This window comes from Vogesella indigofera, assembly GCF_003633895.1.
Lineage (GTDB): Bacteria > Pseudomonadota > Gammaproteobacteria > Burkholderiales > Chromobacteriaceae > Vogesella > Vogesella indigofera.
Genome location: NZ_RBID01000011.1, coordinates 558246 through 614187 on the forward strand (window position 1 = coordinate 558246; position 55942 = coordinate 614187).

Here is a 55942-nt window from a genome sequence, read left to right on the forward strand (position 1 = left end):
CCGGGTAGCGGTGGCGGTTACGCCGGTCGCAGCAGCAGCGGTCCACGCCGCAGCGGCAGTGGTGGCGGCAGCAGCTACAGCGGTAGCCGTGCCCCACGCGCTGAATAAGTCGACATGAAAAATCCCCGATGCCTGCATCGGGGATTTTTTCGTTTGCGGCCAACCTTGGTCGCCCTGGACTGACGGTGTCGTCTCAGTGGTGCGCAGTGTGCGACTTGTCGGAGTACATCTTGCGGTCGGCGGCGCGCAGCAGCAGTTCCGGCTCGTCGCCATCCTCCGGATACATTGCCACGCCGATGCTGGCGGAGACGCGATACAGCGCGCCCTCATCGCGCACCGGCCGGTCGATGGCCATCTCCACCTTGCGTGCCAGCGTCGCCAGGGTCAGCTCGTCGCTGACCTGCGGAATCAGCAGCACGAATTCGTCACCCCCGACCCGCGCCACGGTGTCGGAGCGGCGCAGCAGGGCCATCAGCCGGTCGGCCACGGTTTGCAACACCTTGTCGCCGGCGGCATGACCGTAGCGGTCATTGACCTGCTTGAAGCGATCCAGATCGACGAACATCACCGCAAACTGCTGGTGCAGACGTTCCGCGCGGCGGATCTCCTGCCCCAGCCGGTCGAACAGCAGGGTGCGGTTGATGCAGCCGGTCAGCGCATCGTGCGAGGCCTGATACTGGATCAGCTGTTGCGATTCCTTGGCGTCGGTGACATCCATCAGCACGCCAAACAGTAGCGGCTCGCCCTCGCGCTCCACCACTTGCGCGCGCAGCGCCAGCCAGCCGTAGCCGCTGTCGCCGTGGCGCAGGCGCACTTCTACGGCCAGTGGCGTGCGCTGTTGCAGGCTGTGCTGCAGCGCATCGCGCCAGCGCTGGCGATCCTGCACCAGCATCCGGCGCTCCACCTCCACCAGCGGCAACAGCGGGCGCGGCTCGACGGCCAGCAGGCGGCAGGCCTCTTGCGACAGCGACACCTGTCCGTCCTGCGGTGCATAACTCCAGTGCCCCAAACGGGCCACCTGCCCCGCCAGTCGCAGCCAGCCCAGCTGTTCCTCCATCGCCTGCTGGGTCTGCATCGCCTCGTCGGCGGCCAGCTTGCGCTCCACCACGACCGCCGTCCAGCGCGCCAGGTGCTGCACAAACTCGGTGTCGGCACTGGAAAACGGTGCGCGCGGTGCGCCGGCGCAGAACGCCAGCGTGCCAAAGATGCGGCCCTGCACCAGCAGCGGTATGCCGATGTAGGCGCGGAAGCGGAATTCGCGGTAACAGGCGCTGTCGGCCAGTGCTGTTTCCAGCACGTCGGGCAGGCATAGCAGCTGGCCGTTCTGCAACGTGCGTTCGCAATAGGTCAGGTCCAGCGGCAGGGACTTGCCGCGACTCAGATCATTGCCGGCGTGGCAGGCAATGATTTCCAGTTGCGTGGCCTTGCGCTGGGCGACAAAGGCGATTTCCATGCCCAGCGCCGCCGCGCCGGCGGCCAGTGCGCTGTCCAGCCGGTGCAGGCGGTCTTTCTCGCTGGAGGCAGCCAGATCGGAGAGAATTTGCAGATAGTGTTCGCGCTGACGGCGCTTCTGCTCCTGCTCGTGCCAGTCCTGCAGTGGCACCAGCCGGTAGGCGGTCAGCGTGTTTGCCTGCGGGCCGGGCAGCAGGCCGAACAGGCGCGAGTCCAACTGGCAGGGCAGCATGTCTGCCGGCAGTGGCGCGCCCTGCCACTCGCCGGCCCGGGCAAGCGGTAGCGCCATGCCGACGCTGGCCGCCTCGCCCAGCAATTGCCCGGCCGCGGAATTGCAGGCGCGTAGCCGCTGTTGCGCATCGAGTACCAGCCAGGGCGCGGCCGCAGTGTGCAGTAGCGTCAGCAGGCCATCATCAAGCACGTTCTGCATATCCGTAACCCGAGAAAAAGTTTTGGCATATTACGGATATGTCATAGTGATAACAAGATTTCTATAGCAGCGGCTGTATCAGTCGTAACAATAGTGTTGCAAACAGCGCGGCGACGGCGTCGTCCAGCATTACGCCGAAGCCGCCGTGCACGTGGCGGTCCAGCCATCGGATCGGCCACGGCTTGACGATGTCGAACAGACGGAAGGCGGCAAAAGCCAGCAGCCACCACAGTGGCGTGGCCGGCACCAGCGCCAGCACCAGCAGCATCGCCACGATCTCGTCCCACACGATATGACCGGAATCGGCGACACCCAGCGCGCGGCTGGTGACGTCGCACAACCAGATGCCGAGCAGGAACAGCGGCAGCGTCAGTAGTGCCAGCGCCCCGCCACTGACGCCCAGCCACAGCAATAGTGCGGCCAGCGGCAACGCCGCCAGTGTGCCCCAGGTGCCGGGCGCGGGTGTGATCAGGCCGCTGCCAAAGCCCAGTGCCAGGAAGTGCGCCGGGCGCGCCAGCAAAAAGGCGCGATCCGGTTTACGCGAAGTGGTCATAGCCCAGTCTTTCCAGTGTCACGGCGGTGCCGTGACCATCCAGTAGCCGCAAACCCGGCTCGGTCACGATGCGGCCAACCTTGGTCACCGTCACGCCGGCCTGGCGTGCCGCAGCCTCGACCTCGGCGGCCCGTGCCGGGCTGGCGGTGAAGCACAGCTCGTAGTCGTCACCACCGGCGGCAATGCAGGACAGCAGCTGTGCGCGGGCGCCGTGCAGGGCCGGATGGGTCGGCAAGGCGTCCAGCCAGACCTCGGCGCCGCAGGCGGAGCGATCGAGAATATGGTGCAGGTCGGCGGCAAAGCCGTCGGAAACATCCAGTGCCGCATGGGCGATGCCGAGCAAGGCCCGGCCCAGCGCCACCCGTGGCTGCGGCCATTCCAGCTGCCGGCGGCATTCGGGTGGCAGATCCAGGCTCAGGCGGCCGAGGCGCTGTTGCAGTGCGGCGGCCGCCAGTCCCAGTTCGCCGGACACCCAGATGTCGTCGCCAGCCTGTGCTGCATCGCGGCGCAGCGCCTGGCCTTGCGGCGTTTCGCCGAAGATGGTCACCGACAGCGTCAGCGGGCCGCGGGTGGTGTCGCCGCCGATGATACTGACGCCGTGCTCTGCGGCCAGCCCGAAAAAGCCGCGCGCGAAGGCTTCCACCCAGGCACCGTCCAGCTGCGGCAGTGCCAGCGCCAGCACCGCCCAGCGCGGCGTGGCGCCCATCGCCGCCATGTCGGACAGGTTGACCGCCAGCGTCTTGTGGCCCAGCGCCTCGGGATCGACATCGGGGAAGAAGTGACGCCCGGCCACCAACATGTCCACCGACACGTGCAGGTCGTGGCCGGGGCTGGGGCGCACGATGGCGGCATCGTCGCCGACGCCGAGCACGGCATCCGGCGCGGCCTGGGTGAAGTGACGGCGGATCAGTTCGAATTCATTCATGGCGTGACAAATAAAAACACCCGCCGTGGCGGGTGTGACATGGAAGCAAGCAGCGCTCAGGCACCCTGACGACGGCTGCGGATGGCCTGCACTTCATCGGCGCGCACGTCGGCGGCAAACTTGTCCAGCACGCCATTGACGAACTTGTGGCCGTCGGTGCCGCCGAAGGTCTTGGCGATCTCGATGGCTTCGTTGATGATCACCGGATACGGCGTTTGCGGGTGCGAGCACAGCTCGAAGGCGGCCATCAGCAGGATGGCGCGCTCGACCGGGCTGACTTCCTGTTCGTCGCGGTCGTAGTACGGCTGCAGGCGTTTGGACAGCTCGGTCACGTCGCGCAGTACGCCGAACAGGATTTCGCGGAACAGCGCTTCGTCGGCCTTGACGAAGTAATCATTCTCGCGCAGGTGTTTTTCGATCAGCGACGCGGGACGGTCAGCATTCAGCTGCCACTCGTAAATGCCCTGGACAGCGTATTCGCGGGCACGGCGGCGTGCGGTTTTCATGTACGGCTTCCTTTATTTAAAGAACAGGCGCGGCTCAGCCACGCAGGGTCTTGTGCAGATTGACCATTTCGACCGCCACCTGCGCGGCTTCACGCCCCTTCACCGACATGCGCACTTCGGCTTGCTCGTCGGTTTCGGTGGTCAGAATGGCATTGGCGATCGGGATGTCGAAATCGAGACCGACACGGGTGACGCCCGCGCCGGATTCGTTGGATACCAGCTCGAAGTGATAGGTCTCGCCGCGGATCACCGCGCCCAGTGCGATCAGCGCGTCAAAGCGGCCGGACTTGGCCATGGTTTGCAGCACCAGTGGTGCCTCCAGCGCCCCCGGCACCGTGGCCAGGGTGATGTCGGCGGGGTTCACGCCCAGTGCCACCAGCTCGGACAAGCACGCATCGCGCAGACCATGGCATACCACGTCGTTGAAACGGCCCATGACGACGCCGATTTTCAGGCCGTTGGCAGACAGGTCGGGGGCAATACGGTTTACTTGGTCCAGCATCCGGTTCTCCTTGCGGCGAAAGCCAATCACGAAAAGGGGCGTATTTTAATCCAAATCGACGTGCACGTGTTCAGGTTGGACAAAGCCGGTGACCTCCAGCCCGAAACCGGTCATCGACGGCAGGTTGATCGGCGAGGCCATCAGCTTCATCTTGCCCACGCCCAGCGCGCGCAGCATCTGCGCGCCGATACCGAAGGTCTTGCTGTCCCAGCGCTGGCGGACGGTGCTCTCCGCCTGTTCCGGCAGTGCGCGCGCCAGGATGTCGGCGCCGGATTCCGGACGGTGCAGCAGGATCACCACGCCGCAGCCCTTTTCCGCGATTTCTTCCAGCGCGTTGGGGATGGTCCAGCTGTGCTGGCCGCCCATCGGGTCGAGCAGGTCCATCACCGACAGCGGCTCGTGCACGCGCACCAGCGTTTCCCGGTCGGCGTGCGGTTGGCCGCAAACCAGCGCCAGGTGCGTTGCCTTGGTCAGCACGTCCTGGAACACGTGCAGCTGGAAGGCGCCGAACGGCGTTTCCGCCAGCCGCTGGCCGACTTCCTCGACAAAGCACTCGGTACGGCTGCGGTAGTGGATCAGGTCGGCGATGGTGCCGACCTTGAGGCCGTGTTCCTTGGCGAATTCGAGCAGTTCCGGCAGACGCGCCATGGTGCCGTCGTCGTTCATGATCTCGCAGATCACCGACGCCGGTTCCAGTCCGGCCAGTCGTGACAGGTCGCAGCCGGCTTCGGTATGGCCGGCGCGCACCAGCACGCCGCCCTTTTGTGCCTTCAGCGGGAATACGTGGCCGGGCTGCACGATGTCGGTCGGCCGCGCATCGCGCGCCACCGCTACCAGTGTGGTGTGGGCGCGGTCGGCGGCGGAAATGCCGGTGGTGACGCCCTCGGCGGCCTCAATCGACACGGTGAAATTGGTGCCGAAACTGGTGCCGTTGTTGGTCGCCATCATCGGCAGGTTCAGCTGCTTGCAGCGCTCTTCGGTCAGCGTCAGGCAGATCAGGCCACGGCCGAACTTGGCCATGAAGTTGATCGCCTCCGGCGTCACGTGCTCGGCGGCCATCACCAGGTCGCCTTCGTTCTCGCGGTCTTCGGCGTCCATCAGGACCACCATCTTGCCGGCCTTGATGTCGGCGATAATTTCTTGAACCGGGGAAATGCTCATGCTGTGTTCTCCCGCACGCCCTGCGTGCCAGACTTGCTGCGTAACTGCATTCATGCGCGGGCGGTGTGCGTCCGCGCGCCTGTAATCTGTTTATTGCGGCCAACGTTGGCCGCAGCGCGTCATGCCCGCGCCGCCAGCACCCGTTCCACGGTGTCGACGATGGCCTGTGTCTGCGGGTCGATCTCGATGTTGACGATGTCGCCGGCCTGGCGCACGCCCATCAGCGTGCGCTGCAGCGTTTCCGGGATCAGGTGCACGCAGAAGGTGTCACCCGACACGTCGCCGATGGTCAAGCTGCAGCCGTCAATACCGATATAGCCCTTTTTCAGTACGTATTTGGTCAGCGCAGCCGGCAGGCGGAACCAGACGGTGCGGTTGTCCGGGCTGCTGATCACCTCGGTGACGGTGGCGGTGGCCATGATGTGGCCGGACATCGCGTGGCCGCCGATGTCGTCGCCAAAGCGCGCGGCGCGCTCGACGTTGACCAGGTCGCCGACCTGCAGCGTGCCGAGGTTGGTCAGGCGCAGGGTCTCCGCCATCAGGTCGAAACTGACTTCCTCGCCGTCGATGCGGGTCACCGTCAGACAGCAGCCGTTGTGCGCAACTGAGGCTCCGATCTGCAGGCCGGGCAGCAGCGCGGCCGGCAGTGCCAGCCGATGGCTGCGGAATGCGGTTTTTTCTTCGATGGCGACGATGCGCGCCATGCCTTGCACAATGCCAGTGAACATGGTTTTGCCTTCATTTCAGGACAAACGATCATCGATTGTACCGCGTTGCAGCGCAAAATCCGACCTCGCTGCCAGCAAGGTTGGCCGCAGCGGCGTATGCCGGCGCGCAAAAGCCGGCCAAAATCCAGTACAATCGCCTGTTTTTTCGAATCTTTGCCCTACTGGAAGCCATGTCCGCCGAACTGATCCGCATTGCCGATGAAGTTGCCCGTCGCCGCACCTTCGCCATCATCTCCCACCCCGACGCCGGTAAAACCACGCTGACCGAAAAACTGCTGCTGTTCTCTGGCGCGATCCAGATGGCCGGTACGGTGAAGGGCAAGAAAGGCGGCAAGTTCGCCACCTCCGACTGGATGGAAATTGAGAAGCAGCGCGGCATCTCGGTGGCGTCGTCGGTGATGCAGTTCGACTATCGCGACCACACCGTCAACCTGCTGGACACCCCGGGTCACCAGGACTTCTCCGAAGACACCTACCGCGTGCTGACCGCTGTGGACAGCGCACTGATGGTGATCGACGCCGCCAAGGGCGTGGAAGAGCAGACTATCAAGCTGCTCAACGTCTGCCGCCTGCGCAACACCCCGATCGTCACCTTCATGAACAAGTACGACCGTGAAGTGCGCGATTCGCTGGAGCTGCTGGACGAAGTCGAGAGCGTGCTGAAGATCCGCTGCGCGCCGATCACCTGGCCGATCGGCATGGGCAAGGCTTTCCGCGGCGTGTACAGCCTGCTGTCCGACGAGGTGATCCTGTTCGAAGCCGGCAGCGAGAAGCTGATCAGCGACATCGAGATCATCAAGGGTATCGACAACCCGCGTCTGGACGAGCTGTTCCCGCTGGAAATGGAACAGCTGCGCATGGAGATCGAACTGGTCAAGGGCGCCTCCAACGAGTGGAATCTGGACGAATTCCTCGCCGGCGAACTGACCCCGGTGTTCTTCGGCTCGGCGATCAACAACTTCGGCGTGCGCGAGATTCTGGACGCGCTGATCAACTGGGCGCCGGCGCCGCAGCTGCGTGACGCCACCGTGCGCGACGTGGCGCCGACCGAAGGCAAGTTCTCCGGCTTCGTGTTCAAGATCCAGGCCAATATGGACCCGAAACACCGCGACCGCATCGCCTTCCTGCGCGTGTGCTCCGGCCGCTTCGAACGCGGCATGAAGATGAAGCACCTGCGCCTGAACCGTGACATTGCCGCCAGCTCGGTGGTGACCTTCATGTCGCACGACCGCGAGATCGTGGAAGAGGCATTTGCCGGCGATATCATAGGCATCCCCAACCACGGCAACATCCAGATTGGCGACAGCTTCTCCTCCGGCGAAGAACTTACCTTTACCGGCATCCCGTTCTTTGCCCCGGAAATGTTCCGCAGCGTGCGCATCAAGAACCCGTTGAAGCTGAAGCAGCTGCAAAAAGGCCTGCAACAGCTGGGCGAAGAAGGTGCGGTGCAGGTGTTCAAGCCGCACAGCGGTGGCGACCTGATCCTCGGCGCGGTCGGCGTGCTGCAGTTTGAAGTGGTGGCCTCCCGCCTGGCGGCAGAATACGGTGTCGATGCCGTGTTCGAGTCGTCCAATATCTGGTCGGCGCGCTGGTTCAGCTGCGACAACCGCAAGAAGCTGGATGAATTCAGCGACGCGCTGGTGATGAACATCGCCACCGACGCCGGCGGCAACCTCGCCTATCTGGCGCCCAACCGCGTCAACCTGGCGCTGACGCAGGAACGCTGGCCGGACATTGTGTTCCACGAAACGCGTGAACACGCGGTGAAACTGAACGATTGATGACGGGGGATGCACTGATGCCCGCCTGGCTCGTCTCGCTGTTCCACAGCTACGGTTCGGACTTCTTCCGCTCCGCGGTGCTGGTCGTGGTGCTGCTGCTGGTTTACGGCAGCATCGTACGCACCATTGCGGCCAACCCGCGTGTGCCGGTGGATACCCGCCGCCGCTGGATGATCAACATCCGCAACGCGCTGATCATCATCGGGCTGGCCGGCTTCGTCACCATCTGGGCACGCGAGCTGCAGACCATCGCGCTGTCGATGGTGGCGTTCACCGCGGCGCTGGTGGTGGCCACCAAGGAGCTGCTGATGTGCCTCGGCGGCGGGCTGGTGCGTTCGATGTCGGGCAGCTACGAGCTGGGCGACATCATCGAGATCGGCACCATCCGCGGCCGGGTGATGGACATCACGATGCTCAGCACCACCATCATCGAGATCGGCCCGCGCCATGATGCACACCAGGCCACTGGCCGCTCGCTGAACTTCCCCAACAGCCTGCTGCTGACGCAGGCGGTGGCGCGCGAGAACTTCACCGGCGACTACGTGATGCACATCATCACCATCCCGCTGCCGTACAGCGTGCGTCCGGCCAGGGCGGAACGCCTGTTGCAGGAGATCGCCAACGAGGCCTGCGCGCCGCATCTGGAAGGCGCCCGCCGCCATATGGCGATGCTGGAAAGCAAGCTGCTGATGGATACGCCGTCGGTGGAGCCGCGCATTTCGCTGCAGCCGGCCAGCGAGAAGGAATACCGCCTGATCGCCCGCATCGCGCTGCCGCCGCGTGAACGACAGCGCATCGAGCAGGCGATCCTGCACCGCTTCATGTTCGAGTGTTTCCCGGAAACAGAACCGCACCCGGCGGCGCCCGCCGCGGACTGACCATGCAAAAGACCCGCATCAAGACCTACGACCGCATCGTGCAGCAGAGCCTGACCCTGTTCAACGAGCACGGCGAGCGCAGCATCACCACCAACCACATCGCCGCCCATCTCGGCATCAGTCCCGGCAACCTGTACTACCACTTCCGCAACAAGGAAGAGATCGTCTACCAGATCTTCCTGCTCTATCGCGGTTTCATCACCGAGCGGCTGGCTGTGCCGCAGGACCGGGCGATGGACGTCACCGACCTGGTCAACTATCTGGATACCGCGTTCGAGGCGATGTGGCGCTTCCGCTTCATGTTCTACGATCTGCCGGGGCTGATGGCGCGCAACCCGCAGCTGCAGCGCGACTATCACCAGTTCGTCAACACCGAGCTGAAGGCGATTCTGGAGGGCCACTTCCGCGAGTTCATCCGCCTCGGCCTGCTGCAGATGGCGCTGGAAGACATCGAGGCGGTGTCGATCAATATCTGGCTGGTGGTGAAGTTCTGGTTTGCCTTCGAGCAGACCGCGCGCCCCAACGAGCCGATCAACGAGGCCTCCGGCCATCGCGGCGTGCGCCAGGTGCTGGCGCTGCTGAAGCCCTATGTCAGCCCGGAGTTCCTGCCCGCCTTCCAGCAACTGCTAGCACGCCACCTGCGCGACTGAACGGCAAGCCGGCTCCGGCAAAACAATGCGGCCAACCTTGTGCAAGGTTGGCCGCATTGTTTTTTGATGTGCCGAAGCGTGTTACTGCGTCAGGCTGCTGCCGCGCACCACCAGTTTGCCTTGCAGCACCACGATGCGCTGGCTGCGTTCCGGCTCGTCCAACCGCTCCAGCAGCATCGCCATCGCGGTGCGGCCGATTTCATTCACCGGCTGCTCCACCACGGTCAGGCCGTCGCCGAGCAGGTCGGTCCACACCTCGTTGTCGAAGCCGACCAGTGCCACGTCCTGCGGCCAGTGCAGGCCGGCGGACTTGATCGCGCGCACCGCGCCCAGTAGCAGCACGCCGTTGCTGACCAGTAGCGCCTGCGGTCGCGCCGGCTCGGCCAGCCACTGCAGCACCGCCTGCTCCGCCGCCTCCACGCTCGGCGCCACGAAACGCGCCGGCGCGGCCAAGCCGGCCTGCTGCAACGCCTCGCTGAATCCGGCGTGACGCTCCATGCCGGTGTTGCTGGTATTGCCGAACAGGCCGCCGATGTCGCGATAGCCCTGCTGCAGCAGGTGGCCGACCAGCTGTGCCGCGGCACGGCGGTTGTCCAGTACCACCGCATCGGTGGCGGCATCGGCGCTGACGCGGTCGATCATCACCACCGGGAAGCCGAGCGCCTGCGGATCGATGCTGGCCACCATCTGTCGCGTCGGCGCAAAGATCACGCCGGTGACGCGCTCTTCCTGCATCAGGCGCAGGTACATCGCTTCCTTGTCCGGATTTTCATCGGTGTTGCACAGGATCACGCGCATGCCGTTGCGGTAGGCCTCGTCCTCCACCGCGCGGCTGACCGCGGTAAAAAACGGGTTGCGGATATCCGACACGATCAATCCTATAGTGTCGGTGTGCTGGGAGCGCAGCCGCCGCGCCGCCAGATTGGGGCGGTAGTCCAGCCTGGCCATCGCCGCCTCGACACGCTTGCGCACCTTGTCGCTGACCGGGCCATTGCACAACACCCTGGAGACGGTTGACGGGGAAACACCCGCCGCTGCTGCCACATCCTTGATCTTTGCCACTCGCCTGCTCCGGAATCGATTTCATCAGACCGTGGTTGGCCTGCCTGACAATTTTGTCGAAATGTTAACACCAATCGTGCAACAAATATTGACACAAAAAGTGGTATCGATTTCAATTGTAGTCAGCGATACAGAAAAACACACCGGAGACAGGATGCCATGACCACCCAGATTATCCGCAACGAGCTGATCCAGCTTGGCGCCACCGTTAGCGAAAAAACCATTGCAATCAAGGCAGCAGGCGAATTGCTGGCCAAGGCCGGCCGTATCGCCCCCGCCTACATCGACAGCCTGCTGCGCCGCGAAACCGTTGCCAATACTTTTCTGGGTCATGGCGTCGCCATTCCTCACGGCATGATCGAAGACCGCCACCTGATCAACGAAACCGGCATCGCCATCCTGCAGGTGCCGGAGGGCGTGGAGTGGAATCCGGGCCAGCGCGTGCACCTGGTGATCGCCATCGCCGCGCAATCCGACGAGCACATCGCGCTGCTGCGCCGGCTGACCCGCCTGCTGCAGGACGAGGCGCGCCTTGCCGAGCTGTTCACCACCGCCGACCCGTACGCACTGATCAGCGCGCTGGACGACAGCGCGGTGGCACCGGCCGCGCCGCAAACCGCCGCCAGCGACCTGAGCCTGAGCCTCAGCTGGCAGATGAACTATCCCAACGGCCTGCACGCGCGGCCGGCGCGGCTGTGGACCGAACAGGCGCGCCGCTTTGCCGCCACGCTGCAGATCCGTAACGGCAACGAAGTGGCCGACGCCAAGAACCTGATCGGCCTGCTGCAGATCGGCGCCGAATTCGGCCACCAGCTGCATTTCTCCGCCGACGGCCCCGACGCCGCTGCGGCACTGGACGCGCTGCTGGCGGTCGCCAACCAGCTCACCGCGCAGGAAGTGGCCGACGCCGAAGCCGCGCGCAAGGCCGCCGCCAACGCCAAGCGCCAGCACTGGCAGGCGCCGGGCAAGATCCTGGCGCTGCGCGGCATCAGCGCCAGCCCAGGACTGGTGATCGGCCAGGCGCGGGTGATGAAGTCGCAGACGATCCAGGTGCCGGACATCCCGGCCACGCTGGGCTACGACGGCGACCTGTTGGAAAACGCGCTGCAGGCCACCCGCGAACAGCTGCAAACGTTGGCCGCGGATACCACCCGCCGCCTCGGCAAGACCGAGGGCAGCATTTTCCTGGCGCAGGCCGAACTGCTGTCCGACACCGACCTGATCACCCTCACCTGCCAGCTGATGGTGGAAGGCCACGGCGTGGCGTGGGCGTGGCACGAGGCGGTGCAACGCCTCGCCGACCGTCTGGCGGCGCTGGGCAACCCGCTACTGGCCGCCCGCGCCACCGATTTGCGTGACGTTGGCCGCCGCGTGCTGGCCCGGCTGGCACCGGACCTCCAGTTGCAGGATGGCGCCAAGACCCAGGGCCACAACGAAATCCTGATCGCCAACGATCTGGCCCCGTCCGACACCGCGACGCTGAATCCGCAGCAGACGCTGGCACTGGTCACCGCTCAGGGCGGCCCGACCTCGCACACCGCCATCCTGGCGCGCACGCTGGATCTGCCGGCGGTGGTCGCCGCCGGTGCCGCGGTGCTGGACATCCAGGACGGCGCCACGCTGATCGTCGATGGCGACAGCGGCACCATCTATCTCAACGCCAGCGACGAGGACCTCGCCAGCGCGCAGCAGTGGCAGCAGGCGCAGCGCGACAAGCAGCAGCAGGCCGCCAGCGCCGCGCAGCAGCCGGCCGTCACCGCCGACGGCGCGCGCCAGATCGAGGTCGCGGCCAACGTCAACCGTCCGGAGCAGGTTGCCGCCGCGCTGCAGGCCGGGGCCGAGGGCGTCGGCCTGATGCGTACCGAATTCCTGTTCCTGGAGCGCGACGACGCGCCGGACGAGGAAGAACAGTACCAGACCTATCGCGGCATGCTCACGGCACTGGACGGCAAGCCGCTGGTGATCCGCACGCTGGACATCGGTGGCGACAAGCAGGTGCCTTACCTCAATCTGCCGCACGAGGAAAACCCGTTCCTCGGCGTGCGCGGTGTGCGCCTGCTGTTGCGCCGTCCGGACCTGCTGCTGCCGCAACTGCGTGCGCTGTATCGCGCCGCCAGCCACGGCCCGCTGTCCATCATGTTCCCGATGGTCAGCACCCTGGCCGAGGTCAAGGCGCTGCGCGCGCAGTGCGAACAGGTGCGCGTGGCACTGAATGCGCCGGTGGTGCCGCTGGGCATCATGGTGGAAGTGCCGGCCGCCGCCACCATGGCCGACCGCCTCGCCGAGCATGTCGATTTCTTCTCGGTCGGCACCAACGACCTGACGCAGTACGTGCTGGCCATCGACCGCCAGCATCCGGAGCTGGCGGCGGAAGCCGACAGCCTGCACCCTGCGGTGTTGCGCCTGATCGCGCAGACCGTGGCCGGCGCCGATGCCCACGGCCGCTGGGTCGGCGTCTGCGGCGGCATGGCCGGCGATCCGTTGGGCGCGGCGATCCTCACCGGCCTCGGCGTGGCCGAGCTGTCGATGAGCCCGCGCGACATTCCCGGCGCCAAGGCCAGCATCCGTGCGGCCAACCTTGCCGAGCTGCAGCAGCTGGCGCAGCGTGCCCTCAATTGCGACAGCGCCGCCGAAGTGCGCGCGCTGACCGGAGCCACAGCATGAGCGCAACGGTCATCACCGTGACACTGAACCCGGCCATCGACCAGACCGTGACGCTGGACGCGCTGCATCCCGGCGCGGTCAATCTCGCCACCGCGGTGCACGTCAACGCCGGCGGCAAGGGCGTCAATGTCGCCAGCTGTCTCGCCGACTGGGGCGTGCCGGTGATCGCCAGCGGCCTGCTCGGCCGCGACAACGCCGCGCCGTTCGAGAACCTGTTTGCCGACAAGGGCATCCGCGACGCCTTCATCCGCGTCGCCGGCAGCACCCGCACCAATATCAAGCTGGTCGACCGCAGCACGCTGGACACCACCGACATCAACCTGCCGGGCATGAGCGCCAATGAGGAAGCGCTCGACCGCCTGCAGCTGTTGCTGGACGAGCAGGCCGACGCCGACCGTTACGTGGTGCTGGCCGGCAGCCTGCCCGCCGGCATCGGCGATGACAGCTGGGCGCAATTCTGCCGCCAGCTACGCAGCCTCGGCGCCCGCGTGCTGCTCGACAGCAGCGGCACCGCCTTGCAGCAGGCGCTGGCGCTGCCGGCCGCCGAGCTGCCGTGGCTGATCAAGCCCAATCAGCATGAACTGGAACAGTATCTTGGCCGCACGCTGGCCAGCCGCGACGAGCTGGTCGCCGCCGCCCGCGAGCTGCAACAGCGCGGCATCGCCGTGGTGGTGGTGTCGCTGGGCAGCGACGGCGCCCTGCTCTGCTGTAACGACGGCTGCTGGTTTGCCGAGCCGCTGACGCTCAGCGACATCCACAGCAGCGTTGGCGCCGGCGACGCGCTGGTCGCCGGGCTGGTGGCGGCGCTGAGCGCGCAGCTGGCGTGGCCAGAGGTGCTGCGCCTGGGCATGGCCTTTGCCGCCGCCAAGCTGGGGCAGTTCGGCCCCAACCTGCCGTCACGTCAGGCAGTCTGCCAGCTGGCGGAGCGTATCCAGATCGAGCGCATTACCGAGTAAGCACCGCGTACGACACATAAGCCGATCCGGCACACACAAAGAGGAGATTCACCATGTCCACCATTCTGGCCATTATCGCCTGCCCGCAGCGGGTAGCGCAGGGCCAACTCGCCGCCGAAGCGCTACGCAAGGTCGCCACCCAAATCGGCCACCAGATCAGCATCGAAATCCGCAATGCGCAAGGGGTGCAGGGTCTGCTGGACGCCGGCCGCATCGCCAGCGCCGACGCGGTGGTCGTGATCGCCGAAGGCGACGCCGACCTGGCCCGCCTGGGCGGCAAGCCGGCCCATCACGCCACGCTGGAGGCGGTGCTGGCCGACGCCGGCGCGGTGATAGGCAAAGCGCTGGGCGCGCACGAGCCGGTCACCACACTGCGCATCGTCGCCATCACCTCGTGCCCGACCGGTATCGCGCACACCTTCATGGCCGCCGAAGGCCTGACCCAGGGCGCGCAACAACTCGGCCACCAGATCAAGGTCGAGACCCAGGGCTCGGTCGGCTCGCAGAACGCGCTCACCGCCAGCGACATCGCCGATGCCGACCTGGTGATCATCGCCGCCGACACCCAGGTCGACCTGTTGCGTTTCGACGGCAAGCGCGTGTTCAGCAGCGGCACCAAGGCCGCCATCAATGACGGCCAGGCGCTGATCAAGCGCGCCCAGGTCGAGGCCCGCGCGCATGCCGCCAACGGCAAGGCTGCCGCCAGCGCTGCGGCCAACGTTGCTACCACTTCGGAACGCAGCAGCGCCTACAAGCACCTGATGACCGGCGTGTCGTTCATGCTGCCCTTCGTGGTGACCGGCGGCCTGCTGATCGCGCTCGGCTTCGCGCTGGGCGGCATCTACGTCTACGAAGACGCGTTCAAGGGCACCCTCGGCTGGACGCTGTTCACCATCGGCGCCAAGGCCTCCTTCGCGCTGATGGTGCCGATCCTGGCCGGCTACATCGCCTACTCCATCGCCGACCGTCCCGGCATCGCACCGGGCATGGCCGGCGGCATGATCGCCAGCTCGATCGGCTCCGGCTTCCTCGGCGGCATCGTCGCCGGCTTCATCGCCGGTTACGCGGTGAAATACCTGAACGAGAAGATCCAGCTCGGCCGCAACTTCGACGGTCTGAAGCCGGTGCTGATCCTGCCGCTGCTGGGCACCACCATCGTCGGCCTGCTGATGTACTACGTGCTGGGCCAGCCGGTAGCGGTGGCGCTCAATATCGTTACCGAATGGCTGAAGGGCTTGCAGGGTTCCAGCGCGCTGGCGCTGGGCATGATCCTCGGCGGCATGATGGCGTTCGACATGGGCGGCCCGATCAACAAGGCGGCCTACACCTTCTCCACCGGCCTGCTCGCCAGCCAGGTGTACGCACCGATGGCGGCGGTGATGGCCGCCGGCATGACGCCGCCACTGGGCATTGCGCTGGCCGCACTGCTGTTCAAGAACCGTTTCTCCGCCGACGAGCGTGAAGGCGCCAAGGCGGCCGGCGTGCTGGGCATCTCCTTCATCACCGAAGGCGCGATCCCGTTTGCCGCCAAGGACCCGTTGCGCGTGATCCCGGCGCTGGTGGCCGGTTCGGCACTGGCCGGCGCCATCTCGATGGCTGCCGGTTGCGAATTGCGCGTGCCGCACGGCGGCGTGTTCGTGCTGCCGATCCCCAATGCGGTGACCAACCTCGGCATGTATCTGGTGGCACTGGCGGCCGGTACCGCGCTGACCGCCGTGCTGCTGGGCGTACTGAAGAAGGCGCGCGCCGATTGAGCACCTAGCTAACGATTACTCTCCCTTGCTTGCGTTTTGCAGCCGGGCTGACCGCCAAACGCGGTCAGCCCGTTATTTTATTGGCTATGCTCCAGACAGAGACGACGGCAACGGCACGGCCGATGCGACAGAAAACTATGACCCGCCTGTTTAAGAACGCATAATTGGCACCATATGGCATGGATTACCATCCCAGATCCGGCTGCAGGCCGCCATGTCCCCGCCTGCAGCGGCCACCCACCACTGGTGCGCACTATCCCGCGTGCCGCAGCCACGCCACAGGAGATCCTGCGTGAGTAACGACAGCCAAAAAAATGATGCCGTAACCCAGTACAAAGCGCCGGCATCGACCCGCATCCGCGAACGCATCCGCCAGTCGCGGCAGCGTTTTCACGCCAATGACAATATCGCCGCCTTCATCGAACCGGGCGAGATGGAAGAACTGCTGGACGAAGTGCAGGAAAAGATGAAAGCGGTGCTGGAAAGCCTGGTCATCGACACCGACAGCGATCACAACACCCAGGACACCGCGCGCCGCGTCGCCAAGATGTACCTCAACGAAGTGTTCAAGGGCCGCTACATCACCGAACCGCCGGTCACCGAGTTTCCCAATGCCGAGCACCTCAACGAGCTGATGATCGTCGGCCCGATCACCGTGCGCAGCGCCTGCTCGCACCACTTCTGCCCGATTCTCGGCAAGCTGTGGATCGGCGTGATGCCGAACGAACACTCCAACCTGATCGGCCTGTCCAAGTATGCGCGGCTGGCGGAATGGATCATGAGCCGCCCGCAGATCCAGGAGGAAGCCGTTATCCAGCTGGCCGATCTGCTACAAAACAAAATGAATCCGGATGGTCTCGCCATCGTGATGGAAGCCGACCACTTCTGCATGAACTGGCGCGGCGTGAAGGACATGGAATCGAAGATGATCAACAGCGTGATGCGCGGCTCGTTCCTGAAGAACCCGGACCTGCGCCGCGAATTCCTGGCGCTGCTGCCCAACAAGAAAGCCTGAGGAAACTGTCATGCTCGTTCGTCTGCTCTACGCCAGCCGCGCCGCCCAGCCCTACAGCGCGGAAGTGCTCGACAACATCCTGGCCCAGTCCCACAAGCACAATCCGGAGCGCGGCCTGACCGGCATCCTGTGCTACAGCGGCGACATCTTCATCCAGGTGCTGGAAGGCGGCCGCGCCGAGGTGTCCTCGCTGTACAACAGCATCGTGCGCGATCCGCGCCATCAGAATGTCGAGCTGCTGCACTTCGAGGAAATCCGCGAGCGCCGCTTCGCCAACTGGACCATGGGCCAGGTCAATCTGGCCAAGGTCAACCCGTCGCTGCTGCTGCGCTTTTCCGAGAAGCCGCTGCTGGATCCGTTCAGTGTGCGCGGCTCGGCGTCGATGGCGCTGCTGGAGGAGCTGATTGCCACCGCCGCCATTGTCGGACGCTGCCACTGAGCGAACAGGCCTGCCCATAGCGGCAGGCCTTTTTTATGCGCACTGGCAACAGTGCAGTGCAGCACCAATTGCCAAAATTCTGTCAAACGTGTAATACAGTAGCAATGTGCAGCCGTTTTAATCGGTGGCACCGTCCAGTAGACAATTCGGAGAAATGCCATGGCACGCTTTCATCCCAGATCCGATTTCGTACAGGTCCGCGCCGAAATGCGCAGCAATGAACTGACTGGCAAGCCGATGCCGCGCACCAGCCCCAGCGACATCCGCAATGCCAACGCCCGGCGCGAGATCGAACGCCGCCGCCTGGAGCGCGAGTCGCGCGAACAATAGCCGGCAAAAAGGCGCCTGAATTGATCAGGCGCCTTGTTTTTTTTGGATGTCGCCGAGGCGAAGCCGATCGTGAGCGGTTCTTAGCGGGTCTGGCGCCAGCCGTTGTACAGCGCCAGCAGCAAGGTCAGCAGCAGGAAGGCGCCGACCCAGAACGGCATCGACTGGCCGAGGAAAGTCCAGTCGATCTGCGCGCACTCGCCGCTACCCTTGAACACCTTTTCCAGCACCTGGGTCATCGGCAGCGTTTCCAGCATGAAATCCAGCCCCGGCCCGCACGCCGGCACCTGCTCCGGCGGCAGGTGCTGCAGGTATACCTGCCACGCCGACACGCTGCCCCCCGCCACCGCCGCCACGGCGATCAGCAGCGAGCACAGCTTTGCGGCCAACCTTTGCGGATTGAAGATGGCGGCCAGTAGCGCCAGGCTGCCGACGGCTATCACGCCGATGCGCTGAAAAATGCACAGCGGGCAAGGCTCCAGCTCCAGCACATACTGCGCGTACAGGGCATAGCCCATCGCGGCGGCACACATGACCGCAATCACGCCATACAGCTGGCGTCGCGTCAGAAAACTCATTGATGACCCCTTGGTAGTAACCATGCCGCCACGGCGGCGGCACGGGAGTGAATCGGACTAGCGTCCGGACAAAAAATTCATGATCTCGTTTTTTTTGGCAAACGCATCCTTGTAGCCCAGCTCGACCAGCTCCTTGCCGTACGCCGGGTGGAACAGCAAATAGCTGGCCAGAGCCGAGCCGCGCTGGCGCATGGCGCCGGCACCGCGCAACAGGAAGCGCATCGTCGCCGGGAAACCGTCGAAATGGCGGTGGGCAATGCTGTCCAGCGACACGCTCGGCGAAATATTGAACACCTCGACCCGTTTCAGCGCGGTGTTGTGGTTGCGGGTGTATTCGTCCAGCAGCGACACGGTGTGGTTGACGCGCGCCAGCCGTTCCATGTCCGCCGAGAGGCTGTCCATGAAGATGCTATCCAGCAGATGGCCGAAGATCTGCGCAAGGCTGGGCGCGGCCGCTTGCTGCGCATGCCGCCGTTCGGCGTGCCGCTCCTGGTGATTGACCAGATTGATCACGAACAGCCGTTCCGCACCGAGGTGCAGCGCCGGCGACAGCGGCGCCATCTGACGGATGGCGCCATCGCAATAGTGGCGGCCGTCCACGCGCGCGGAAGGGAAAATCAGCGGAATCGCCGAGGTCGCCATCAGGTGCTCGATGCTGAGGCGCTCACGTTGGCCGCAACGCTGGTGGCGATGCCACGGCTCGAACTGCTCGCTGCCCTCGAAAAAGCTTACCGACTGGCCGGTGGTGTAGCAGGACGCGGTCAGCGCCAGTGCGCGCAGCGCGCCGCTCTGAATGGCGGTCTCGACGCCTTCCAGTTGCACCGTGCGCGTCAGGTAGTGGTATAGCGGACGGTTGTCGAGAAAGCTCGGCGGCGTGTGCACCAGCTTGCCGCCGGTCAGCAGCGAGCCGCCCCACTGCAGAAAGGCCTTGATGAAGTATGGCGCATCAACGCGATAGACATCCTCCACCCGCACCGATTGCCACATTTTTACCAGATGCGCGGTGGTGCGACGGAAATGCTGTGCGCCGGCGGCAAGGCCGACGGCATTGATGGCACCGGCAGAGGTGCCGCTGATCACCTGGAACGGGCTGGCCGCATGGCGCGGCAGCATGCGTGCCACCGCCATCAGCACCCCGACCTGATAGGCTGCCCGCGCGCCACCGCCGGCCAGCACCAGACCCACGACAGGTTTTGTCATGTCCTGCCCCCTTGTCGAAACACGCCCGCTTGCGGGCGCCGGAACGGGTGCCGCGCCGGGCGTGGCACCATTGGATTGCGCTTGTTAGCTCGCGCTTAGGCCTCGCCGGCCACCATCATCGAAGACAGCAACACCGAACCCATATGACGGCTGCCGCGGCGGTCAATGTCGTCACCGATGGCGTCGATCTGCTTCAGCATGTCGCGCAGGTTGCCGGCGATGGTCAGCTCTTCCACCGGGTAGGCGATGACGCCGTTCTCGACCCAGAAGCCGCTGGCGCCGCGCGAATAGTCGCCGGTCACCATATTGATGCCCTGCCCCATTAGCTCGGTAACCAGCAGGCCGCTACCCATGCGCTGCAGCACTGCGTCCAGGCCGCCGGCCAGCGTCGGCTGCACCGTCAGGTTGTGCGGGCCGCCGGCATGGCCGGTGCTTTGCATGCCCAGCTTGCGCGCCGAGTAGCTGCCGAGGAAGTAGCCCTGCAGCACGCCGTTGTCCACCAGCCGGCGCTGGCGGGTGGCGACGCCCTCGTCATCGCAGCAGCCACTGGCCAGGCCACGCAGCACGAACGGGTCTTCGTCGATGGTGATGATGTCGGCGCAGACCTCGGTGCCGAGCGAATCGAGCAAAAAGCTGGACTTGCGGTACAGGCTGCCGCCGCTGACCGCTTGCACCAGGTGGCCGAGCAGCGAGCCGGCAATCGGCGCCTCGAATACCACCGGGTACTGCCCGGTCTTGATGCGGCGACCGTCGAGACGGCGCACGGTGCGCTCGCCGGCGATGCGGCCAACGTTGGCCGCAGACAGCAGGTCGTCGGAGCAGCGCGCGGCGCTGTACCAGTAGTCGCGCTGCATCGCGTCGGCGCTCTCGGCGATCACCGCCGCGGACAGGCTGTGGCGCGAGGTGGTCTGGCTGCCGATGAAACCGTGACTGTTGGCGTAGCAGTGGCGGGTGGCGTGGGTGGACACGGTGCCGCCTTCGGAATTGCGGATGCGGGCGTCCACCGCGCGCGCGGCAGCCTCACACTCGCGCGCCAGCTCGATCGCGGTTTCCACCGGCAGGTCCCACGGGTGGTACAGGTCCAGATCACGATCCTGCTCCGCCTTCAGCAACAGCGCCGGATCGGCCAGCCCGGCGCAATCGTCGGCGGCGGTATAGCGCGCAATGTTCAGTGCGGCATTGACGGTGTCCTGCAATGCGACGTCGGAAAAGTCGGAGGTGCTGGCGTGGCCTTTCTTCTGGCCCAGATATAGCGTGATCGAGACGCCCTTGTCGCGGTTGTACTCGATGGTCTCCACTTCCGCCAGTCGCACCGACACGCTGTGGCCGCAGCCTTCGGAAATGTCGGCTTCCGCGGCGGTGGCACCGCCGGCGCGCGCCAGCTCCAGTATCCGGCTGGCGATGGACTCCAGCTCGGGCGAGCTGTAGGAAAAAATCTGTTCTGACATAGCAGCCTTCTTCATCTGTCAACGATAGCGCCACGGAAAGGCACGGTGATCGGCCGTGGCTTGTGCTTTTCCGGTATCATACCAGCTTGAAACCGTAACCAAGCCTTACCATGCCTGAATACCATAATGATGGCGCTGATGCGCTACCTGCCAGCAAATCGCAACGCAAACGCGACATGGATGCGCTGCAGGACATCGGCCGCGCACTGACCGAACTGCCGGCCGCCAAACTGAAGAAGATGAATCTCGACGACGGCCTGCTGGTCGCGCTGCTCGATTTCCAGAAAATCACCGCCAACGGCGCCAAGCGGCGCCAGCTGCAGTATATCGGCAAGCTGATGCGCGATATCGATCCGGAGCCGATCGAACAGCAACTGGCCGCGTTGCGTGGCGACTCCAGCGCCCACACCCGCTGGCTGCACCTGCTGGAGCGCTGGCGCGAACGGCTGGTGGAAGACGACAGCCACGTGCAGCAGCTGATCAACGACTTCCCGCAGCTGGACGTGCAGCAGCTGCGTACCATGGTGCGCAATGCCCGCAAGGAGCGCGAGGAAAACAAGCCGCCGAAGGCCAACCGCCAGTTGTTCCAGCTGCTGAAAGAGCTGATTCCGGAACAGGGCAAGCCGGCCAATAGCGGCGACGAGCAAGACGACACGCAGGACGAGTGAACATGAGCATCAAGATCGGTCTGGTTTCCATCTCTGATCGTGCCAGCCAGGGCATTTATGAAGACAAGGGCATTCCGGCGCTGCTGGACTGGCTGAGTCTGGCCATCGCCACGCCGTTCAGTACCGAAACCCGGCTGATCGCCGACGAGCAGGCGCTGATCGAAGCCACGCTACGCGAGCTGGTCGACGACGTGGGCTGCCACCTGGTGCTCACCACCGGCGGCACCGGCCCGGCGCCGCGCGATGTCACGCCGGAAGCAACACTGGCGGTCGCCGACCGGGTGATGCCCGGCTTTGGCGAGCAGATGCGCCAGATCAGCCTGAAGTTCGTGCCGACCGCGATCCTGTCGCGGCAGGTGGGCGTGATCCGCAAGCAAAGCCTGATCCTGAACCTGCCCGGCCAGCCCAAGGCCATCCGCGAGACCCTGGAAGGCCTGCGCGACGGTGAGCAGGTGGTGGTGCCCGGCATCTTTGCCGCGGTGCCCTACTGCCTGGACCTGATCGGCGCGCCCTGGCTGGATACCCGCGAGGCCGTGGTCAAGGCCTTCCGCCCGAAATCCGCGGTCAAGCCCGGCGCATGAGCTATTGCCCGCCGCGCTGGCTGCTCGGCAGTCACCTGCAGACCATCTGGCCGGCGTTGTTTCTCAAATCGCAACCACCGGCCTATCGCCGCGAAATCTGGCCGACGCCGGACGGCGGCGAGATCGCCGTCGATTACGTCGATGGCAACGCCGGCGCCCCGCTGGTGGTGCTGTTCCACGGCCTCGAAGGCAGCAGCCACAGCCACTACGCCAGCGCGCTGATGCACGCGGTCAAGGCGCGCGGCTGGCGCGGCGTGGTGCCGCACTTTCGCGGCTGCGGCGGCCAGCCCAACCTGTTGCGCCGCGCCTACCACGCCGGCGACGCCGCCGAGATCGACTGGATACTGCAGCGTCTGGCGGCCAAGGACACAGTGCTGTTTGTCGCCGGCGTGTCGCTGGGCGGCAACATGCTGCTGCGTTACCTGGGCGAGCACGGCGCGCGCGCGCTACCACAGGCGGCGGCGGCGATCTCTGCACCGCTGGATCTGGCAGCGGCCAGCACCTGTCTCGATCGCGGCTTCGGGCGCCACGTCTACACCCGCATGTTCCTCAATACGCTGAAGCCGAAATCGCTGGCCCAGCTGGCACAGCACCCGGACCTGTTCGACGGCGAGGCGGTGCGCAACAGCAAGACCTTTGTCGAGTTCGACAATCTGGTCACCGCGCCGCTGCACGGTTATCGCGACGTGCAGGACTACTGGCGCCGCGCCAGCAGCAAACCGCTGCTGAAGGACATCGTGCGGCCAACCCTGGTACTGAATGCGCGCAACGATCCGTTTCTGCCGGTGTCGGCGCTGCCCGGCAACGGCGAGGTCAGCCCGGCGGTGACGCTGGAGCAGCCGGAACACGGCGGCCACGTCGGTTTCGTCAGTGGCCGCTTCCCCGGCCACCTGCGATGGCTACCGCAACGGCTACTGACTTTTTTCGATCATCACCTGCCGGGCAATACCGGCACCGACTGAAAGACAATCCGCATGTCCGACATTCTCAACAAAATCTGCGCCACCAAATTCGAGGAAGTGGCCGCCCGTTCGGCGCAGCAATCCTTGGCCACGGTACGCGCCGCCGCCGAAGCCAAACGCGGCGACCATCGCGATTTCGTGGCTGCCATCCGTAGCAAGCACCAGCAGCAGCTGGCGGCGGTGATTGCCGAAGTGAAAAAGGCCAGCCCCAGCAAGGGCGTCATCCGTGCCGATTTCGATCCGGCCGCGATCGCCCGCAGCTACGAGGCGGCCGGCGCCGCCTGCCTGTCGGTGCTGACCGATGCGCCCTACTTCCAGGGACACGAGGACTACCTGATCGCCGCCCGCGCCGCCTGCAAGCTGCCGGTGCTGCGCAAGGATTTCATGGTCGATCCGTACCAGATCTACGAGGCACGCGCCATCGGTGCCGACTGCATCCTGCTGATCGCGGCGGCGCTGAGCCTGTCGCAAATGCAGGATTTCGAGGCGCTGGCCCACGAGCTGGGCATGGCGGTGCTGGTGGAAGTGCACGACGCGGCGGAGCTGGAAGCGGCACTGCAGCTGAGCACGCCACTGGTGGGCGTGAACAACCGCAACCTGCGCACCTTCGAGGTCAATCTCGACACCACGCTGCAATTGCTGCCGATGATAGGCAAGGACCGCATCGCCGTCACCGAGAGCGGCATCGTCACCCGTAACGACGTGCAGCGCATGCGCGACCACGACGTGCACACCTTCCTGGTCGGCGAAGCCTTCATGCGCGAAAGCGACCCCGGCGCCGCATTGCAACAGCTGTTTGCCTGAGTCGCAGCACAATACCGAAAGCCGGCTCCGCGAGAGCCGGTTTTTTCATGTCACCGATGGCCGCGCTCCCTGAGTGGCGTCAGAGCAGACCGCGACGAGTGCCGGATGCTCGGCCGGACGGCGCTGCTGTATACGGCTGCATTGGTCGCATGCCATGACTTGCGGCCAACGTTGGCCGCAGACTCATGAGCTGCCGGATGGCGCGGCGGTCTCGTCCGTGTCAGCTTGTGCCATGCCATCGGCCTCCATGTCCTCTGCCGCCCCGTCGCCTGTCGAGACCGCCGGTGCCGTGCTGACTTGCTGCAACAGCTGCCACACCTCCTCGCGGCGGCTGATCGCCTGCTCCAGGCGTTCGTTCAGCACCGCCAGTAAGCGCTCCTGCTCCACGATTCTTGCCTGCAATCCCGTCATGGCCTGCGCCTGTCGTGCGTTTTCCTGCTCCTGCTGCCGCAGGGTGCGACTGACGGCCAGCAGCTCGGCTCCGGTGCGGGCGCTGTCCTGATACACCCGTGTCAGCTCGTCCTGCTTGACGATCAAGGTCTGGCCGAGGGTGCGCAGCTCGGCCTGCAGTTGCTGTACCTGCTGTTCGTGGCGGCGCTGCTCCTGATCCCGTTGCTCCTTTACCGACTGGCGATAGTGCTCCAGCGCCTCGCGTGCATGCTGGTGCTTTTCCTCCAGCGACGCGCGGTGCGCCTGATTCTCTGCCAGGCGCTCCTGCAGGCCGATGATCTGCTGTTGCTGCTGGCCATCGCGCAGTTGCGCCGCCTGCAGCGCCTGGCGGGTGGCAGCGTGCGCCTGCTGTTCGGTCGTCAGCGTCTGACTCACTTGCTGCAACTGTTGCTGGCTGTCCTGCGCTTCTGCGGTGATCTGCGCCAGCTGTTCGCGACACTGCGCCAGCTGAGCGGCCGACTCCGCCGCCATCACGGCAATGCGCTCATCGGCCTCTTCGTGCAGGCGGGCGGCTAGCCGGCCGACCAGCTCCTGGATTGCCTCGCTGACGGCGATCTTCGCGCCGCTGCCGGCGTCCTCTTCCTCTTCCAGCTCTTTCAGGTAGCGATGAATGGTGGTCTTGGAGCCGGTATTGCCGAGTTCGGCGCGGATGGCGTCAATCGACGGATTGCGTCCCTGTGCCAGCAGGTTGTCTCTGGCACGCAGGACTTCCGATTTGTAGATGCCGCTTCTGGCCATGTTGTGCTCCGTTGAAATTTAATACGTATTACGTACCATGATAATACATACCAATTAATAAATTGATACTTTCAATTTTGTAAAAATAAAAAGCGTGATAATCACGAATTATCACGCCTTTATGTTGCCGAATCGCCAGCATTAGCCAAACCACGTACGTTTCACTGCAAAACCGCTGTCACTGCCAAAATAGCCGCAAAAAATGCGTGACACGTCCGGCGGCAAAACGGGTCATCCATCTGCTCATTACCTCTGGCGGCCAACCCTTGCGCAGCCGCAACCGGCAGCGCTGCTATAATTCGCCGTCGGTCTCTATTGCCGCGCCAGCTACAGCCAACCCAGATAGCACACCATCCGCACACCCCGAGCCCGTCGTCCCATGGAAAAAATCGCCCACTATCTCGCCGCCGCCACCCGCGACAACACGCGGCGCAGCTATGCGGCCGCCATTCGTCATTTCGAGGTGGAATGGGGTGGTTTTCTGCCGGCCACCGCCGACAGCATGGCGCGCTATCTCGCAGACCATGCCGAGACGCTATCGGTGAGCACGCTGAAGCAAAGGTTGGCCGCACTGGCGCAGTGGCACCAGCAACAGGGCTTTCCCGATCCGACCAAGGCGCCGGTGGTGCGCCAGGTATTGAAGGGCATCCGCGCGCTGCATCCGGCGCAGCAGAAACAGGCGCTGCCGCTGCAAATCCGGCAGCTGGAACAGCTGCTTGCCTGGCTGGATGGGGCAATCGAGTTGGCGATACAGCAGCAGGATCACGCCGCCCGCCTGCGCTGCCGCCGCGACAAGGCCTTGCTGCTGCTCGGTTTCTGGCGTGGTTTTCGTGGAGACGAATTGCTGCGACTGCAGATTGAAAACATCGCGCTTGTCGCCGGCGAAGGGATGAACTGCTATCTGGCGCAATCGAAGGGCGACCGCCAGCTGCAGGGGCGCGTGTTCCGGGTGCCACAGTTGTCGCGGCTATGCCCGGTCAGCGCCTACGGTGAGTGGCTGGCCGACAGCGGGCTACGCGAGGGCGCGGTGTTCCGCGGCATCAGCCGCTGGGGCGTGATCGGTGAGGACGGCCTGCACATCAACAGCCTGATTCCGCTGCTACGCCGCCTGTTTGCCGCCGCCGGGCTGGCGGAGGCGGCGCGTTTCAGCGGCCACTCCTTCCGCCGCGGCTTTGCCAACTGGGCCAGCGCCAACGGCTGGGATCTCAAGACGCTGATGGCCTACGTCGGCTGGAAGGACATCCAGTCGGCGATGCGCTATATCGACGCCGCCGATCCGTTTGCGCGGCAGCGCATCGAAAACAGCCTGCCGCCGGCGCCGGCCTTGCCGCCAGTGGCGGACTGAGCCGGCGCGCGGGCAAGAAAAAAGCGGACACCGAGGTGTCCGCTTTTTGCTGTGGCTGCCGTGTTGCTCAGCGCGATTTCACGAAGGGCACGCCGATCGCCTTCGGTGCCACCGCCTTACCCATGAAGCCGGCCAGCAGTACCACCGTCAACACGTACGGAATCGCCTGGATGAAGGCGTCCGGGATGCTGCCGATCAGCGGCAGCGCCGAGCCTTGCAGCCGGATCTGGATCGCGTCGGTAAAGGCGAACAGCAGGCAGCCGGAGACCGCCGCCCACGGGCGCCACTTGCCGAAGATCAGCGCCGCCAGCGCGAGATAGCCCTTGCCGGCGGTCATGTCCTGGATGAAGGCGCCGGTCTGCGCCAGCACCAGATAGGCACCGGCCACGCCGCACAGGGCGCCGCTGATGCTCTGCGCCAGATAGCGCACCAGCTTGACGTTGATGCCGGCGGCGTCGGCGGCGTGCGGGTTTTCACCCACCGCGCGCAGGCGCAGGCCAAAGCGGCTCTTGTACACCACCCAGCTCACCACCACGATCACCAGCAAGGCCAGATAGACCAGGATGTTGTGACCGAACAGCGCCTTCAATGGCGCCGAGGTGGCAATGGCGTCAGCAAACGGCAGCTCGATGCTGCGAAAGCGCGCCGCGTCGTCCAGCGTCGGCGTGCGGCCACCCTGCTGGAACCAGGCCAGCGCCAGCACCGGCGTCAGGCCGGACACCATCATGTTGAGCGCGACACCGGAAATCAGCTGGTTGCCGTTGTAGCCGATCGACACGATGCCGTGCAGCAAGGCCACCATCACCCCGGCGGCCATGCCAGCGGCAAGGCCGGCCCACGGCGACTGCATCATGTAGGCGACGCAGGCGGCGGCAAACGCGGCGGCCAGCATCTTACCTTCCAGCGCCAGATCGACGATGCCGGAGCGCTCGGAAAACAGGCCGGCCAGCGCCGCCAGTACCAGCGGGGTGGCGACGCGAATGGTGGCGTCCAGCACACTGAAAAAGCTATCCATGTCAGTGTCTCCTTATCGTTTCGTCATCTGTTTGAACGCCAGCGCCAGCGGGGTCTGGAACAGGTTTTCCAGCGCGCCGCAGAACAGGATGATCAGGCCCTGGGTCAGGATGATCATCTCGTGGGTGATCGCCGGTTTCTCGAAGGACAGGTCCAGGCCGCCCTGGGTCAGCGCGCCGAACAGCAGCGCCGACAGCAGGATACCGAACGGGTGGTTGCGCCCCATCAGCGCCACCGCGATGCCGACAAAACCGATGCCGTTGGTGAACGCCAGGTTCATGCGGTGGGTGGAGCCGAGTAGCTCGTTGACCGCGGCGAGGCCAGCCAGTGCGCCGGAGAAGCACATCGCCACGATGATCACCTTGGACACCGGCATGCCGGCATAGCGCGCCGCCTTCTCGTTGAGGCCGACGGTGCGCAGCGCATAGCCCCAGCGGCTGCGCCATACCATCAGGTAAAACACCACCAGCGAAATCAGCGCCAGGAAGAAGGTCGCGTTCAGCGGCGTCTGCGGCAATTCGATGCCAAGGTTGGCCGCAAGCTCGTGCAGCATCGGGATCCACGCCGATTCGGCGAACAGCCGCGTCGCCGGTGTCTGCGAGCCGGGCATGATCAGCTTGTCGACCAGCAGCCAGGTCATCAGTGCACTGGCGATGAAGTTGAACATGATGGTGGTGACCACGATGTGGCTGCCACGCTTGGCCTGCAGGTAGCCGGGGATGAACGCCCACGCCGCGCCAAACACCATCGACGCCAGCAGCGCCAGCGGGATCACCACCCAGCCGGGCAGGAAATCCAGCCCCAGGCAGACCAGCGTCACGCCGAGGCCGGCGAGATACATCTGCCCCTCGCCGCCGATGTTGAACAGGCCGGCGTGGAACGCCGCCGCCACCGCCAGGCCGGTAAAGATGAAACTGGTGGTGTAGAACAGCGTATAGCCGATGCCTTCCGGATAGCCGAAGGCGCCGTTGATCATCAGTTGCAGACACTCGACCGGGTCTTCGCCGATCAGCGTAATCACCAGCCCGGACACCAACAGTGCCGCGAACAGGTTGAGTACCGGCATCAGCCACAAGGTGGCCCAGCGCGGCAGGTTACTTGGCTGGCTCATTTATGCCCCCCCATCAACAGGCCCAGTTCGGTGGCCGTGGCTTGCGCCGCCGGCAGCTCGCCACTGACGCGACCGGCGTTCATCACGATGATGCGGTCGCTGAGCGCCAGGATCTCGTCCAGTTCCACCGAAACCAGCAGCAGCGCCTTGCCGGCATTGCGCAGGGCCATGAGTCGTTTGTGTATGAATTCGATGGCGCCGATGTCGACGCCCCGTGTCGGCTGGCCGATCAGCATCAGCTGCGGGTCGCTGTCGATCTCGCGCGCCAGGATCACCTTCTGCTGGTTGCCACCGGAAAACAGGCCGCTGCGGCGAAAGGCGTTGGCCGGGCGCACGTCGAACTCGCTGATGAAACGGCGGCAGCGCTCGATAATGGCCTTGCGGTTGAACAGCAGGCCGCGCTGGATCGCTGGATCGTCGTGATAGCCGAGGATCGCGTTCTCAAAAGTGGAGAAGTCCTTGACCAGCCCTTCACGCGAGCGGTCTTCCGGCACATGGGCGATGCCGAGGCGACGATAGGCGGCCGCCTTCGGCTCGCGCGTTGGCAGCGTGGTCAGCTCGGTGCCGTTGTAGCGTACCGAGCCGGCACTGGCCTCGCGCATGCCGGACAGGATTTCCAGCAGCTCGGACTGGCCGTTGCCGGAGACGCCGGCAATGCCGACGATCTCGCCCTCGCGCAGCTCGAAGCTGACGTCGTCCAGCAGCTTGACGCCGCGCGCGTCGGTCAGCGACAGGTTGCTCACCTGCAGCACCGTCTTGCCCGGCGTGGCCGGCGTCTTGTCCAGCTGCAGGTTGACCTTGCGGCCAACCATCAGGTCGGCGAGGTCTTCCTTGCCCACTTCGGCGGTGACGACATTGCCGACGATCTCGCCGGCGCGCATCACGGTGACAGCGTCGGTGATGTCCAGCACTTCGCGCAACTTGTGGGTGATCAGCAGCACCGTCTTGCCCTGCGCCTTGAGCAGACCGAGGATGCGGAACAGGTCGTCCGCTTCTTGCGGCGTCAGCACCGCGGTCGGTTCGTCGAGGATCAGCACGTCGGCGCCGCGGTACAGCGCCTTGAGGATTTCCACGCGCTGCTGCTCGCCCACGCCCAGCTCGCCGACGATGGCGTCCGGATCGACCTGCAGGCCGTAGTCGCGGTTCAGCGTGGCCAGGTGCGCGCGGGCGGCCAGCAGGCTCTGCTTCAGCGCCAGGCCCTGCTCGGCGCCGAGCACGATGTTTTCCAGCACGGTAAAGGTGTCCACCAGCATGAAGTGCTGATGGACCATGCCGATGCCGCGGGCGATGGCGTCGTGGCTGTTGCGGATGCGCACTTCCTGCCCATTCAGGCGGATGCTGCCGGAGTCGGCCTGGTAGTAGCCGTACAGGATGCTCATCAGCGTCGACTTGCCGGCCCCGTTCTCGCCGATGATGCCGTGGATGCTGCCCTTGGCGACGGCGAAGGAGATGTTCTTGTTGGCGTGGACTTCGCCAAAATACTTGTTGACGCCAGTCAGCTCGATAGCGAGTTCGGCCATATTGATTCAGCTCTCGATCAACACTCATCCCGGCATGGCCTGCAAAACGGCAGCACACGAAAGAGCGCGGCAAGCAGGAAACCTGCTTGCCGCGCGGGTCGTCCGGGATTCAGACGATTAATAACGAATGGTTACTGTACCGGGCAGCTGTTGCCAGCACGGTAGTCGACCACCTTGATCTTGCCGGCCACGATGTCTTTCTTGGCCTGGGTGATCTTGGCTTCCATGTCCTTGGAGATCAGCTTGCGGTTGTTGGCGTCCACCGCCCAATCCACGCCGCCTTCCTTCAGGCCCATAGTCACCAGACCCGGCTTCCAGCTGTTGTTCTTGCCGGACATCATGATGTCGTAAACGGCATTGTCAACGCGCTTCAGCATCGAGGTCAGCACGAAGCCCGGGAACAGGTGGTTCTGGTTGGAATCCACACCGATACCCAGCTTGTTCTTGTCCTTGGCCGCCTGCAGCACGCCCATGCCGGTGCCGCCGGCGGCGTGGAAGACCACGTCGACGCCACGGTCAAACTGGCTGCGTGCCAGCTCGCCGCCACGGGCCGGATCGTTGAACGCCTGCGGCGTGGTGCCGGTCATGTTGGAGACCACTTCCACCTTCTTGTTGGCCGCCTTGGCGCCCTGGGTGTAGCCGCAACCGAAGGCACGGATCAGCGGCACGTCCATGCCGCCGATGAAGCCGACCTTCTTCGACTTGGAGGCCATGCTGGCCGCCATGCCGACAAGGTAGGAGCCTTCCTGTTCCTTGAACACGATCGACTGCACGTTGGCGCCCTTGGCCACGTCGTCCACGATGGTGAACTTCACTTTCGGGAACTCGGCGGCAACGGTCTGCACCGCCTGGGTAAAGGAGAAACCCACGGCCACGATCAGGTCGACATTGCGACGCGCCAGGTTGCGCAGCACCTGTTCTTTTTGCGCTTCGTTGGCGATCTGGGCTTCGCGGTAGGCGATACCGGTGGCCTTCTTGAAGCGTTCGGCGCCGGTGTAGGCCGCTTCGTTGAAGCTCTTGTCAAACTTGCCGGCCTGGTCGTAAACCACGGCCGGTACAAATGCCCAGCTTGCGGATGCCGTCATCAGCATGACAGCAGCGGCAATACCCCGTTTTTTGGAAATTTGCATGAGATGTTTCCCTCAATGTGCGTGTAGTTACAACGAACGGGTCATGGTAACCATAATTGGTTCGGCATGTGCGCGCCATTCGTTGTGCATGTCAGCGAGCGGAGGCGCCGGTGTCAGCCGGCCGCTGCCCGATTTGCGACAGGGGCGTGATTATAAGCACAGTCACAAAAAGTTATTAGCAAAAAAACGGCCACTGCGGGCAGATTACGCGCAATGCGTAAAACGGCGCGGCCGGCACGCCACATTCACAACGCCAATTGCGCGCAAAGTGTAGACAGCGCGCTGCACACCGACTGCTGGCGGATGGCGGCACGATCACCGTCAAAGTGTTGCGTGTATGTCAGTGGCTGCGGCAGCGCCAGCCCGGCCAGCGCGAAACAGACAGTGCCGACCGGTTTGTCGGCGCTGCCGCCGTCGGGACCGGCGATGCCGCTGACCGCCAGCGCCCAGTGGCAATCGGCCAGCCGCAGCGCGCCGCTGGCCATCGCCGCCGCCACCGGCTCGCTGACCGCGCCGTGCTGCAGCAACAACTGCGGCGGCACTCCCAGCAGGCGCTGCTTGGCATCATTGCTGTAGCTGACGATGGCCATGTCGAACCAGCCGGAACTGCCGGCGATGGCGGTGATCGCCTGCGCGATGCCGCCGCCGGTGCAGGACTCGGCGGTGGTCACCTTTTCGTCGCGCGCCAGCAACAGCTCGCCAAGACGGGCCGCCAGCTGTAATTCATCCATGAAAGCGCTCCTGGAAATGTCGCATCAGCCCGCTGGTGGAGGCGTCGTGGGGGGCAGAGGCCTTGCCGTCCATCTCCGCCAGCAGCTGTGCGGCCAACTGTTTGCCGTATTCCACGCCCCACTGGTCGAAGGAGTTGACCCCCCAGATCACGCCCTGCACAAACACCTTGTGCTCGTACAGCGCCAGCAGCATGCCTAGTGTATAGGGGGTGAGCTGGTCCAGCGCCAGGGTGTTGGACGGCTGGTTGCCGGGAAACAGCTTCTGCGGCAGCAGCATGTCCAGCTCGTCGCCCGGCAGGTGGGCCAGCTCGCGCAGTACCTCGGCCTCGCTCTTGCCGCGCATCAGTGCCTCGGTCTGCGCCAGGCAGTTGGCAACCAGCACCCGATGCTGGTCGCCCTGCGGGTAGTGCGAATTCAGCGGCAGGATGAAGTCGCAAGGCACCAGGCGCGTACCCTGGTGCAACAGCTGGAAGAAGGCATGCTGACTGTTGACGCCCTCCTCGCCCCAGATCACCGGCCCGGTGTCGAAATCCAGCCGCTCGCCGCAACGACCGACGCGCTTGCCGTTGGATTCCATGTCCAGCTGCTGCAGATGCGCCGGCAGGCGGCGCAGGCCGTGGTCGTAGGGCATGATGGCGTGGGTATGCGCACCATAGAAGGTGTTGTACCAGATGCCGAGCAGCGCCAGCAGCACCGGCATGTTGCGCGCGAAAGGCGCGCTGAAGAAGTGTTCGTCCATCGCCGCGCCGCCGGCCAGGAACTGGCGGAACTGCTCCGGCCCGATCGCCAGCATCACCGGCAGCCCGATCGCCGACCACACCGAGTAGCGACCGCCGACCCAGTCCCAGAAGCCGAACATGTTGGCCGCATCGATGCCGAAGGCCTGCACCGCCGGACGGTTAGTCGAGATCGCCACGAAATGCCGCGCCACCGCCGCGTCACCGGCAGCGGCCACCAGCCAGCGGCGGGCGGCGTGGGCGTTGAGCAGCGTTTCCGGGGTGGTGAACGATTTGGAGGCGATGATGAACAGCGTGGTCGCCGGCTGGCACTGTTCCAGCGTTTGCGCCAGGTGCTGGCCGTCGACATTGGAGACGAAGTGGACGTTCAGCCCCTGCTGGCAGTACGGGCGCAGCGCATCGTGCACCATCAGTGGGCCAAGGTCGGAGCCGCCGATGCCGATATTGACCACGTCGCGGATGGCCTGGCCGTCGTAGCCGCGCCAGACGCCGCCGCGCACCTGCTCGGCAAAGCGGCTGCACGCCGCCAGCACCTGCTGCACCTCATCCACCACGTTGACGCCGTCCAGCAGCACGCTGCTGCCGGCAGGCTGGCGCAGCGCGGTGTGCAGCACCGCACGGCCCTCGCTGACATTGATGCGCTCGCCGTCGCGCATCCACTGCAGCCACTGCTTGAGGTTGGCCGCATCGGCCAGCTCCAGCAGCAGCTCCAGGGTGCGATCGGTGATGCGGTTCTTGGAGTAGTCCAGCAGCAGGCCGTCCAGCTCCAGCGAATAGCGGTGAAAGCGCTGCGCATCCTGCTCGAACAGCTCGCGCATGTGCACGTGACGGGTGGCGCGCTGGTGCTGGTGCAGGCGCGCCCATACCGGTGTGCTGTTGATCGCGGCATGGCGCTGGCGCGCCATCTGTTCGAGGAAACTGCTCATTCCGGCCATCGCCTTACACTTTGAGGAAGTGTTCGCGGTAATAGCGCAGTTCCTCGATCGATTCGAGGATGTCCGCCAGCGCTTCGTGCTTGCCCTTCTTCACCACGCCCTTGGCGATGTCCGGGCGCCAGCGCTTGCACAGCTCTTTCAGCGTCGACACGTCGAGGTTGCGATAATGGAAGTAGCGCTCCAGCTCCGGCATCCAGCGTGCCATGAAGCGGCGATCCTGACCGATGGAGTTGCCGCACATCGGCGACACGCCCTTGGCGATGTGTTCCTGCAGGAAGGCCAGCAGCTGCTGCTCGGCCTCGGCCTCGCTCAGCGTCGACGCCTTGACGCGGGCGGTGAGCCCGGTCTTGCCGTGAGTATTGGTGTTCCACTCGTCCATTGCGGCCAACGTTTCGTCGCTCTGGTGCACGACCAGCACCGGCGATTCGGCGACCACGTTCAGCTGGCTGTCGGTGACCACCATCGCGATTTCGATGATGCGGTCGGTGTCTGGTTCCAGCCCGGTCATTTCCATGTCCAGCCAGATGAGATGCTTGGGATCTTGCGGCATAATGCTCGTCTCTAACGAAGATGCAGGCATTTTCCTTTAATAACCGCCCTTGGGCAAACCCGGCTCGCCATGAATCTATTCACCTGGTCTTTCCTGCTCGCCGTGCTGCTGTCGCTGGCGCTGCGGCTCTACCTGTCGCAACGCCAGATCCGCCATGTGCAGCAGCATGCGGCCGAGGTGCCGGCCGCCTTCCGTGACCGCATCACGTTGCAGCAGCACCAGCTGGCCGCCGACTATTGCGTGGCGCGACAACGCCCCGGGCAGTGGCAGGCGGTTGCCGACAGCGCGCTGCTGCTGGCACTGACGCTGGGCGGCGGCCTGCAATGGTTGTGGCAGCTGCTGGCCGAGCGCGGTCTGGGTGGCGTGTGGCAGGGCGTGGCGCTGATCGGCGTGCTGGCGCTGCTCAGCAGCGTGCTCAGCCTGCCGTTCAGCCTGTATCGCACCTTCGTCACCGAGAAACGCTTCGGCTTCAACCGCACCAGCTGGCCGCTCTATGTCGCAGACATGGCCAAGGGCGGTGCGCTGGCCGCCATCGTCGGCGCGCCGCTGGTTACGCTGATCCTGTGGCTGCTGCACGCCGCCGGCGACTGGGCCTGGCTGTGGGTGTGGTGCAGCTGGACGCTGTTCAGCCTGGCGATGCTGTGGGCGTACCCGACGCTGATCGCGCCGCGTTTCAACCGTTTCACGCCGCTGGCCGATCCGGCGCTGCGCCAGCGCATCGACAACCTGCTGGCGCGCACCGGCTTTCACAGTGACGGCGTGTTCGTGATGGACGGCTCGCGTCGCTCCAGCCACGGCAACGCCTACTTCACCGGTTTTGGCAAAACCAAGCGCATCGTGTTCTTCGACACCCTGCTCACCCAGCTGGACGAGGGCGAGGTGGAGGCGGTGCTGGCGCACGAGCTGGGCCACTTCAAGCACGGCCACATCCGCCAGCGCATCGCCACCACCTTCTTGCTGTCCTTCCTCAGTCTGGCTTTGCTTGGTTGGCTGCTGACGCTGCCGGCGTTCTACAACGGCCTGGGCGTTGCCGATACCGCGCCAGCACTGGGGCTGGTGCTGTTCATGCTGGTGGCGCCGGCGTACACCTTCCCGCTGACGCCGCTGTTCAGCCAGCTGTCGCGGCGTCACGAATACCAGGCCGACGACTTCGCCGCCCGCCACAGCAGCGCCAGCGAACTGATCAGCGCGCTGGTCAAGCTGTACCGTGACAATGCCAGCACACTGACGCCAGACCCGCTACACTCGCGCTTTTACGATTCCCATCCACCGGCGAGCCTGCGCATCGCCCACCTGGAAAGGCAAGCACAATGAATCTGCAACACATGCACTGCGAGGCCCAGCACGGCCTGCACTCCCTCAGCGAACAGACCCGCGCCGAGCTGCTGGCCCACCTCGACGGCTGGGCGGTAGAGGGCATCGAACTGGTCAAGACCTTCCGCTTCGACGACTACTACCGCACCATGGCCTTCGTCAACGCGCTGGCCTTCATCGCCCACCAGCAGGATCACCATCCCGACCTGTCGGTACACTACAACCGCACCGTGGTCCGCTTCAGCACCCACGACGCCGGCGGCCTGACCCTCAACGATTTCATCTGTGCCGCCAAGACCGAAGCACTGGCGGCCGGCAAATGAAGCAGCAAGGTCAGATCATCCGCAGTTACGGCCGCCGCTTCATCGTCGAGTGCGACGGCCAGCAATACGATTGCACCACCCGCGGCAAGCGCGTCGATTACGCCTGTGGCGATCACGTCGAACTGTCGATCATCAACGGCGAACAGGCGGTGATCGAAAAGGCCTGCGAACGCAAGAGCCTGCTCTACCGCCAGGACGACTGGCGCACCAAGCTGATTGCGGCCAACGTCACGCGCATCGTGTTCGTCACCGCCGCGGTGCCCTCGCCCAACGAAGAGCTGCTCAACCGCTGCCTGCTGGCCGCCGAGGCCGCCGACATCGAGCCGATCATCCTCGTCAACAAGGGTGACCTGCCGGAAACTGCCGACTGGCTGGCCAAGCTGCAGCCGTACCGCGAACTGGGCTACACCCTGGTCACCGTCAGCGCCCTGCACGACATCAACGAGCTGCTGCCGCTGGTCAAGGGCCAGACCTCGGTTTTTGTCGGACAGTCCGGCATGGGCAAGTCGACACTAACCAATGCACTACTCCCCGCCGCCGAGGCGCGCGTCGGCGATATTTCCATCGCGCTGGATGCCGGCCGCCACACCACCACCCATGCCGCGCTCTACCATCTGGACGAAGACAGCCACCTCATCGATTCGCCCGGCCTGCAGGAATTCGGCCTCAGCCACCTAGCAGCCACCGAGCTTGCCGGCCTGTTTCCGGAAATGCGCCCCTATATCGGCCACTGCCGTTTCCACAACTGCACCCACCGCGCCGAGCCAAACTGCGCGATCAAGGGCGCTTGTGATGAAGGCCGCATACGCCCGGCCCGACTGGCTTTGCTGCAGAAACTGACGAATCAGCTAGTTAATGCCTAACGAATAAAATTTTCGCGTAACAAGCCGTTTACATTTTCTGATGATGACCCTAATCTGTCATGAAATGACAACAAGGGGGCGCTAGCATCCCCCTCATTCCGACAAAAAGACAAGGAGTCAGCATCATGAGCAAGCGAATCGCGTTGGTTACCGGGGGTATGGGCGGTATTGGCACCGCCATCTGCAAGGCACTGGCCGACAGCGGCCACATCGTGGCCACCACCTACAGCAAGCCAGGCAAGGATCAGGCCTGGCTGGCGGACATGAAGGGCCAGGGTTACGACTTCCACGCTTTCCAGTGTGACGTCAGCGATTTTGATTCGTGCCAGCAGGCGGTTGCCGCCATCACCGAGCAGCTTGGCCCGGTGGACGTGCTGGTCAACAACGCCGGCATCACCCGCGACGCCAGCTTCCGCAAGCTGGGCAAGGCCGATTGGGACGCGGTGATCAGCACCAACCTCGATTCCGTGTTCAATGTGTGCAAGCCGGTAGTGGAATCGATGCTGGAGCGCGGTTTCGGTCGCGTGATCAACATCTCGTCGATCAACGGCCAAAAAGGCCAGTTCGGCCAGACCAACTACTCCGCCGCCAAGGCCGGCATGCACGGCTTCACCATGGCGCTGGCACAGGAAGTGGCACGCAAGGGCGTGACCGTGAACACCATCAGCCCGGGCTACATCGGCACCGACATGGTGATGGCGGTACCGGAAGACGTGCGCAACAAGATCATCGCGCAGATCCCGGTCGGTCGTCTGGGCCAGCCGGAAGAAATCGCCGGTCTGGTCAACTACCTGGCCTCCGATCTGGCCGGTTTCATGACCGGTGCCGACTTCGCCATCAACGGCGGTCAGCACATGATGTAAGCGCGTCCGCCGCAAGGTTGGCCGCACGCAAAAAGCCGGGATGCATTCCCGGCTTTTTGCTATGCTGCGTTCCCCTTTTCACACTGATGGAGTCCTGCCATGGCAGAACAGCTGCTGATCGCCGAAGGCTCGCGCGAGGCGCAATACCAGGCCCTGTTACCGCAGGTGCTGGCACTGATCGAATCCGAGAGCGACATCGTCGCCGCCATGGCCAACTGCAGCGCCGCGATCCAGCAGACCTTCAACTGGCTGTGGACCGGCTTTTATCTGGTCAAGGGCGAGCAGCTGGTGCTGGGGCCGTTCCAGGGTCCGATCGCCTGCACCCGTATCCCCAAGGGCCGTGGCGTGTGCGGCAGCGCCTGGGCACAGGCACGGACGCTGATCGTGCCGGACGTGGACGCCTTCCCCGGCCATATCGCCTGCTCGTCGGCGGCGCGCTCCGAGATCGTGCTGCCGGTGTGCGATGCCGCCGGTACGGTGGTGGCGGTGCTGGACATCGACGCCAGCGAACTGGCGCAGTTCAGCGAACTTGACCAGCGCTACCTGGCGCCGGTATGCGCGGCGCTGGGCAGGCTGTTCAACCCGCCAGCAAACGCCTGACCTGCTCCGCCAGCTGCGCCGCCGGCATCGCGGCCAGCTGCGCCTGCTCGGCCTGCAGCCACAGCAGCAGGTGCGGCAGGCGGTGCTGTTGCAGTAGCGCCTGCTCCTGCTGTAGTTGCTGCAGGGCGCTGCTGTGCTGCTGCTCGGTGGCGGCCAGCTCGGCGTGACGTTGCTGCCACTGCTGCCGCAGCGTGTCGCTGTCCGCCAGCTGCCCCTGCAGCGCCGCCAGTTCTGCGGCCAACCTGCCATTCTCCTGTGCCCGTTGCGCCAGCTGCTGCTGGCTGCTGTCGCGTAGTGCCGCCAGTTGCTGGGCCAGCTGTTGCCGTTCTGCCTGCCACTGTTGCTCGCGCTGGCGCAGCAGCGTGCGCTCGTCCTCTACCTGCTGGTACAGCTGGATGCGCATGCCTTCCAGCCGCTCGTAGGCCAGTGCCTCGCGCCGCTCGCCATCCTGCTGCAATTGCTGCAATTGCACCGCATGGCGCGCTTCCAGCGCCTCGACTCGCTGGTCGGCGGCCTGCTGGGTGGCGATGATCTGGCTGCGCGCCTGCTGCAATGCCGCCTCGCTGCTGATAGCGCGCGCCTCCTGCGCCGCCAGCGCCTGCTGTAACTGCGCCAGGCTGGCCGCCAGCTGCTGCTGCGCCTGCTCGGCGCTGTCGCAGCGCTGGCTCAGCGCCAGTTGCTGCGCGCTGGCGGCGGCCAGTTCGCGCTGCGCCTGCGCCAGCTCGACGACCAATCGTGCCACTTCCTGTTGCGCTTCTTCGCGCAAGCCGGCCAGATTCTGCTCCGCCTCGCCGCAGGCCTGCTGCCAGACCTGGGCAAAGGCTTGCGCCAGCGCCGGCGACCACTCCGGGTGGCGGGCACTGGTCGCCATCTTGCCGAGGAATTCCTGCCGCCACTGACGCAGGGTGTTGTTGATGGTGGTGTTGGAGCCGGTGCCCAGCCGTGCGCGCACCTCCTGCACCGTCGGCCACACGCCGGCGCTGACCAGTTCCAGCGCCACATCGCGCACTCGTGTATGAATATCCATGCTTGTTTACCTGCTGGCTGTCTGCCTTGTTCTGCGTCGGCACAACACGCCGATTTCTGCAGCGGTGCTTATAACACTGCCAGCCCCACCGCGGCCAGTGCCGGCTCGCACGGCAACCACACGCTGAACACCGCGCCGCCCTGTGGCTGGTTAGCGGCTTCGATCACGCCGCCACTGCGCTCCGCCAGCCCCTGGCACACCCACAGTCCGAGGCCGGTGCCGTCGTGCTTGCTGGTGAAGAACGGATCGAACAGCCGCACCATGTCGGCCTCGGCGATGCCGCTGCCGTTGTCGGCCACGCTCAGGCGCAGGCCGGGGCGGCCGTCGCTGCCGGACGCGTCGTGCGCCGACAGCGTCAGCACCCCGCCCTGCGGCATCGCCTGGATCGCGTTCAGGATCAGGTTGATCAGGATCTGCTGCAGCTCGAAACGGTTGGTCAGCAGCGTGGCACGGCTGTGCCACTGTTTCACCACCGCGATATTGCCGCGGTTCATCTGGTAGCCGACCAGCAACAGGCTGTCCTGGAACACCTCCGGCGGCTGCACCTGCTGCAGGTCGCCGGCGTATTCGCTCGGCCGCGCGTACTGCAGCAGCTTGGCCACGATCAGCTGGATGCGCTGTACCTGCTCGCGCATCAGGCGGATTTCCGGCAGCACCGGCGCCGCCGCCTCGCCGAGCAGCTCCTGCATCAGCTCCAGATTGCCCTGGATCACCGCCACCGGATTGTTGATCTCGTGTGCGGTGCCGGCCGCCAGCTGGCCGATGGCGGCCAGTTTTTCCGACTTGAACAGCTGCTGCTGCGCGCTGAGCAGGGTATGGTTGGCCGCCGCCAGCTCGCGCGTGCGCTCCGCCACCTTGTCGTCCAGCTCGCCGGCCCAGCGCAGCATCGCCTGGTTTTGCGACTCCAGCCGCGCCAGCAGCGCGTCGAAATGCGCGGCCAGCAGGGCCAGCTCGTCCTGCTGCGGCAAGGCGCCGACGCGGGCATCCAGCCGGCCGGCGGCCACCGCACTCATGGTCTGGCGCAGGCGCTCCACCGGGGCTATCACCGAGCGCGCAAAGCGCCAGCTCACCCACGTTGCCGCCGCCATGGTGATGGCGAACAGCACGAACAGCACCGCCAGCGCCATCCACTTGGCCAGCACGAACGGCTGCTCCAGAAAACCGACGTACAGCATGCCGATACGTTGGCCGCGGCTGTCCAGCAGCGGCTGGTAGCCGGACACATACCAGTCGCCGATCACCCGCGCCCGGTTCAGCCACGCCTGACCGCGGCCCAGCACCTGCTCCGATACTTCCTGCGACACGCGGCTGCCGATGGCGCGCCCGCCACGGGGGTAGGTCACCGTGGTGGCGATGCGGGTGTCGTCGAGGAACAATGTGGCCGAGCCGCGGCTGCGGATCGGCAACGAACCCTGCGGATACACCAGATGACGGATGCGGTCGATGAACTCGATGTTGCGGTTCAGCAGCACACCGCCAACCAGCACCAGCGGCTGCCCCGGCACCTTGGCCGCGGCGTGCAGCAGCAGGCCGTTGTCACTGACGTTGCGCCGGCTCGGCCGCGCGCCGGGCGTCGCCAGCAATTCGATGTGCGAGCGCACCTGCAGCTGCGGCGACAACGCGGCCAGCTGCGCCGGGCTGAACACGTCCAGCGTGGCGCGCTGCGTGCCGCTGCTGGCGGCCAGCACCACCGCCGGCTGCGGGTAGCGCAGACCGTGGCTGGCCGGCAGCGACGCAGCCACCACCTGCTGGCGCGCGTCCAGCAACAGCAGATAGTCCAGCCCCAGGCTGCGCGCGCGTTCGCGCAACAGCGCGTCGGGCGAGCTTGCGCGCGGCTGGCGGCGGGTATCGGCCAAGGCTTCGGAACTGGCCAACGCCTCGATGCTGCGGCCAACGTCGCTCTGCACCCGCTCGAAATAGGTGGCCGCCACTGCCAGATCGCTGCGCACCTTGAAAACCAGCAGCTCCTCGAACGCCGCCCCGCCCCAGCCGGCCAGCAACAGCAGCAGCACCGGAAAACCGACTACCAGCGGCAGCAGCGCGAGGGTGACGAAGCGGGTGCGCACCGAACGGTTCAGCGGCTGCAGCAGGCGCCGCCACAGGCCGGCTACTCGCCCCAGGACAGGCATTTGCGCTCCAGGGTCTTGCGGGAAATGCCGAGCCGGCGCGCCGCCTCCGACTTGTTGCCGGCGCAGGCGGCCAGCACCGCGCGGATATGGCGGGTTTCGACCTGGCTCAGGCTTTCTTCCGCTGGCGCCGCCCCGGTCGCCAGCTCACCGACGGCCGGCGGCAGTCGCGTCGCCGGCAGGTCCTGCGGCAGATAACCGAGAATCAGCGAGCGTTCGATCAGGTTTTTCAGCTCGCGCACATTGCCCGGCCAGTCGTAGGCGGCCATCGCCACCAGCAGCGCCGGCTCCACCTCCACCGGTGCCACCCCCAGCGTCGGGCTGAGCAGGTCCATGAAGTGCGCCACCAGCTCCGGCAAGTCCTCGGTGCGCTCGCGCAGCGGCGGCAGCGCCAGCTCCAGCACCTGCAAGCGGTAGTACAGGTCGGCACGGAAACGGCCGGCGGCGACCTCGTCCGCCAGCGGCTTGTTGCTGGCGGCAATCACCCGCACGTCGACCTTGATTTCCTGCTCCGAGCCGACCGGGCGGATGCTGCGTTCCTCCAGCACCCGCAGCAGCTTGGCCTGGATCGCCAGCGGCAGCTCGGCCACCTCGTCCAGGAACAGCGTGCCGCCGCGCGCGTAGTAGAACAGCCCGTCGCGGCTGGCGGCGGCGCCGGTATAGGCGCCCTTGAGGTGGCCGAACAGCTCGCTCTCGATCAGCTCCTGCGTGATCGCCGCGCAGTTGACCGGCACGAAGCTGGCGTTGGCGCGCGGGCTGAGCTGGTGCAGCGCGCGCGCCACCACCTCCTTGCCGGTGCCGGATTCGCCCTGGATCAGCACCGTCGACGGCATCGGCGCGAAGCGCTGCAACAGGCCGCGCAGCTCGGTGATCGCCGCCGAGTGCCCGATCAGGCCGTCGCGGCTGACCTTGCTGCGGCTGGCGTGCGACGCCACCTCGCGGCGCAGCACCCAGTTTTCCGCCTCCAGCCGCGCGCGTTCAAAGGCACGCCTGGCGGCGTTGATCAGCTGCGCCAGCGAGAACGGCTTGAGCAGGAAATCCGACGCGCCGGCACGCAGCGCGTCGATGGCGGTTTCCACGTCGGCAAACGCGGTCATCAGGATCACTTCGCTGTTGACGCCGCGCTCGCGCAGCTGCTTCAGCCAGTTGACGCCGGAGACGCCCGGCAGCGAGATGTCGAGCACGATCAGGTCGAAGCGCTGCTGCGCTACCAGCGGCTCGGCCGCTTCCACGCTGCCGGCGGTGTGCACGCTGCCGCAGCGCGATTCCAGCGCCCGCTTGATGAAATTGACCATGCCCGGCTCGTCATCGACCACCAGCACGCTGTAGCTGTCCCATTGCTTGGCTGCCGCGTTTCCGCTTGCGGCCAACGTTTCGTCTTGCTGCAAAAGCTTGTTCCCCTTATGGACAAATTGACCCAGCCCGCGCAGCGGCGTTGCGACTATTTGTCCGTTCAAGCCGGGCTTGATTGCCGGCATTCATGGTGCAAGTGCTTGTTTGTGCTGGGTATTGGCAAAAACCCTACCACGGGCACGGCAAATGCTATGCCAAGGCTATTGCGCGGGCCCGCCCGCGTCAAACGCGACAACCCAAAAACAAGAGGAGAGCCATGATGGAAGTGAACCGGCGGCAGTTCTTCAAACTGAGCGCGGCGCAGATCGGCACCGCCAGCCTGGTGGGGATGGGCTTCAGCCCGAGCCAGGCGCTGGCCGAGGTGCGCCAGTACAAGCTGATGGGCGCCAGGGAGACACGCAACACCTGTACCTATTGCTCGGTCGGCTGCGGCGTGATCCTGTACAGCCTCGGCGATGGCGCCAGGAACGCCAAGTCGGAGATCTTCCACATCGAGGGCGATCCGGATCACCCGGTCAGCCGCGGCTCGCTGTGCCCGAAAGGCGCCGGCCTGCTCGACTTCATCCACAGCCCGAAGCGGCTGCAATACCCGGAAGTGCGCGAGGCCGGCAGCAGCGAGTGGAAACGCATCGGCTGGCATGACGCCATCCACCGCATCGCCAAGCACATGAAAGCCGACCGCGACGCCAATATCGTCGAGAAAAACGCCGACGGCGTGCCGGTCAACCGCTGGCTGACGACCGCGATGCTGACCGCCTCCGCCGGCTCCAACGAGACCGGCATCATCACCCAGAAATTCCTGCGCAGCCTGGGCATCATCGCCACCGACGCGCAGGCGCGCGTCTGTCACGGGCCGACGGTGTCGGCGCTGGCCTCCACCTTTGGCCGCGGCGCGATGACCAACAGCTGGGTCGACATCAAGAACGCCGACTTCATCCTGGTGATGGGCGGCAACGCCGCCGAGGCGCACCCGGTCGGCTTCAAGTGGGCGATCGAGGCCAAGAAGACGCGCGGCACCAAGCTGATCGTGGTCGATCCGCGCTACAACCGCACCGCCGCGGTGTCCGACCTCTACCTGCCGATCCGCGCCGGCGCCGACATTCCCTTCCTGGGCGGCGTGATCAACTGGCTGATCGCCAACGACAAGATCCACTGGGACTACGTGAAGGCCTACACCAACGCCAGCTTCATCGTCGGCGACGGCTTTGCCTTCGAGGACGGCCTGTTCAGCGGCTACGACGAGGCCAAGGGCAAGTACGACCGCAGCAGCTGGAGCTACGCGCTGGACGAGGCCGGCAACGCCAAAACCGACCCCACGCTGCAACACCCGCGCTGCGTGTGGCAACTGATGAAGGCGCACTTCGCCCGCTACACGCCGGAAGTGGTCACCAACCTGTGTGGCACGCCGGTGGATGGTTTCCTCGAGGTGTGCAAGCAGCTGGGCGAGACCGCGCGACCGGACAAGGTGGGCACCATCCTGTACGCGCTGGGCTGGACGCAGCACACCGTCGGCGCGCAGAACATCCGCACCATGGCGATGATCCAGCTGCTGCTGGGCAATATGGGCATGCCCGGCGGCGGCGTGAACGCGCTGCGCGGCCACTCCAACATCCAGGGGCTGTCCGACCTGGGCCTGCTGTCGACCAGCCTGCCCGGCTACCTGACGCTGCCCAACGAAAAAGACCATCCCGACTTCGCCAGCTATCTGGCCAAGACCACGCCCAAGCCGCTGCAGCCGGGACAGATGAACTACTGGGGCAACACGCCGAAGTTCTTCGTCAGCCTGATGAAGTGGCTGTGGGGCGACAACGCGCGCAAAGACAACGACTGGGGTTACCACTGGCTGCCGAAGTGGGACAAACTGTACGACGTGCTGCACATCGTCGAGCTGATGCACCAGGGCAAGATGAACGGCTTCATCGTGCAGGGCTTCAACCCGCTGGCGTCGTTCCCCGACGCCAACAAGGTCACCGAATCGTTCTCCAAGCTGAAATACATGGTGATCATCGACCCGATCGCCACCGAGACCTCCACCTTCTGGCAGAACCACGGCGACAGTCACGACGTCGATCCGGCCAAGATCCAGACCGAGGTGTTCCGCCTGCCGTCCACCTGCTTTGCCGAGGAAGACGGTGCCATCGTCAACTCCAGCCGCTGGCTGCAGTGGCACTGGAAAGGCGCCGATGCACCGGGCGAGGCCAAGGGCGACAACGAGATCATCGGCGAGCTGTTCACCGCGCTGCGCGAGCTGTACCGCAAGGACGGCGGCAAGGTGGCGGACCCGATCCTCAACGTGGCGTGGCACTACCGCGACCCGGCGGCACCGTCGCCGGAGGAGCTGGCAAAGGAAATGAACGGCAAGGCGCTGGCCGACCTGATGGACCCGGCCGACCCAAGCAAGGTGCTGGTGAAAAAGGGCGAGCAGATCCCCGGTTTTGCCGTACTGCAGGACGACGGCAGCACCAGCAGCGCCTGCTGGATCTTTGCCGGCTGCTGGACGCAGGCCGGTAACCAGATGGCGCGCCGCGACAACAGCGACAGCGGCCTGGGCAACACCCCCGGCTGGGCCTGGGCGTGGCCGGCCAACCGCCGCATCCTGTACAACCGCGCCAGCTGCGACCCGGCCGGCCAGCCGTGGGACGCCAAGCGCAAGCTGATCGGCTGGAACGGCGAAAAATGGAGCGGCGCCGACATCCCCGACTTCAAGGCCGATGCGGCGCCCGATAGCGGCATGAACCCGTTCATCATGAACCCGGAGGGTGTGGCGCGGCTATTCTGCACCGACAAGCTGGCCGACGGCCCGTTCCCCGAGCACTACGAGCCGATGGAAAGCCCGATCGGCACCAACCCGCTGCACCCGAAAGTGGTCAGCAGCCCGGCGGTGCGCATCTTCAAAACCGACCGCGAGCGCCTGGGCACCCATCACGACTACCCGTACGTCGGCACTACCTATCGCCTGACCGAGCACTTCCAGTTCTGGACCAAGTCGGTGCTGCTCAATGCCATCGCGCAGCCGGAGCAGTTTGTCGAGATCGGCACGGCGCTGGCCACGGAAAAAGGCATCGCCCAGGGCGATCTGGTCAAGGTCAGTTCCAAGCGCGGCTTCATCAAGGCCAAGGCGGTGGTCACCAAGCGGCTGATGGCGCTGCAGGTCAACGGCCAGACCGTGCACCAGATCGGCATTCCGCTGCACTGGGGCTGGGAGGGTGTGGCGCAGAAGGGCTATCTCACCAATGCGCTGCCGCCGGCGGTCGGCGACTGCAACACGCAGACGCCGGAATACAAGTCTTTCCTCGTCAACCTGGAAAAAGCATAAGGAGCGCCGGACATGGCATTGCAATCCCTGGACATTACCCGCCGCTCCGCCAGCCCCACGGCCAGCCCGCAAGCGCGCAAGACCATTGAGATCGCCAAGCTGATCGACGTGTCCACCTGTATCGGCTGCAAGGCCTGTCAGGTGGCGTGCTCGGAGTGGAACGACATCCGCGAGGAAGTCGGCCACAACATCGGCGTCTACGACAATCCGACCGACCTCTCCGCCGACGCGTGGACGGTGATGCGCTTCGCCGAGGAAGAGAGCAACGGCAAGCTGGAGTGGCTGATCCGCAAGGACGGCTGCATGCACTGCGCCGACCCCGGCTGCCTGAAGGCCTGTCCGTCGCCGGGCGCCATCATCCAGTACAGCAACGGCATTGTCGATTTCCATCAGGAAAACTGCATCGGCTGCGGCTACTGCGTGTCCGGCTGCCCGTTCAACGTGCCGCGCATCAGCCAGAAGGACAACAAGGCCTACAAGTGCACGCTGTGCTCGGACCGAGTTGCCGTCGGACAAGAGCCGGCCTGCGTCAAGACCTGCCCTACCGGCGCCATCCAGTTCGGTTCCAAGGAAGACATGAAGCAGGTCGCCGCCACGCGGGTCACCGATCTCAAGCAGCGCGGCTATGACAACGCCGGCCTGTACGACCCGCAGGGCGTCGGCGGCACCCACGTGATGTACGTGCTGCACCACGCCGACAAGCCGGAACAATACTCGGGCCTGCCGAAAGACCCGGCCATCAGCACCACGGTGCAGCTGTGGAAAGGCTGGCTCAAGCCGCTGGCCACCATCGGCATCGCCGCCGCCGGCCTGTTCGGTTTCTTCCACTACATCACCGTCGGCCCCAACCGTGCCGATGACGAGGACGACAGCGCGACCAACGTTGGCCGCAACGAGGAGGACAAGGCATGAAACCGCAACTGATCCAGCGCTACTCGGCGCCGGAACGCATCAACCACTGGATTGTGGCCGTCTGCTTCATCCTGCTGGCGCTGTCCGGACTGGCGTTTTTCTACCCGGCGTTTTTCTGGCTCACCGGCGTGTTCGGCACGCCGCAGCTGGCGCGCATCATCCACCCCTTTGTCGGCGTGCTGATGTTCGTCGCCTTTGCACGGCAGTTCTTCCGCTACTGGCACCACAACCTGCTGACGCGTGACGACATCCAGTGGATGAAGTCGGTGAAAACGGTGATGCAGGGCCACGAAGTCGGCGACACCGGCAAGTACAACGGCGGCCAGAAAGGCATGTTCTGGATGATGTGCGCCTGCATGCTGGTGCTGCTGGTTTCCGGCATCATCGCCTGGCGCCCCTACTTCGCCATCCACCTGCCGATTCCGCTGATCCGCATCGCGCTGCTGGCGCACGCCTGCGCCGCCATCGCGCTGATCGCCAGCATCATCGTGCACGTGTACGCCGCGTTCTGGGTGAAGGGCACCATCCGCGCGATGGTGGAAGGCGTGGTCACCCACGGCTGGGCGAAGAAGCACCACCCGCGCTGGTATCGCGAAGTAACGGGCAAGCAGAAATGAGCGGCCACTGCCCGTTGCCGCTGGCGGTCGATGCCCTGCCGGCCAGCCGCCGCCTGCCGGTGCTGCGGCTGGCCGGCGCGGCGGCCAAGCTTGCCGAGGACCAGCTGATCGAGGAAGTGCCGGTGGCGATGGTGTACAACGGCGTATCGCACGCGGTGCTGCTGGCCACACCCTGTGATCTGGCCGACTTCGCGCTCGGCTTTTCGCTGAGCGAGCACATCCTACACGCCCCCGGCGAGCTGTACGACTGCGAGATCGTCGCCGGCGAGTACGGCGTCGAGCTGCGGCTGGAGATCGCCAGCGCCCGCTTTGCCGCGCTGAAGCAACGCCGGCGCAGCATGGCCGGCCGTACCGGCTGCGGCCTGTGCGGCGTCGACAGCCTGGACGCGGTGGCGCAGACCATCGCGCCGCTGCCGTTGCGGCCAACCTTGCATGCCGCCGCGGTCGCCCGCGCGGTGGCGGAGCTGCCGCACTGGCAGCCGTGGCACCACGCCACCGGCGCCGCCCACGGTGCCGCCTTCTGCAATGCCGACGGCGACATCCTGCTGGCGCGCGAGGACGTTGGCCGCCACAACGCGCTGGACAAGCTGATCGGCGCGCTGCGCCGCCAGCGGATCGATACCGGCGACGGCTTTGTGCTGGTTTCCAGTCGCGCCAGCTACGAGATGGTGCAAAAGACCGCCAGCGCCGGCATCGCCGCGCTGGTAGCGGTATCGGCGCCAACCGCCTACGCCGTGACGCTGGCCGAATCCTGCGGCCTGCTGCTGGCCGGCTTTGCCCGCCCCGGGCGGCTGGTGGCCTACAGCCAGCTGCCGCGCCTGATCTGCCCCGAATTGACGAGACCCCACCATGACCCAGTTTGTTGATATCGCGGCCCCCGCCGCCACTCCCGCGCTGCGCCGGGCCGGCATGACCGTGTTCAGCCGCCGTGCCGAGCGTCTGCTCGCCCTCGCCGATGGCCACCCGATGCGCGATTTCCTGCTGTTCTGTGCCGCCCTGGCGCGCGCCCAGCACGCCTGCCTGGCCACCCGAGTGGAGCACGCAGTGGCCGACAGTGCCAGCCTGCGCCAGCTGCTGACGCTGCTGCAGCGCCATCTTGATGTCGAGCTGCCACCCGACAGCCACAGCGCGCTGCTGTGCCTGCTGGCGCTGGACGATGCCGCGCTGCAGGCGCTGGCCGACGCATTGCGCCACGGTCAGTACGACGCGCGCAGCCCGCTGGCCGCCGCCTGGCCCTTGCTCGGCGCCGCGCTGCAGGTGCAGGCCACCATCGTCGTGCGGCAGCAGGACATTGCCGCGCTGACTCCCGGCGAGACGGCGTGCTGCCCGGCCTGCGGCGGCCTGCCGGTGGCGTCCGTGCTGCGCCGTGGCGACAGCGGCCACGCCGTGCGCCACGTCTGCTGTTCGCTGTGTGCCAGCGAATGGCACGTCAGCCGCGTCAAGTGCGTCGTCTGCGGCAATACCCGCCAGCTGCAGTACCGCAGCCTCGCCGACCGTGACGCCGCCGCGCCGCAGCCGGACCGCAAGCAGCCGCACGCCCATCGCGGCACGCAGGAGCTGGAATGCTGCGACAGCTGCCACGGCGCGCTGAAGGTGGTGTCGCGCCTGCAGGATGGCAACGCCGATGCCTTTGCCGACGATGTCGCATCGCTGGCGCTGGACCTGCTCGCCGGTGACGCCGGCTATGGCCGCATCGGTTTCAATCCCTACTTCCTGCCGGCCCAGGACTGAGCGGCGCCACCGCCGGCAAACACGCCGTTTCGCCACGCGCTGTAAGCTGCGGCGCCCTGCCACGACCAAGTGTCAGGGCGCCGCCCTAGTTCTTACGATCTAGCCGCGATAATGCTTTGTGTGACTGGCAGGCTGTTTGCTAGTGAGTAGAATGAGTCATACCCCCCACTTAACGGAAGGACGCCGCATGTTGTCAGACCGTTTCGGCCGCACCATCGACTACCTGCGTATTTCAGTCACCGATCGCTGCGACCTGCGCTGTACCTATTGCATCCCCAAAGGCTTCAAGGGCTTTGAGGAACCGAGCAACTGGCTGACCTTCGACGAGATCACCCGCGTGGTCGCCGCGTTCAGCCGCCTGGGCACCCGCCGCTTCCGCCTCACCGGCGGCGAGCCGCTGCTGCGCCGTAACCTGCCCGCGCTGGCCGCCAGCCTGTCGGCGCTGGAAGGCGTCGATGACCTGTCGCTGACCACCAACGCCACCCAGCTCAGCCTGCAGGCGCAGGCGCTGCGCGACGCCGGCGTCAACCGCATCAATGTCAGCCTCGATTCGCTGCGCGACGACTGCGTCAGCCGCATCACCGGCAGCGACTGCCTGGACAAGGTGCTCGGCGGTCTCGCCAGCGCCAGCCGGGCCGGTTTCGACAGCATCAAGATCAACATGGTACCGATGCAGGGCGTCAACGACGGCGACATCGAAGCCATGGTCGCGTTCTGCATCGAACACGGCTTCATCCTGCGCCTGATCGAGGCGATGCCGATGGGCAGCACCGGCCAGCACACCGCCGGCCTCGACCTGCAAAAGCTGCTGGCACAACTGCAGCCGCGCTTTGGCCTGCTGCCGTCGGACCAGCCGCTGGGCGGCGGCCCGGCCCGCTACTGGCGCACGCCGGACGGCCGCTTCACTCTCGGCCTGATCACCCCGATCTCGCAGCACTTCTGTGCCAGCTGCAACCGCGTGCGACTGTCGGTGGATGGCACGCTGTACATGTGTCTGGGGCAGGAAGAACGCTTCGAACTGCGCCCGCTGCTGCGTGCCGGCTGTAGCGATGCCGAGCTGGAGGCCGCCATCCGCGACGCCATCGAGCTGAAGCCGGAAAAGCACGAATTTCTCGAACAACCGACGCGCATCGTGCGCTTCATGTCGATGACCGGAGGCTGACATGCCACTGGCCGACCCGCTGCTGGAAGGTTTCCGCCGTTTCCAGCAGCAGTATTTCTCCCCCGACAACGACCTGTTTGCCGCGCTGCGCCACGGCCAGCACCCGGTCACGCTGGTGATCGCCTGTTGCGATTCGCGCGTGCACCCGCCGGCGCTGATGGGCAGCCAGCCTGGCGAGATGTTCGTGATCCGCAACGTGGCCAACCTGGTGCCGCCCTGTTCGCCGGACAACCAGCACGCCAGCGTCGCCGCGGCGCTGGAATTCGCGGTGCTCAACCTGCAGGTGGCACGCATCATCGTGATGGGCCATGCCGGTTGCGGGGGCATCCGTGCACTAATGCAGCGCAGCACGCCCCAGGACAGTGCATTGACGCGCTGGCTGGACATCGCCGCCCCGGCACGCGAGCTGGTCTACCGCCACCACGCGGCAGAGGACGAGGCCACCCGGCTGCGTCGTTGCGAGCAGGCCGGCATCCTGGTGTCACTCAACAACCTGCTGACCTACCCGTGGCTGGCCGACAAGGTGAAAGCCGGCGAAGTCGCCCTCGACGGCTGGTATTTCGATCTTAACGACGGCACGCTGTGGGGGCTGGACGCACCGTCCAACCAGTTCGTGCCGCTGGTCTGCCCGCTCGGCCAGCAATAAGCCCGTCCCTTGCATGCGACATGGCGCCCTGGTGGCGCCATATTTGCGTCTGACGCAAGCCAGTCCGGTTTGAAAAAGGACACCCCGCTCGCCTCAGTCCCTGCCTTGATCGTCACGCGATGACGATCGCCGCGGCGCGGCACCCGAGGCGCGTCTGGCGCAACCGCGGCAGTGCGTCACCGCCAGCACCCTGTACCGGGACAAACGGCAAACCCACGCGGGCAAAACATTGCGGCCAACCTTGTGCAAGGTTGGCCGCAATGCGTGCCGGAACGGCTCGCGGGAGCGCGTCAGGCTACTGGCCGAGCTGAGCCAGCGACTGCGGATCGTTGAGATTGCTGAAGGCGCGGGTGTCGTCGAAATTGACGATGCGGCAATCCAGCAGCGCGAGAAAGCCACGCAGGCTGCGTCCGCCGCTGGCCAGATAGTCCGGCAGTCGTGCCAGCGCACTGCGGCGCAGCAGTGCACACACCGGCTGCGGCCCGTTGATGGTGTAGGGACAGCAGGCGTCGGCGCGACGCTCTGCCTGCAGGATGGCCAGCTGTCGCGCCACCAGATCGGCCGGCAGCAAAGGCGCGTCGCACGGCACCAGCTGCACGTAGTCGATGCCGTCCGGCAGCTTGTCCGCCAGGCTGGCAACCCCGGCCAGCGGCCCCATGCCCTGCCATGCCGCCTCGTCGGCAAACACGGCGTGGCCACTGGTGGCGTAGTCGTCCAGATGGCGGTTGGCGCTGATCGCCAGCCAGCCGGCCTGTGGCGCCAGCCGTACCAGCACGTGGCGGTACAGAGCTTGGCCGCCCCACGGCAGCAAGCCCTTGTCCTGGCCCCCCATGCGCCGGCCTTCACCTCCGGCCAGCAGCAGCACTGCCACCTGTTCAGTCATGCCAGCGCCCGCATGCCGCATCGTCGCTGGCCTTGGCTTCGACCCAGCGGCTGCTGCCGTCGACAAAATCCTCGCGTTTCCAGAACGGGGCCTGTGTCTTCAGGTAGTCCATCAGGTATTCGGCGGCGGCAAAGGCGCCGGCACGGTGGCCGGCGGCGATGAGCACCAGCACGATGGGCTCGCCCGGCGCCAGCGCCCCGACGCGATGGATGACGCGACAGGCGCTCACTGGCCAGCGCGCGGCGGCCTGCTCGGCGATGCGGCGGATCTCAGCCTCGGTCACGCCGGGGTAGTGTTCGAGAAACAGCGCCGCCAGCGGCGTGGCTTCGTCGTGGGCGCGCACCATGCCCTGGAAGGCCACCAGCGCCCCGGCGTCGCCGGCGTGCGCGCGCAGCGCCAGCTCTTCGGCACCAAGGTCGAAGGCGGCGGTTTGTACGGTGATGTCGCAGTACATGTCAGCCCCCGGTCACGGGCGGCAGGATGCCGACTTCGGCACCGTCCGGGATCGCCGCGTCGCCGCGCACGATCTGCTGGTTGACCACCAGGCGGAACACCTTGCCCGGCGCCAACGCCAGCGCCCACTCCTCGCCGCGGCCGCGTAGCACGTCCAGCAAGGTGGCGGTGGTGCCGCCGTCCCAGGCCAGCGTTTCCGTGCTGCAGCCCAGCGTGTCCTTGAGGACACCAAAATACAGTAGCGTGATGCTCATGCAGAATCCTTCAGCCAGTTGGCAATAAAATCGGCAATCGCGGCGTGGTCGTCCAGCGGCAATTGCGGCAAATCGGTCGCGGCTGCGCAGTCGCTGGCCAGCGCGATCACGAACGGGTCGTCCGGGTACAGCCACGGCTTGGCGCAGGCGCTACGGTGCACCTCGATGCGCGGCACCGGCAGCGTTTTCTGGCCCTCCAGCAGCACCAGGTCGACTGCGGCCAACCTTGACAGCTGCTGCTCCAGCGTCAGCGGCTGCGGCGTCTCGACAAACAGGCCGAAGCGGTAGGGCGACACCACCATCACCTCGTGCGCGCCACTGGCGCGGTGGCGCTGGCTGTCCTTGCCGGCCACGTCCAGTTCGATGTCGTGGTGACTGTGCTTGATCACCGACACCGTCAGTCCGCGCGCGGCCAGTAGCGGCAACAGCGCGCCGATCAGCGTGGTTTTGCCACTGCCGGACCAGCCGGCAATGCCCAGCACTTTTTGCATACCCTCTCCCTTTGGTGGATTGTGGTCTACGCCATACGGCGCTATCGTTCAACCAGACTCCACACTCGATGATCCAGATGAATCCGCTTACCCATTTCAATGCCGCCGGCCAGGCCCACATGGTCGATGTCGGCGACAAGCCGGAAACCCGCCGCGTGGCGGTGGCCACCGGCCACATCACCATGCTGCCGGCCACCTTTGCGCTGCTGCAGGGCGGCAATGCCAAGAAGGGCGACGTCATCGGCATCGCCCGCCTGGCCGCCATCCAGGGCACCAAGCAAACCGCGAACCTGATCCCGCTGTGCCACCCGCTGGCGCTGACCCGCGTCAACGTCGATTTTAGCGTGGATGAGGCGCTGTCGCGGGTACACATTTTCGTCACCAGCGAGACCGTGGGCCGTACCGGCGTGGAAATGGAAGCGCTCAGCGGCGTGATGGCCGGCCTGCTCACCGTCTACGACATGCTGAAGGCGGTGGACCGCGGCATGCAGATCGACGGTGTGCGCCTGCTGGAAAAACAGGGCGGCAAGAGCGGCCACTGGCAAGCCGACAGCAACGATTCTGCGCTGCGCGACCAGTGCTGACCATACGCCGGACGACCTAAGCCATGCCCCTGCCCGCCCCCCCCTCCGTGCGCAGCCTGTCCAGCAAGCTGCTGATCCTGACCATTGTCTGGCTGGTGCTGGCGATGACCTCCATCGGCTACACCCTGGTGCTGTCGTGGAAACTGGAAGGCGGCGCCGCCGCCATCAACGACGCCGGCAGCCTGCGCATGCGCAGCTACCGCGTCGCACTGCTGGTCAGCGAAGGCGCCGATCCGGCCCAGGTCCAGCAGGAAGCCGCCCAGTTCAGCGACACCATGGCACGACTGCGCAAGGGCGACCCGGCGCGGCCGCTATTCCTGCCCGACAATGTCGAAGTGCGCTCGCAGGCGGCGGAAATCGCCCGCTACTGGCAGCACGAGATGTTGCCGAAGCTGGAACAGGTACAGCTCGACCCGCGCCGCAATACCACCCGCGTCGACCTGGGCGCCTTCGTCAACCGCATCGACAAGCTGGTGCGGCTGGTGGAAGAAGACAACGCGCGTAATACCACGCTGCTGCGCTTCTTCCAGATGACGCTGATGGCGATGGCCATCATCGGCGCCATCACCATGATGTACCTGATGTTCCTGCTGATCATCCGCCCGCTGAACGAGCTGGGCGAGGCCATCGTGCAGGTGCGCGACGGCGAGCTGGCGACCCGGGTGCCGGTGGTCGGCAACGACGAATTCGCCATTCTGTCCGCCGGCTTCAACCAGATGGCCGGCCGCCTGCAGGAGTTGTACGCGACGCTGGAAGACAAGGTGCGTGACAAGACACGCTCGCTGGACGAGAAAAACCGCCAGCTGACCACGCTGTACGGCGTCACCGCCTACCTGCACGAATCGCACGACCTCAACACCATGTGCAAGGGCTTTATCGAACGCCTGATCCAGCTGACCAATGCCGACGCCGCCAGCGTGCGCATCGTCGACAGCAAGCGCGGCAAGCTGGAGCCGGTGGCGCAGATCGGCCTGCCGGACGGCATGATCCACACCCACGACTGCGCCCACATCGACAGCTGCTACTGCGGCGCCGCCGTCGAGCAGCCCAGCTCGGTGATCCGCCTGTTCCGCGAGCTGCCGCAAAAGGAACAGAAACACTGCGAGCGCGCCGGCTTTCGCAGCGTGTCGATCTTCCACATTCGCGTCAACCAGCAGAACGTCGGCATCTTCACCCTCTATTTCCGTGACGACACCCGCCTCAGCGCGCAGGAACAGTTCCTGATCGAGACGCTGGGCAGCCACCTCGGCGTCGCCATCGAGAACCTGCGTCTCGCCGCCCGCGACCGCCAGTTTGCGGTCTCGGAAGAGCGCAACCTGATGGCGCAAGGCCTGCACGACAGCATCGCGCAGTCGCTGTCCTTCCTCAACCTGCAGGTGCAGATGCTGGAAAGCGCGCTCGGCGACACCCAGGACGAGCAGGCGCGCGAAAACCTGGCCTTCATCAAGACCGGGGTGCAGGAGTGCTACGAGGACGTGCGCGAGCTGTTGCTCAACTTCCGCACCCGCATCAGCAAGGAAGACTTCCCCGACGCGGTCAACACCCTGCTCAAGCGCTTCGAGCAGCAGGCGGGGGTGCTGACCCAGTACCAGCTGCGCGGCAACGGCCTGCCGCTGAACCCGGAACAGCAACTGCAGGTGATCTTCATCCTGCAGGAGGCACTGTCCAACGTGCGCAAGCACGCGCAGGCACACCGCGTCGACATCGACATCGACAACCACGACGACTTCGTGATGCGCATCAGCGACGACGGCTGCGGCTTTGACGCCGCGGTGCTGGCCGCGCGCCAGGCACGCCACGTCGGCATGTCCATCATGCAAGAGCGGGCATCACGCATCAACGCCCGTATCCAGATCGAAAACCGGGACGGCGGCGGCACCACCGTCACCCTCACCCTGCCGCACACAGAAAGACAAGCCGCATGAGTACTGCCATCCGTATCTTACTGGTCGACGACCACACCCTGTTCCGTAGCGGCCTCAAGGCGCTGCTGCAGCGCCAGCCGGACTTCGAGGTCATCGGCGAGGCCGCCGACGGGCTGGAAGGCGTCAAGCAGGCCGAACTGCTCAAGCCCGACGTGGTGCTACTGGACCTGGACATGCCGGTGATGCACGGCCGCGACGCGCTGTCGCAGATCCT

At 65.5% G+C, this 55942-nt stretch carries 56 protein-coding genes (2 of these 56 only partly in view); 30 read left to right on the forward strand and 26 right to left on the reverse strand.

Translation table 11 applies throughout. The features are described from left to right. Positions 1-108, forward strand: the final stretch of a protein-coding gene (locus C8E02_RS04995) for a DEAD/DEAH box helicase (RefSeq protein WP_120809888.1). It extends 1218 nt beyond the left edge of the window; only the last 108 of its 1326 coding nucleotides appear in the window; its start codon lies off the left edge, out of view; it ends in the stop codon at positions 106-108. An 85-nt stretch (positions 109-193) separates the two neighbouring features. Here C8E02_RS04995 and C8E02_RS05000 read toward each other — a convergent pair whose 3' ends face one another. From C8E02_RS05000 to C8E02_RS05030, 7 genes are all read right to left on the reverse strand, one after another. After that, positions 194-1882, reverse strand: coding sequence for a sensor domain-containing protein (locus tag C8E02_RS05000; RefSeq protein WP_120809889.1), 1689 nt, complete (start codon positions 1880-1882; stop codon positions 194-196). A gap of 61 nt (positions 1883-1943) precedes the next feature. Further along, positions 1944-2435: a phosphatidylglycerophosphatase A family protein gene (locus C8E02_RS05005; RefSeq protein ID WP_120809890.1), complete on the reverse strand. Its 492-nt coding sequence runs from the start codon at positions 2433-2435 to the stop codon at positions 1944-1946. Further along, positions 2419-3360, reverse strand: a complete 942-nt coding sequence (gene thiL / locus C8E02_RS05010) for a thiamine-phosphate kinase (protein WP_120809891.1) — start codon at positions 3358-3360, stop codon at positions 2419-2421. The genes C8E02_RS05005 and thiL overlap by 17 nt, the downstream gene beginning before the upstream one ends. A gap of 56 nt (positions 3361-3416) precedes the next feature. After that, on the reverse strand, positions 3417-3866 hold the full coding sequence (nusB, locus tag C8E02_RS05015) for a transcription antitermination factor NusB (RefSeq protein ID WP_120809892.1): 450 nt from the start codon (positions 3864-3866) through the stop codon (positions 3417-3419). A gap of 34 nt (positions 3867-3900) precedes the next feature. After that, positions 3901-4368: a 6,7-dimethyl-8-ribityllumazine synthase gene (gene ribH, locus C8E02_RS05020; RefSeq protein WP_047965375.1), complete on the reverse strand. Its 468-nt coding sequence runs from the start codon at positions 4366-4368 to the stop codon at positions 3901-3903. Between the two features lie 45 nt (positions 4369-4413). After that, entirely contained in the window at positions 4414-5583 is a 1170-nt protein-coding gene (gene ribBA, locus C8E02_RS05025; protein ID WP_245961071.1) for a bifunctional 3,4-dihydroxy-2-butanone-4-phosphate synthase/GTP cyclohydrolase II, read from the reverse strand. A 65-nt stretch (positions 5584-5648) separates the two neighbouring features. Then, positions 5649-6257: a riboflavin synthase subunit alpha gene (locus C8E02_RS05030; RefSeq protein WP_120809894.1), complete on the reverse strand. Its 609-nt coding sequence runs from the start codon at positions 6255-6257 to the stop codon at positions 5649-5651. 170 nt (positions 6258-6427) lie between these two features. On the opposite strand from C8E02_RS05030, the gene C8E02_RS05035 reads away from it, so the two are divergent. Genes C8E02_RS05035 through C8E02_RS05045 form a run of 3 tightly spaced genes read left to right on the forward strand, consistent with a single transcriptional unit; the run spans position 6428 to position 9566 of the window. Further along, the gene (locus tag C8E02_RS05035; RefSeq protein ID WP_120810098.1) at positions 6428-8038 is read left to right on the forward strand and encodes a peptide chain release factor 3; all 1611 of its coding nucleotides are present in this window, start codon (positions 6428-6430) and stop codon (positions 8036-8038) included. A 17-nt stretch (positions 8039-8055) separates the two neighbouring features. Further along, entirely contained in the window at positions 8056-8916 is an 861-nt protein-coding gene (locus tag C8E02_RS05040; protein WP_170152107.1) for a mechanosensitive ion channel family protein, read from the forward strand. Between the two features lie 2 nt (positions 8917-8918). Beyond that, positions 8919-9566 carry a TetR/AcrR family transcriptional regulator gene (locus C8E02_RS05045; RefSeq protein ID WP_120809895.1) on the forward strand — a complete coding sequence of 216 codons (648 nt, stop codon included), beginning with the start codon at positions 8919-8921 and terminating at the stop codon, positions 9564-9566. A gap of 81 nt (positions 9567-9647) precedes the next feature. On the opposite strand, the gene C8E02_RS05050 is transcribed toward C8E02_RS05045, so the two are convergent. Further along, the gene (locus C8E02_RS05050) at positions 9648-10628 is read right to left on the reverse strand and encodes a LacI family DNA-binding transcriptional regulator (RefSeq protein ID WP_047965380.1); all 981 of its coding nucleotides are present in this window, start codon (positions 10626-10628) and stop codon (positions 9648-9650) included. A gap of 159 nt (positions 10629-10787) precedes the next feature. On the opposite strand from C8E02_RS05050, the gene ptsP reads away from it, so the two are divergent. From ptsP to C8E02_RS17380, 6 genes are all read left to right on the forward strand, one after another. Continuing rightward, complete coding sequence (gene ptsP, locus C8E02_RS05055; RefSeq protein ID WP_120809896.1) at positions 10788-13292, forward strand: phosphoenolpyruvate--protein phosphotransferase; 2505 nt, start codon at positions 10788-10790, stop codon at positions 13290-13292. Next, positions 13289-14248, forward strand: coding sequence for a 1-phosphofructokinase (gene pfkB, locus C8E02_RS05060; RefSeq protein ID WP_120809897.1), 960 nt, complete (start codon positions 13289-13291; stop codon positions 14246-14248). Before ptsP ends, pfkB begins: the two co-directional genes overlap by 4 nt. A 53-nt stretch (positions 14249-14301) precedes the next feature. Beyond that, complete coding sequence (locus tag C8E02_RS05065; protein WP_120809898.1) at positions 14302-16002, forward strand: PTS fructose transporter subunit IIBC; 1701 nt, start codon at positions 14302-14304, stop codon at positions 16000-16002. A gap of 292 nt (positions 16003-16294) precedes the next feature. Beyond that, positions 16295-17017 (forward strand): GTP cyclohydrolase I, encoded by a 723-nt coding sequence (gene folE / locus C8E02_RS05070; protein ID WP_047965384.1) that lies wholly within the window; start codon positions 16295-16297, stop codon positions 17015-17017. A gap of 10 nt (positions 17018-17027) precedes the next feature. Further along, the gene (locus tag C8E02_RS05075; RefSeq protein WP_047965385.1) at positions 17028-17456 is read left to right on the forward strand and encodes a BLUF domain-containing protein; all 429 of its coding nucleotides are present in this window, start codon (positions 17028-17030) and stop codon (positions 17454-17456) included. A gap of 159 nt (positions 17457-17615) precedes the next feature. Beyond that, complete coding sequence (locus tag C8E02_RS17380; protein WP_170152108.1) at positions 17616-17786, forward strand: hypothetical protein; 171 nt, start codon at positions 17616-17618, stop codon at positions 17784-17786. Between the two features lie 80 nt (positions 17787-17866). Here C8E02_RS17380 and C8E02_RS05080 read toward each other — a convergent pair whose 3' ends face one another. The 3 genes from C8E02_RS05080 to pmbA form a co-directional block, all read right to left on the reverse strand. Further along, on the reverse strand, positions 17867-18361 hold the full coding sequence (locus C8E02_RS05080; protein ID WP_120809900.1) for a disulfide bond formation protein B: 495 nt from the start codon (positions 18359-18361) through the stop codon (positions 17867-17869). Positions 18362-18418: 57 nt separating this feature from the next. Next, on the reverse strand, positions 18419-19561 hold the full coding sequence (locus C8E02_RS05085; RefSeq protein WP_120809901.1) for a patatin-like phospholipase family protein: 1143 nt from the start codon (positions 19559-19561) through the stop codon (positions 18419-18421). 95 nt (positions 19562-19656) lie between these two features. Further along, positions 19657-21009 carry a metalloprotease PmbA gene (gene pmbA / locus C8E02_RS05090; RefSeq protein WP_120810099.1) on the reverse strand — a complete coding sequence of 451 codons (1353 nt, stop codon included), beginning with the start codon at positions 21007-21009 and terminating at the stop codon, positions 19657-19659. A gap of 110 nt (positions 21010-21119) precedes the next feature. On the opposite strand from pmbA, the gene yjgA reads away from it, so the two are divergent. From yjgA to trpC, 4 genes are read left to right on the forward strand one after another with little or no spacing between them, the layout of a single operon-like run. Then, a complete protein-coding gene (gene yjgA, locus C8E02_RS05095) occupies positions 21120-21677 on the forward strand; it encodes a ribosome biogenesis factor YjgA (RefSeq protein WP_120809902.1) in 558 nt (185 codons plus the stop codon). 2 nt (positions 21678-21679) lie between these two features. Further along, positions 21680-22258, forward strand: a complete 579-nt coding sequence (gene mog / locus C8E02_RS05100) for a molybdopterin adenylyltransferase (protein WP_120809903.1) — start codon at positions 21680-21682, stop codon at positions 22256-22258. Beyond that, positions 22255-23220 carry a YheT family hydrolase gene (locus tag C8E02_RS05105; protein WP_120809904.1) on the forward strand — a complete coding sequence of 322 codons (966 nt, stop codon included), beginning with the start codon at positions 22255-22257 and terminating at the stop codon, positions 23218-23220. The genes mog and C8E02_RS05105 overlap by 4 nt, the downstream gene beginning before the upstream one ends. Positions 23221-23232: 12 nt before the next feature. Further along, positions 23233-24024, forward strand: coding sequence for an indole-3-glycerol phosphate synthase TrpC (gene trpC / locus C8E02_RS05110; RefSeq protein ID WP_120809905.1), 792 nt, complete (start codon positions 23233-23235; stop codon positions 24022-24024). 183 nt (positions 24025-24207) lie between these two features. On the opposite strand, the gene C8E02_RS05115 is transcribed toward trpC, so the two are convergent. Beyond that, positions 24208-25212: a DNA-binding protein gene (locus C8E02_RS05115; RefSeq protein ID WP_211329160.1), complete on the reverse strand. Its 1005-nt coding sequence runs from the start codon at positions 25210-25212 to the stop codon at positions 24208-24210. Positions 25213-25591: 379 nt separating this feature from the next. Between C8E02_RS05115 and C8E02_RS05120 the strand changes: the two genes are divergently transcribed. Further along, a complete protein-coding gene (locus C8E02_RS05120; protein ID WP_120809906.1) occupies positions 25592-26557 on the forward strand; it encodes a tyrosine-type recombinase/integrase in 966 nt (321 codons plus the stop codon). 67 nt (positions 26558-26624) lie between these two features. Here the strand turns inward: C8E02_RS05120 and C8E02_RS05125 are convergent, their stop codons facing one another. The 7 genes from C8E02_RS05125 to orn all read right to left on the reverse strand — a co-directional run bounded on the left by C8E02_RS05125 (position 26625) and on the right by orn (position 34285). Further along, positions 26625-27572 carry an ABC transporter permease gene (locus C8E02_RS05125; protein ID WP_120809907.1) on the reverse strand — a complete coding sequence of 316 codons (948 nt, stop codon included), beginning with the start codon at positions 27570-27572 and terminating at the stop codon, positions 26625-26627. 12 nt (positions 27573-27584) lie between these two features. Next, the gene (locus C8E02_RS05130; RefSeq protein ID WP_047965394.1) at positions 27585-28682 is read right to left on the reverse strand and encodes an ABC transporter permease; all 1098 of its coding nucleotides are present in this window, start codon (positions 28680-28682) and stop codon (positions 27585-27587) included. Continuing rightward, positions 28679-30202 (reverse strand): ABC transporter ATP-binding protein, encoded by a 1524-nt coding sequence (locus C8E02_RS05135; RefSeq protein WP_120809908.1) that lies wholly within the window; start codon positions 30200-30202, stop codon positions 28679-28681. The genes C8E02_RS05130 and C8E02_RS05135 overlap by 4 nt, the downstream gene beginning before the upstream one ends. Positions 30203-30333: 131 nt before the next feature. Further along, positions 30334-31332, reverse strand: coding sequence for a BMP family lipoprotein (locus tag C8E02_RS05140; RefSeq protein ID WP_047965396.1), 999 nt, complete (start codon positions 31330-31332; stop codon positions 30334-30336). A gap of 245 nt (positions 31333-31577) precedes the next feature. Beyond that, entirely contained in the window at positions 31578-32063 is a 486-nt protein-coding gene (locus C8E02_RS05145; protein ID WP_120809909.1) for a CinA family protein, read from the reverse strand. Then, positions 32056-33705, reverse strand: coding sequence for a glucose-6-phosphate isomerase (gene pgi / locus C8E02_RS05150; RefSeq protein WP_120810100.1), 1650 nt, complete (start codon positions 33703-33705; stop codon positions 32056-32058). The genes C8E02_RS05145 and pgi overlap by 8 nt, the downstream gene beginning before the upstream one ends. Positions 33706-33739: 34 nt before the next feature. After that, positions 33740-34285, reverse strand: a complete 546-nt coding sequence (gene orn, locus C8E02_RS05155; protein ID WP_047965398.1) for an oligoribonuclease — start codon at positions 34283-34285, stop codon at positions 33740-33742. Positions 34286-34354: 69 nt separating this feature from the next. Between orn and C8E02_RS05160 the strand changes: the two genes are divergently transcribed. From C8E02_RS05160 to C8E02_RS05180, 5 genes are all read left to right on the forward strand, one after another. Next, a complete protein-coding gene (locus C8E02_RS05160) occupies positions 34355-35599 on the forward strand; it encodes a M48 family metallopeptidase (protein ID WP_120809910.1) in 1245 nt (414 codons plus the stop codon). Next, the gene (locus C8E02_RS05165; protein ID WP_047965400.1) at positions 35596-35922 is read left to right on the forward strand and encodes a 4a-hydroxytetrahydrobiopterin dehydratase; all 327 of its coding nucleotides are present in this window, start codon (positions 35596-35598) and stop codon (positions 35920-35922) included. The genes C8E02_RS05160 and C8E02_RS05165 overlap by 4 nt, the downstream gene beginning before the upstream one ends. Further along, positions 35919-36785 carry a ribosome small subunit-dependent GTPase A gene (rsgA, locus tag C8E02_RS05170; RefSeq protein WP_120809911.1) on the forward strand — a complete coding sequence of 289 codons (867 nt, stop codon included), beginning with the start codon at positions 35919-35921 and terminating at the stop codon, positions 36783-36785. The genes C8E02_RS05165 and rsgA overlap by 4 nt, the downstream gene beginning before the upstream one ends. Before the next feature lie 125 nt (positions 36786-36910). Beyond that, on the forward strand, positions 36911-37648 hold the full coding sequence (gene phbB / locus C8E02_RS05175; RefSeq protein ID WP_047965402.1) for a beta-ketoacyl-ACP reductase: 738 nt from the start codon (positions 36911-36913) through the stop codon (positions 37646-37648). Between the two features lie 99 nt (positions 37649-37747). Further along, positions 37748-38248 (forward strand): GAF domain-containing protein, encoded by a 501-nt coding sequence (locus C8E02_RS05180; protein WP_120809912.1) that lies wholly within the window; start codon positions 37748-37750, stop codon positions 38246-38248. On the opposite strand, the gene C8E02_RS05185 is transcribed toward C8E02_RS05180, so the two are convergent. From C8E02_RS05185 to C8E02_RS05195, 3 genes are all read right to left on the reverse strand, one after another. Then, positions 38226-39275, reverse strand: a complete 1050-nt coding sequence (locus C8E02_RS05185; protein WP_120809913.1) for a DNA-binding protein — start codon at positions 39273-39275, stop codon at positions 38226-38228. The genes C8E02_RS05180 and C8E02_RS05185 overlap by 23 nt on opposite strands. A 68-nt stretch (positions 39276-39343) precedes the next feature. After that, positions 39344-41404, reverse strand: a complete 2061-nt coding sequence (locus C8E02_RS05190; protein ID WP_120809914.1) for a sensor histidine kinase — start codon at positions 41402-41404, stop codon at positions 39344-39346. Further along, a complete protein-coding gene (locus tag C8E02_RS05195; RefSeq protein ID WP_211329161.1) occupies positions 41383-42789 on the reverse strand; it encodes a sigma-54-dependent transcriptional regulator in 1407 nt (468 codons plus the stop codon). The genes C8E02_RS05190 and C8E02_RS05195 overlap by 22 nt, the downstream gene beginning before the upstream one ends. Before the next feature lie 224 nt (positions 42790-43013). Between C8E02_RS05195 and fdnG the strand changes: the two genes are divergently transcribed. From fdnG to C8E02_RS05230, 7 genes are all read left to right on the forward strand, one after another. Continuing rightward, entirely contained in the window at positions 43014-46070 is a 3057-nt protein-coding gene (gene fdnG / locus C8E02_RS05200) for a formate dehydrogenase-N subunit alpha (RefSeq protein WP_120810101.1), read from the forward strand. Between the two features lie 12 nt (positions 46071-46082). Further along, entirely contained in the window at positions 46083-46982 is a 900-nt protein-coding gene (gene fdxH / locus C8E02_RS05205) for a formate dehydrogenase subunit beta (RefSeq protein ID WP_120809916.1), read from the forward strand. Beyond that, positions 46979-47599 (forward strand): formate dehydrogenase subunit gamma, encoded by a 621-nt coding sequence (locus C8E02_RS05210; RefSeq protein ID WP_120809917.1) that lies wholly within the window; start codon positions 46979-46981, stop codon positions 47597-47599. Before fdxH ends, C8E02_RS05210 begins: the two co-directional genes overlap by 4 nt. Next, entirely contained in the window at positions 47596-48465 is an 870-nt protein-coding gene (gene fdhD, locus C8E02_RS05215; RefSeq protein ID WP_120809918.1) for a formate dehydrogenase accessory sulfurtransferase FdhD, read from the forward strand. The genes C8E02_RS05210 and fdhD overlap by 4 nt, the downstream gene beginning before the upstream one ends. Continuing rightward, the gene (gene fdhE, locus C8E02_RS05220) at positions 48449-49330 is read left to right on the forward strand and encodes a formate dehydrogenase accessory protein FdhE domain-containing protein (RefSeq protein ID WP_120809919.1); all 882 of its coding nucleotides are present in this window, start codon (positions 48449-48451) and stop codon (positions 49328-49330) included. Before fdhD ends, fdhE begins: the two co-directional genes overlap by 17 nt. A gap of 187 nt (positions 49331-49517) precedes the next feature. Then, entirely contained in the window at positions 49518-50492 is a 975-nt protein-coding gene (moaA, locus tag C8E02_RS05225; protein ID WP_120809920.1) for a GTP 3',8-cyclase MoaA, read from the forward strand. A 1-nt stretch (position 50493) separates the two neighbouring features. Next, positions 50494-51138: a carbonic anhydrase gene (locus tag C8E02_RS05230; protein WP_120809921.1), complete on the forward strand. Its 645-nt coding sequence runs from the start codon at positions 50494-50496 to the stop codon at positions 51136-51138. A 295-nt stretch (positions 51139-51433) separates the two neighbouring features. Here C8E02_RS05230 and mobA read toward each other — a convergent pair whose 3' ends face one another. The 4 genes from mobA to mobB are packed head-to-tail and all read right to left on the reverse strand — an operon-like array spanning position 51434 to position 53219. Next, the gene (gene mobA / locus C8E02_RS05235) at positions 51434-52021 is read right to left on the reverse strand and encodes a molybdenum cofactor guanylyltransferase MobA (RefSeq protein ID WP_120809922.1); all 588 of its coding nucleotides are present in this window, start codon (positions 52019-52021) and stop codon (positions 51434-51436) included. Continuing rightward, positions 52014-52475, reverse strand: coding sequence for a molybdenum cofactor biosynthesis protein MoaE (locus C8E02_RS05240; protein WP_047965413.1), 462 nt, complete (start codon positions 52473-52475; stop codon positions 52014-52016). The genes mobA and C8E02_RS05240 overlap by 8 nt, the downstream gene beginning before the upstream one ends. A gap of 1 nt (position 52476) precedes the next feature. Beyond that, the gene (locus C8E02_RS05245; RefSeq protein ID WP_120809923.1) at positions 52477-52728 is read right to left on the reverse strand and encodes a MoaD/ThiS family protein; all 252 of its coding nucleotides are present in this window, start codon (positions 52726-52728) and stop codon (positions 52477-52479) included. After that, a complete protein-coding gene (gene mobB, locus C8E02_RS05250) occupies positions 52725-53219 on the reverse strand; it encodes a molybdopterin-guanine dinucleotide biosynthesis protein B (RefSeq protein ID WP_120809924.1) in 495 nt (164 codons plus the stop codon). The genes C8E02_RS05245 and mobB overlap by 4 nt, the downstream gene beginning before the upstream one ends. A 77-nt stretch (positions 53220-53296) precedes the next feature. On the opposite strand from mobB, the gene moaC reads away from it, so the two are divergent. The 3 genes in view from moaC to C8E02_RS05265 are tightly spaced (at most 23 nt apart) and all read left to right on the forward strand, a layout consistent with a single transcriptional unit that may run on beyond the window. Beyond that, complete coding sequence (gene moaC, locus C8E02_RS05255; RefSeq protein ID WP_120810102.1) at positions 53297-53803, forward strand: cyclic pyranopterin monophosphate synthase MoaC; 507 nt, start codon at positions 53297-53299, stop codon at positions 53801-53803. A gap of 23 nt (positions 53804-53826) precedes the next feature. Then, positions 53827-55728, forward strand: a complete 1902-nt coding sequence (locus C8E02_RS05260) for a type IV pili methyl-accepting chemotaxis transducer N-terminal domain-containing protein (RefSeq protein WP_120809925.1) — start codon at positions 53827-53829, stop codon at positions 55726-55728. Continuing rightward, positions 55725-55942 carry the 5' portion of a response regulator gene (locus tag C8E02_RS05265; protein WP_120809926.1) on the forward strand. It continues 436 nt past the right edge of the window, so only the first 218 of its 654 coding nucleotides appear in the window; its start codon is at positions 55725-55727; its stop codon lies off the right edge, out of view. Before C8E02_RS05260 ends, C8E02_RS05265 begins: the two co-directional genes overlap by 4 nt.

Coding starts and splice junctions, on each gene's coding strand:
- C8E02_RS05185 (WP_120809913.1), bottom strand. CDS start 39,275: ATGGATATTCATACACGAGTGCGCGATGTGGCGCTGGAACTGGTCAGC.
- C8E02_RS05160 (WP_120809910.1), top strand. CDS start 34,355: ATGAATCTATTCACCTGGTCTTTCCTGCTCGCCGTGCTGCTGTCGCTG.
- C8E02_RS05040 (WP_170152107.1), top strand. CDS start 8,056: ATGCCCGCCTGGCTCGTCTCGCTGTTCCACAGCTACGGTTCGGACTTC.
- C8E02_RS05105 (WP_120809904.1), top strand. CDS start 22,255: ATGAGCTATTGCCCGCCGCGCTGGCTGCTCGGCAGTCACCTGCAGACC.
- C8E02_RS05085 (WP_120809901.1), bottom strand. CDS start 19,561: ATGACAAAACCTGTCGTGGGTCTGGTGCTGGCCGGCGGTGGCGCGCGG.
- C8E02_RS05145 (WP_120809909.1), bottom strand. CDS start 32,063: ATGGATGAATTACAGCTGGCGGCCCGTCTTGGCGAGCTGTTGCTGGCG.
- C8E02_RS05245 (WP_120809923.1), bottom strand. CDS start 52,728: ATGAGCATCACGCTACTGTATTTTGGTGTCCTCAAGGACACGCTGGGC.
- C8E02_RS05005 (WP_120809890.1), bottom strand. CDS start 2,435: ATGACCACTTCGCGTAAACCGGATCGCGCCTTTTTGCTGGCGCGCCCG.
- C8E02_RS05135 (WP_120809908.1), bottom strand. CDS start 30,202: ATGGCCGAACTCGCTATCGAGCTGACTGGCGTCAACAAGTATTTTGGC.
- pmbA (WP_120810099.1), bottom strand. CDS start 21,009: ATGTCAGAACAGATTTTTTCCTACAGCTCGCCCGAGCTGGAGTCCATC.
- thiL (WP_120809891.1), bottom strand. CDS start 3,360: ATGAATGAATTCGAACTGATCCGCCGTCACTTCACCCAGGCCGCGCCG.
- C8E02_RS05240 (WP_047965413.1), bottom strand. CDS start 52,475: ATGTACTGCGACATCACCGTACAAACCGCCGCCTTCGACCTTGGTGCC.
- ribBA (WP_245961071.1), bottom strand. CDS start 5,583: ATGAATGCAGTTACGCAGCAAGTCTGGCACGCAGGGCGTGCGGGAGAA.
- C8E02_RS05190 (WP_120809914.1), bottom strand. CDS start 41,404: ATGCCTGTCCTGGGGCGAGTAGCCGGCCTGTGGCGGCGCCTGCTGCAG.
- C8E02_RS05035 (WP_120810098.1), top strand. CDS start 6,428: ATGTCCGCCGAACTGATCCGCATTGCCGATGAAGTTGCCCGTCGCCGC.
- orn (WP_047965398.1), bottom strand. CDS start 34,285: ATGCCGCAAGATCCCAAGCATCTCATCTGGCTGGACATGGAAATGACC.
- fdhE (WP_120809919.1), top strand. CDS start 48,449: ATGACCCAGTTTGTTGATATCGCGGCCCCCGCCGCCACTCCCGCGCTG.
- moaA (WP_120809920.1), top strand. CDS start 49,518: ATGTTGTCAGACCGTTTCGGCCGCACCATCGACTACCTGCGTATTTCA.
- mog (WP_120809903.1), top strand. CDS start 21,680: ATGAGCATCAAGATCGGTCTGGTTTCCATCTCTGATCGTGCCAGCCAG.
- rsgA (WP_120809911.1), top strand. CDS start 35,919: ATGAAGCAGCAAGGTCAGATCATCCGCAGTTACGGCCGCCGCTTCATC.
- ribH (WP_047965375.1), bottom strand. CDS start 4,368: ATGCTGGACCAAGTAAACCGTATTGCCCCCGACCTGTCTGCCAACGGC.
- phbB (WP_047965402.1), top strand. CDS start 36,911: ATGAGCAAGCGAATCGCGTTGGTTACCGGGGGTATGGGCGGTATTGGC.
- C8E02_RS05180 (WP_120809912.1), top strand. CDS start 37,748: ATGGCAGAACAGCTGCTGATCGCCGAAGGCTCGCGCGAGGCGCAATAC.
- C8E02_RS05000 (WP_120809889.1), bottom strand. CDS start 1,882: ATGCAGAACGTGCTTGATGATGGCCTGCTGACGCTACTGCACACTGCG.
- fdnG (WP_120810101.1), top strand. CDS start 43,014: ATGGAAGTGAACCGGCGGCAGTTCTTCAAACTGAGCGCGGCGCAGATC.
- fdhD (WP_120809918.1), top strand. CDS start 47,596: ATGAGCGGCCACTGCCCGTTGCCGCTGGCGGTCGATGCCCTGCCGGCC.
- C8E02_RS05065 (WP_120809898.1), top strand. CDS start 14,302: ATGTCCACCATTCTGGCCATTATCGCCTGCCCGCAGCGGGTAGCGCAG.
- yjgA (WP_120809902.1), top strand. CDS start 21,120: ATGCCTGAATACCATAATGATGGCGCTGATGCGCTACCTGCCAGCAAA.
- mobA (WP_120809922.1), bottom strand. CDS start 52,021: ATGACTGAACAGGTGGCAGTGCTGCTGCTGGCCGGAGGTGAAGGCCGG.
- nusB (WP_120809892.1), bottom strand. CDS start 3,866: ATGAAAACCGCACGCCGCCGTGCCCGCGAATACGCTGTCCAGGGCATT.
- C8E02_RS05140 (WP_047965396.1), bottom strand. CDS start 31,332: ATGCAAATTTCCAAAAAACGGGGTATTGCCGCTGCTGTCATGCTGATG.
- C8E02_RS05260 (WP_120809925.1), top strand. CDS start 53,827: ATGCCCCTGCCCGCCCCCCCCTCCGTGCGCAGCCTGTCCAGCAAGCTG.
- C8E02_RS05030 (WP_120809894.1), bottom strand. CDS start 6,257: ATGTTCACTGGCATTGTGCAAGGCATGGCGCGCATCGTCGCCATCGAA.
- trpC (WP_120809905.1), top strand. CDS start 23,233: ATGTCCGACATTCTCAACAAAATCTGCGCCACCAAATTCGAGGAAGTG.
- C8E02_RS05115 (WP_211329160.1), bottom strand. CDS start 25,212: ATGGCCAGAAGCGGCATCTACAAATCGGAAGTCCTGCGTGCCAGAGAC.
- C8E02_RS05120 (WP_120809906.1), top strand. CDS start 25,592: ATGGAAAAAATCGCCCACTATCTCGCCGCCGCCACCCGCGACAACACG.
- C8E02_RS05125 (WP_120809907.1), bottom strand. CDS start 27,572: ATGGATAGCTTTTTCAGTGTGCTGGACGCCACCATTCGCGTCGCCACC.
- C8E02_RS05080 (WP_120809900.1), bottom strand. CDS start 18,361: ATGAGTTTTCTGACGCGACGCCAGCTGTATGGCGTGATTGCGGTCATG.
- moaC (WP_120810102.1), top strand. CDS start 53,297: ATGAATCCGCTTACCCATTTCAATGCCGCCGGCCAGGCCCACATGGTC.
- C8E02_RS05165 (WP_047965400.1), top strand. CDS start 35,596: ATGAATCTGCAACACATGCACTGCGAGGCCCAGCACGGCCTGCACTCC.
- C8E02_RS17380 (WP_170152108.1), top strand. CDS start 17,616: ATGGCACGCTTTCATCCCAGATCCGATTTCGTACAGGTCCGCGCCGAA.
- pfkB (WP_120809897.1), top strand. CDS start 13,289: ATGAGCGCAACGGTCATCACCGTGACACTGAACCCGGCCATCGACCAG.
- pgi (WP_120810100.1), bottom strand. CDS start 33,705: ATGGCGCGCCAGCGCCATGCCGCGATCAACAGCACACCGGTATGGGCG.
- C8E02_RS05130 (WP_047965394.1), bottom strand. CDS start 28,682: ATGAGCCAGCCAAGTAACCTGCCGCGCTGGGCCACCTTGTGGCTGATG.
- C8E02_RS05045 (WP_120809895.1), top strand. CDS start 8,919: ATGCAAAAGACCCGCATCAAGACCTACGACCGCATCGTGCAGCAGAGC.
- C8E02_RS05075 (WP_047965385.1), top strand. CDS start 17,028: ATGCTCGTTCGTCTGCTCTACGCCAGCCGCGCCGCCCAGCCCTACAGC.
- C8E02_RS05230 (WP_120809921.1), top strand. CDS start 50,494: ATGCCACTGGCCGACCCGCTGCTGGAAGGTTTCCGCCGTTTCCAGCAG.
- ptsP (WP_120809896.1), top strand. CDS start 10,788: ATGACCACCCAGATTATCCGCAACGAGCTGATCCAGCTTGGCGCCACC.
- fdxH (WP_120809916.1), top strand. CDS start 46,083: ATGGCATTGCAATCCCTGGACATTACCCGCCGCTCCGCCAGCCCCACG.
- C8E02_RS05210 (WP_120809917.1), top strand. CDS start 46,979: ATGAAACCGCAACTGATCCAGCGCTACTCGGCGCCGGAACGCATCAAC.
- mobB (WP_120809924.1), bottom strand. CDS start 53,219: ATGCAAAAAGTGCTGGGCATTGCCGGCTGGTCCGGCAGTGGCAAAACC.